This window comes from Streptomyces sp. AK010 (genome assembly GCF_014207295.1).
GTDB classification, from domain to species: Bacteria; Actinomycetota; Actinomycetes; order Streptomycetales; family Streptomycetaceae; genus Streptomyces; species Streptomyces massasporeus.
Genome location: NZ_JACHCX010000009.1, coordinates 115,344 through 172,081, shown reverse-complemented (window position 1 = coordinate 172,081; position 56,738 = coordinate 115,344). Strand labels below are relative to the sequence as shown.

Sequence of the window (56,738 nt, the reverse complement as noted above, 5' to 3'; positions counted from 1 at the left end):
TGGCCGAGCCCGCCGGCCGCCGCGCGCTGGCCCGGCTGGAGCGCATGGGCCTGCCCGTCGGCCCGGTTGCGGCGACCCCGGACGGCCGCGCCCACTTCTTCGTCGCCCCCGGCGCCGCCGCCGACCTGCCCGGCCTGCTGTACCGCATGGGCTGGGACGACCCGGACTCCCTCGACCTGCGCGGCCTCGGCCCGGGCGCGCACATCACGGCGCCGCCCTCCGACCGCGGCGGTCTCGGCCCGGTGCGCTGGCTCCGCTCCCCCGCCCTGGACTCGGCGTCCCGCCCGCCGGAGGCCCGTCTGGTGCTGGGCACGCTGGCGTACGTGGCCCACCGGTCGCGGGCCTAGCCACGGGACGGACCCACACGGCGAAGCGCCCGGCCCCGACCACGTCCCGCCCGCCGGAGGCCCGTCTGGTGCTGGGCACGCTGGCGTACGTGGCCCACCGGTCGCGGGCCTAGCCACGGCACGGACACACACGGCGAAGCGCCCGGCCCCGACCACATCCCGGGGGCGGGCGCTTCGCCGTGCACGTACGACTTTCGCGGGTGAATCCTCGGTGGGTGCCGAGCTCACTCTCCGATAAGGGCGTCAACGAACGCCTCCGGCTCGAACGGAGCCAGGTCGTCCGCGCCCTCGCCGAGGCCGATGAGCTTGACCGGGACGCCCAGCTCGCGCTGGACCGCGACCACGATGCCGCCCTTGGCCGTGCCGTCCAGCTTGGTCAGCACGATGCCGGTGATGTCGACGACCTCGGAGAAGACCCGGGCCTGCACCAGGCCGTTCTGGCCGGTGGTGGCGTCCAGGACGAGCAGCACCTCGTCGACGGGGGCGTGCTTCTCCACGACCCGCTTGACCTTGCCGAGCTCGTCCATGAGGCCGGTCTTGGTGTGCAGGCGGCCGGCGGTGTCGATGAGCACGACGTTCGCGCCCATCTCCTTGCCCTCCTTGACCGCGTCGAAGGCCACGGACGCCGGGTCACCGGCCTCCGGTCCGCGCACGGTGTGGGCGCCGACGCGCTCGCCCCAGGTCTGGAGCTGGTCGGCGGCGGCGGCACGGAAGGTGTCGGCGGCACCGAGGACGACGCTCTGGCCGTCGGCCACCAGGACACGGGCGAGCTTGCCGGTGGTGGTGGTCTTGCCGGTGCCGTTGACGCCGACGACCATCACGATGCCCGGCTTGCGGTCCTCCGGCTCGGTCTTGACCGCGCGGTCCATGTCGCGGCCGACCAGCGTGATCAGTTCCTCGCGCAGCAGGGTGCGCAGTTCCTCGGGGGTGCGGGTGCCGAGCACCTTCACGCGCTCGCGCAGCCGCTCGACCAGCTCCTGGGTGGGCTGCACGCCGACGTCGGCGGTGAGCAGCGTGTCCTCGATCTCCTCCCAGGTGTCCTCGTCGAGGTGCTCGCGCGACAGCAGGGTGAGCAGGCCCTTGCCGAGGGCGTTCTGCGAGCGGGAGAGCCGGGTCCGCAGCCGGACCAGACGGCCGGCGGTGGGTTCCGGGATCTCGATCTCGGGAGCTTCGGCGGGCGGCTCCTCGACTACGACCGGGGCCGAGCCGTCCGGGAGATCCACCTCCTCTATCGTGCGCCGCGGTTCCTCCCGCGGCGTCTCGGCCTCGTCGCCGACGTGCGGCTCGGCCGGTGGGGCGGTGATGTCGGGCGCTGCGGGCGGGGGCGGGGGCAGCTGCTTCTTGCGCCGGCTGCCGACGATGAGCCCGCCGAGCGCGCCGAGCACGACCACGGCGATGACTACAGCAAGGATGACGATTTCCATAACAAGCCCAGTATGGCGTGACCGCCCGCTCGGCCGTTCGCTGTCCACGCGGGGCCGCGAAAGCCCCACCGGCCGGGCCGGCCCGCGGTCCGGCCTCGCGTCGACCGGAAGCCTCTGAAGGCGGAGTCGCAACGCGTCCAGTGTCAGGACTCGTGGGGTGCGCGGAGCAGCGCCCCCAGGGTGTGTCACGCCCCATGCGGTGGGCCGGGACACACCCTCTCATCTCTGGGAATGCACCCCTATCAACCTGACAGCCCGTCAGCTAACCTCTTCCGACACCACGCCCGATGGAGGGAGACGCCCCCATGCCCGTCACGGTCGTACGCTTCAACCTCGTCGCTCCCGGGGCGACCCCCGCCGAGCTCGGCGCCCGGTACCGGGCGGCCCTGGAGATGGCCGCGTACGCCGACGACCGGGGCGTGAGCACCGTGCAGACGGAGGAGCACCACGGGGCCGGGAACAACTGGCTGCCGGCCCCGTTCGCCTTCGCGGGGGCCGTCTTCGGCGCCACCCGGCGTGTCGCGGTCACCGTCTCGGCGATCATCGGCCCGCTGCACGACCCGCTGCGGCTGGCCGAGGAGATCGCCGTGCTGGACCTGCTGAGCAACGGCCGGCTGGTGACGGTCGCCGGGATCGGGTACCGGCCGGAGGAGTACGACCTCTTCGGTGTGGACTTCGCCCGGCGCGGCACGCTCCAGGACGAGCTGCTGGAGACCCTGCTGAAGGCGTGGACCGGCGAGCCCTTCTCCTACCGCGGCCGCACCGTCCGTATCACCCCGCGCCCCCTCACCGACCCGCACCCGCTGCTCCTGGTGGGCGGCTCCTCCAGGGCCGCCGCCCGCCGCGCCGCCCGGCTCGGCCTGCCCTTCTTCCCCAGCGCGCACCTGCCGGAGCTGGAGGCGTACTACAAGGAGCTGCTGGTCGAGTACGGCACCGAGGGCTGGGTGATGATGCCCGCCACCGAGACGCCGCTGCTGCACGTGGCCGAGGACCCGGACCGGGCCTGGGCGCGGTACGGGCAGCACTTCCTGCACGAGGCGCGGACGTACGCCTCCTGGCAGTCGGGCGGGATGCGCTCGGCGGTGAAGTCGGCCGCGACGACCGTGGAGGACCTGCGCGCGGAGGGCGTCTACCGGATCCTCACCCCGGACGCGTGCGTGGTACTCGGACTGGATTCCTACGTCCTGCACCCGCTGGCGGGCGGGATGCCGGTGGAGGAGGGGTGGCGGAGTCTGCAGCTGTTCTGCGAGCAGGTGCTGCCGCGGCTGGGGAGCTGACGAACCCCGATATCCGGTGGTCCGCCGCGGCACCGCGGTGATCCACTGGCGCCATGAGCCTCTCGGTCGACGTGTTCGTGCGTGAGCCGGACGGACGGCGGCGGGTCCTCGGCGTCCCCGAAGGACGCGACGACTCGGCCGGGTTCGAGTCCTGGCGCCGGACGGTGTGGGGATCGGAGCCGGTGCGCGCGCTGAGCGCCCGGTTCCTGCCGGTGCCGGCCGACGACGACTTGACGATCGAGGCCGAGGAGGTCGCGGACTTCCTGCGCGAGGTGGCGCTGCTGCGCGAGCGCCTCGACGCGATCGCCGAGAACACGTGGCGACCGCGCGGACTCGCCGAGCACCGGGCGGGGCTGGTGCGGCGGCTTCTGAACCTGGAGGTGGCCGCCCTGCACGCCCGGGTGATCGAGGGCGGCGTGCTGATCTGGTGGGACGACGGACCGCCGCCCCGGCTCGGGCAGTGGCCGAACCGGGGCGGCGGCGGGTTACGGGGAGAGGGGCAGCGGGGACTTTGGCCCTTCTCCCCGAGTCTCGGGACGGGTCTAGAAGACCGATGAAGATCTTGCTCCGGCCGCCGGGATCGCCCCGGATTGCCGGTAAACATCAATTGCCACGAACCGGTGCAAGCCGGGCGCAATTCCAAGATCTTCAGGACACTCCTAGCCCATCTCCTCCAGGGCCTTGCCCTTCGTCTCCTTGACGAACTTCAGGACGAACGGGATCGAGAGCGCGGCGAACGCGGTGTAGATCACGTACGTCACGGAGAGGTTCCAGTCGGCCAGCGACGGGAAGCTCGCCGTGATGGCCCAGTTGGCGATCCACTGCGCGGCGGCGGCCACGCCCAGCGCGGCGGCACGGATCCGGTTGGGGAACATCTCGCCGAGCATGACCCAGACGACCACACCCCAGGACAGGGCGAAGAAGAGGACGAAGACGTGCGCGGCGATCAGGGCGATCCAGCCCTGCGCGGCCGGCAGCTTCCCGTCGACGAGGTGGTACGAGAACGCCCAGGCCTCCAGCGCCAGGCCGACGACCATACCGACCGAGCCGATGATCGCGAGCGGCCTGCGTCCGATGCGGTCGACGAAGATCATCGCGATGACGGTGCCGACGATGTTGATGATCGACGTGGTGAAGGAGTAGAAGAACGAGTCCGCGGGGTCGACGCCGACCGACTGCCACAGCGTCGAGGAGTAGTAGAACGCGACGTTGATGCCGACGAACTGCTGGAAGACCGACAGGCCGATGCCGATCCAGACGATCGGCTTGAAGAAGAAGCTGCCGCCGAGCAGGTCCTTGAAGCTGGACTTGTGCTCGCTCTTCATGGCGCCCTCGATCTCGGCGACACGGGCGTCCAGGTCGACGTCCTTGCCCTCGACCTCGGCGAGGGTCTCCCGGGCGCGCTCGTGCTTGCCGACGGAGATGAGGAAGCGCGGGGACTCGGGGATGGCGAAGGAGAGCAGCCCGTAGAGGATGGCCGGGATGACCATGACGCCGAGCATGACCTGCCAGGCCTCCAGGCCCATCAGCTTGCCGCGCTGGTCACCGTCGGCGGCGTTCAGCAGGCCCCAGTTGACCAGCTGCGACACGGCGATGCCGATGACGATCGCGGCCTGCTGGAAGGAGCCGAGCCGGCCGCGGTAGGCGGGCGGGGCGACCTCGGCGATGTAGGCCGGGCCGATCACCGAGGCCATACCGATGGCGAAGCCGCCGACGACGCGCCAGAAGGCCAGGTCCCACAGGGCGAAGGGCAGCGCCGAGCCGACGGCGCTGACCGTGAAGAGGACCGCGGCGATCTGCATGCACCGGATACGGCCGATGCGGTCGGCTATGCGGCCGGCGGTGGCGGCGCCGACGGCGCAGCCGATGAGGGCGATGGCGATGACCTGGGCCAGGGCTGCGGAGCCGACGTCGTAGCGGCCGCGGATCGCTTCGACGGCGCCGTTGATCACGGAGCTGTCGTAGCCGAAGAGGAAACCGCCCATCGCGGCCGCCGCCGCGATGAAGATGACGTGCCCGAGATGATCGGGGTGAGCCGTCCTGGCTCCTGACTTGGGTGCCTGCGCTGTGCTGGTCACGTGTACTCCTCGGGCCACCGGCAACGCTGCCGGAGGGAATCAGCCCTTCGAGGTCCACCTGAAGGTACCTGAAGGTAAAAGGAACGTTGCCGAGACTATGCCTTCAAGTTTCGAAGTCAATAGGGCAATCACTTCGGACCTGAGGGCAGGAGTGTGGTGGCTGTGTGTTCAAGTGTTGAAGTTGTGAAGAGCTGCAGGTGGGACCGGTGTAGAGCGCACCTATCTAGCGGAGGCGCTGGCTGATGACCTTCGACACACCGTCGCCCTGCATGGAGACGCCGTAGAGCGCGTCGGCGACCTCCATCGTGCGCTTCTGGTGGGTGATCACGATCAGCTGGGAGGCCTCCTGGAGCTCCTGCATGATCCGGATCAGCCGCTGGAGGTTGGTGTCGTCGAGGGCGGCCTCGACCTCGTCCATCACGTAGAACGGGCTCGGCCGCGCCTTGAAGATCGACACCAGCATCGCCACCGCGGTCAGCGACCGCTCCCCGCCCGAGAGCAGCGACAGCCGCTTGACCTTCTTGCCCGGCGGCCGGGCCTCGACGTCCACGCCCGTGGTGAGCATGTTGTCGGGGTCGGTCAGGATCAGCCGCCCGTCTCCACCGGGGAACAGCCGGCTGAAGACGCCCTCGAACTCCCGGGCCGTGTCGCGAAAGGCCTCGGTGAAGACCTGCTCGACGCGCTCGTCGACCTCCTTCACCACCTGCAGGAGGTCCGCCCGCGTCTTCTTCAGGTCTTCGAGCTGCTCGCTGAGGAACTGGTGGCGCTCCTCCAGCGCCGCGAACTCCTCCAGGGCGAGCGGGTTCACCTTGCCGAGCTGCTGGTAGGCACGCTCGGCGGCCTTGAGGCGCTTCTCCTGCTCGGCCCGGAGATACGGCCGGGGCAGGTTGCGCGGGTGCTCCGGGTCCTCCGGCAGCTCCTCGCCCTCGGCGGGGGGCGAGGGCGGCACGAGCTGGTGCGGTCCGTACTCCGCCACCAGTCCGGCCGGTTCGACACCCAGCTCCTCCAGCGCCTTGGTCTCCAACTGCTCGATGCGCAGCCGCTTCTCGGCGCCGAGTACCTCGCCGCGGTGGACCGAATCCGTCAACTTGTCGAGCTCGGCCTTGAGATCGCGGCCCTCGGTGCGGGCGCGGGCGAGTTCCTGCTCCCGGCGGGCCTTCGCGGCCTCGGCGGCGGTGCGCTCCTCGTCGGCACGGGCCAGGGAGACCTCGACGTGCGCGAGCAGCTGCCGCGCGCCCGAGCCGACGGCCTCGGCGACGGCCGCCTCGTGCCGCAGCCGGGCCCGCCGCTGCTCGGCACGCGCGCGTGCCTCGCGTTCGGCGCGGGCGGCCCGGTCGAGCGAGTCGGCCCGTCCGGCCAGACCCTTGACCCGTTCCTCGTGCGTACGGGCCTGGAGGCGGGCCTCCATCTCGGTCTGGCGGGCGTTGGCGCCGTCGGCGGCGAGCCGGTCCCGGGCGGAGGTGTCGGGCTCCTCCTCGATCGGCATCTCCTCGGCGACGGCGAGCCGCTCGGCGAGTTCCTCGACCTCTTCGAGCGCCCGGTCGAGAGCCTCCTGCGCCCGGGCCGCGGCGGCGGTGGACCGCTCGGCCTCCCCCGCCGCGCCTCGCGCCTGTCCGGCGAGGCGGCCGAGTTGCTGGGCGACGGCCGACTTCTCCCGGTCTGCGGACCGGCGCCGTTCGCCCAGCTCCTCGACCAGGGCGGCGCTCTCCTTGCGCCGGGCGACGGCCGCGGCTTGCGTCTCGGTCAGTTCCTCGCAGCGGACGGCGAGCTCTTCCAGCTCGGCGGCCGCCTCGTCGACGGAGGCCTGCACTTCGAGGAGGCTGGGGGCGCCGGCGGAGCCGCCGTGGGCGAAGTGGGCGCCGAGGAGGTCGCCTTCGGCCGTCACGGCGGTGAGGTGAGGGTGGGAGTAGACGAGGTCTTCGGCGTCTTCGAGGGTGCTGACCACGACGATGTCGTTCAGCAGCCGTCGGACGGCGGGCAGCAGGTCCGACGGGCCGCGGACCAGGTCTGCGGCGTACGTGTGTCGTGCGTCTGCGGGACCGTGGTAGCTGGTCGCGCCGTTCCCCGCGCCCCCGGGGCGCGCCTCTCCTGCCAGGAGCAGAGTCGCCCGGCCGCCGTCCTGCTTTCGCAGGAGTCTGATCGCGTCCGCCGCCGAGGCCGGGGTCGACACCGCGATCGCGTCCGCTGCCGCTCCGAACGCCGCGGCGACGGCGACCTCGTGGCCGGGGGTCACGTTCAGGAGTTCTGCCGCCGGGCCGAGCAGGCCGGAGAGACGGTCCTTCGCCGCGAGCAGTATCCCGGTGCCGTCCTTGCGACGCAGGCCCAGGGCCAAGGCCTCGTGCCGGGCCTGGGTGGCGGCGCGCTTCCGTTCCGCCGCCGTGGCGGCCTCGCGGGCGGCCGTGAGGGCGGCCTCGGCGTCGGTGAGCTGCTGTCTGGCCGACTCGTGCTGTTCGGCGAGGTCGGCGTCGCCGGCGTCGAGGCCGTCGACCTCGGCCTGGAGGGCCTCGTACTCCTCCTGGGCTGCGACGGCACGTTCCTGGGCCTCGTCACGGGCGGCGGCCAGGCGTTCGATCTCGGCCTGGGCGGAGGCCGCACGGGAGCGGGCGGCGTTGACCTGGCCGCTGAGCCGGGCCAGGCCCTCGCGCCGGTCGGCGATGGCGCGGGCGGCGTCCTTCAGACGCCGTTCCTCCTGGGTCAGGGCGCGTTCCAGCTCGGCGCGGTGGGCGACCGTGTCCTCCAGGGCGCGTTCGGCCGCCTCCAGGGCCGCCTCCAGCTCGGCCTCCTGCTCGCGGATGCGGGCGGCCTCGCGCTCCATGTCCTCGGGGTCGCGGCCGCGCCGCTCCTCGGGGGGCGCGGAGGTGGCGCTCTTCACCCGGGCGTCGGCCAGCGAGATCGTGCCGCGCACCCGTTCGGCGAGCTGGGAGAGCTCGTACCAGGTCTGCTGGGCGCGCTGGAGCCGCGGCGTGAGCTGCCGGACCTCGTCCTCCAGGAGGGCCTCGCGCTGTTGCGCCCTGCGCAGATCCTGCTCGGCGGACTCCTTGCGCTCCTTCAGTGCCGCCTCGTCGGCGACCTCGGCCTTGAGAGCCTCCCGGAGCCGTACGAGATCGTCGGCCAGGAGGCGCAGGCGGGCGTCGCGCAGGTCGGCCTGGATGACGGCGGCCCTGCGGGCGACGGCGGCCTGGCGGCCGAGGGGCTTGAGCTGGCGTCTGAGCTCGTCGGTGAGGTCCTGCACGCGCGCGAGGTTGGCCTGCATCGCGTCCAGCTTGCGCAGCGCCTTCTCTTTGCGCTTGCGGTGCTTGAGGACGCCGGCGGCCTCCTCGATGAAGGCGCGGCGGCCCATGGGATCGGCATGGAGCACGGAGTCGAGCTGGCCCTGGCCGACGATCACGTGCATCTCGCGGCCGATGCCGGAGTCGGAGAGGAGCTCCTGGATGTCGAGGAGGCGGCAGGTGTCGCCGTTGATCTGGTACTCGCTGCCGCCGTTGCGGAACATGATCCGCGTGATGGTGACCTCGGCGTACTCGATGGGCAGGGCCCCGTCGGAGTTGTCGATGGTCAGGGACACCTCGGCGCGGCCCAGCGGGGGGCGGCCGGTGGTGCCGGCGAAGATGACGTCCTCCATCTTGCCGCCGCGCAGCGACTTGGCGCCCTGCTCGCCCATGACCCAGCTGAGCGCGTCGACGACGTTGGACTTGCCCGAGCCGTTCGGTCCGACGACGCAGGTGATCCCCGGCTCGAACCGGAGGGTGGTCGCGGAGGCGAACGACTTGAACCCGCGGAGGGTCAGGGCCTTGAGGTGCACGCCGCCGGACTCTACCGCCCGGGTTGGTCTCACTCCATGAACCCACGGTTTCGCCGTTGAACGCGCAGGGCACACCAGACGTTAAAGACGGTGAAAGGATGCGGGGGCAAGAAAGAAGGGACGCCGACAGGGCGTCCCTTGCACTTCAGACAACTAGGCGGTTGTGACGGGCGGCCCGACCACTGCTGCGCTGTTGTGGAGCGGTGCAGTGATCAGGTGAGCGCAGGCTCCGCCTGGTGTGCGTCAACGCTCTCCATGATCCTGTCGTGAGAAGCGGCAGCCGTCAGCGCTTCGTTCTCCGCCTGGATTCGTCCGAGCTCGGATTCCAGGTCCTGGACGCGCTGCTGGAGCCGTCGCATCTCGGCGAGGAGTCGCGGGTCGGAGCCGCCGACGTAACCGAGAAGCGCCTTTGCCATGATGGATGGTCCTCCACAATGCGTGACCGACCGCTGCGGTGTGGGTCGTGAGGGATTCGCACCCGCGGTCTTGGCAGGGCCTGGAGTTGTACTGCCGTTCAGCCATGCCAAACAGCTAAGGTGCGCGGGGCTTTCAGCGTCTCACCAAAAAGTTTGACGGTCAACACGATCACGCCCCGTATTGGGGGGCGACCCGGGCGCGCGCGACCTGGAGCGGCCGTACTGCGGCTTCTGCGGGGCCCTCGGGGCGTGGCGATCATCCTTGCGTGTGGAGCGGGCCAAGGCAAGCGGTTCTGGCAATCACCAGCGAGTTTCCGTCCGGGACGGCCGCCTGCGACCCGCTTGAGGGCGGCCCCGTGGGCCGCCCGGCGGGAGTGATCACCGTATGGCGAAGCCGTCGTAGCCGCCGCGAGGTGTGTCCCAGATCTCGGTGACGCCGTCCACGCGCCCGGGCGTGTCGTCACCCTGGAGCCACTCCAAGAGGCCTTCGCAGCCCTCGCGCCCGCCCTCGGCGACCACTTGGACCCGGCCGTCGCCCAAATTGAGAGCAAAGCCACTCAGGCCGCCGATCTCCAGAGCCTTGGCCCGCGTGAACCAGCGGAAACCCACACCTTGGACGCGTCCACGCACCCAGGCGACCAGTCGCACATCCTCGCTCATGACTGCAACCTAACCGTCCAATCTCTCTCCGGACACTTCCTCCACTTGCGCCATGCGGTACCGTCCCCCCTCAACGAATCTCATATGAAACTCACACGATCGGGTGAGTTTGGTGTTGATCTCGAGGACGAGTCGACCGCCAGGACGAGGAAGGCCAGGACATGGGACGCCACCGACGCTCGGACGCCGGACGCGCCGCCACGGGCCGCGCCACGGGAATCACCCACCCCGACGGCCTCGCGGAGGGGCACGATCCGCTGTACCCCACCGCGGACGACGCCCCGACGATGGGCATCGCGCCCTATCTGAACCCGGAGGCGTACGCCGGCAGCTACGCGAAGACCGAGGCCTACCTGTTCGGGGACGAGGCGTCCGCCGCGGGTGACCGCTACGACGACACGGCCTTCTTCGCGAGCGACAGATTCACGCCCGACGGCGGCGCGCGGCGTTCCGGCTCGCACCGCCGCCGCAAGAAGGCCGCCCGGCCTATGCGCACCGGGCTTCTCGGCGTCTCTGCCGCCGTCGCCCTCGGCACGGTCGCGGTCGCCACCGGCGCCGTGCCCGGCCTCGACAACTACAAGCTCGGCGGAGGCGGCGGGGCCGACAAGGTCCAGGCCGGAAACACGCCGACGAACACCCCGGTCGAGCAGGGCGGCACCTCCGGCAGCGCCGACAGCCGGGCCGACGCGCCCACCAGCCGCGACGCCGAGCGTTCCGGCTCGCCGTCGCCGTCCGCCTCGAGGTCGTCTGCCGCGCCGGCGAAGACGCCGGAGAAGCCGGAGAAGACGCAGGAGAAGACCCCGGAGAAGAAGGCGCCGGCGGCCACTCCGAGCGAGAAGCCGGACACCACGCCCTCGCACACGGCCACGAAGGCGCCGAAGAAGCCGAGCGCCTCCGCCGCCCTGTCCGGGGAGTCCTCCGCGGCGGCCCAGGTCCTCAGCCTCGTGAACGAGGAGCGGGCCAAGGTGGGCTGCAGCCCGGTCGCCGCCAACAGCGCGCTGCAGTCGCTGGCCCAGAACTACAGCGAGGACATGGCCGCGCGGGGCTTCTTCGACCACACCGACCCGGACGGCAGCACGCCCTGGGACCGGGCCGAGAAGGCCGGGATATCCAACCTCGGCGGCGAGAACATCGCCCGCGGCCAGGCCGATGCCGCGGCCGTGATGGACGCCTGGATGAACAGCCCCGGCCACCGCGCCAACATACTGAACTGCGACTTCAAGACGCTGGGCGTCGGAGTCGAGTTCGGCTCCGGCGGCCCCTGGTGGACGCAGAACTTCGGCTACTGAGCCCTGCTGACGACGCTCAGGCGGCGGCCAGGCCCTTGAGGAACACCCTGGCCGTCTCCGCCACGCGCCGGCCCAGCTGTTCGGCGGTGGCGATGTCGGCCTTGTGGACGGCGTCCGGGCCCTCGTCGGCGTTGGTCTGAGCGGCCGCGCCGGTGAAGACGCCCAGGCGGTTCAGGTCGTTCTCGGAGCCGGTGCTGCTGTTCCAGCCCGGGAGCAGGCCGAGGCTGACCCAGTGCATGCCGAGCTGCGCGGCGAGGATCTGGAAGTACTGCAGGGTGTGCAGCTTGTCGCCGCTCTTGGACGCGGAGTTGGTGAAGCCCGCGGCCAGCTTGTCCTTCCAGGCCTGGGTGGCCCAGCGCTTCGAGGTGGCCTCCGCGAAGACGTGGAACGCGCCGGACGCGGTGCCCATGTAGGTCGGCGAGCCGAACACGATGGCGTCCGAGCGGTCCAGGACCGCCCACTGCTCCTCGGTGATCTCGCCGACCCTGATCAGATGCACTTCGGCACCCGCCTCGACGGCACCGGCACGGACGGCCTCGGCGATCACGGCGGTATGGCCGTAGCCGGAGTGGTAGGCGAGGGAGACAACAGGGGTGGTCACGTGAGAACTCCTGAAATAGGCAGGTCGCTGAAGATAACCAAAGGAAAGCACTAACTTGCGGTTAGTGCAACCTGTTGGTTAGCGCTGTGCTGGCGTAGGCTGGGCACATGACCACCACCCAGGAGCTCACGGAGGGGCTCGGCGACCTCCCGTACAACGTGTTCGCCAAGGCCTGTCCGTCGCGCGGCACGCTGGAGCACGTCATGGGCCGCTGGGGCGGCCTCACACTCGGCGCCCTGTACGAGGGCTCGCTGCGCTTCAACGAGCTGCGCCGTCGCGTCGACGGGGTGAGCGAGAAGATGCTGTCCCAGACGCTGCACGCCCTGGAGCGCGACGGCCTCGTCCACCGCGAGGCCCAGCCGACCAACCCGCCCCGGGTGGACTACGAACTGACGCCGCTGGGGCGCCACGTGGCCGAGCGGCTGCTCGCCCTGATCCACTTCGTGGAGGGCAGCATGGACGAGGTCCTGGCCGCGCGCGAGCGGTACGACTCCGCTAGGGCGTGATCCGCGGCGGCCGCTGGCACGTCGGGCAGTAGTAGCTCGACCGGTTCATCCACGGCCGCCGTCGCATGGGCGTGCCGCAGCGCCGGCAGGGCAGGCCCTCACGGCCGTACGCGTCGAGCGACCGGTCGAAGTACCCCGACTCGCCGTTGACGTTGACGTACAGGCTGTCGAAGCTGGTGCCGCCCACCGAGAGGGCCGCGTTCATCACGTCCCGCACATGGCCCAGCAGCATCAGGGTGCGCGGGCGCGTGAAGGTGGCGGTCGGACGCTCGTAGTGGATGCGGGCGCGCCACAGGGCCTCGTCCGCGTAGATGTTGCCGACGCCGCTGATCAGCGACTGGTCCAGCAGGGCTCGCTTGATCGTGGACCGCTTGCGGCGAAGCGCCTGGTGGAAGGCCTCGTCGTCGAAGAGCTCGTCGAGCGGGTCCCGGGCGATGTGCGCGATGACGTCGGGCAGGCCGTCGGGGGTGGTCTCGTGCAGCGAGAGGCCGCCGAAGGTGCGCTGGTCGACGAAGCGGAGTTCGGTGTCCAGGGTGTCCGTGAAGCGGACGCGGATGCGCAGGTGCTTCTCGTCCGGCGCCGTGTGCGGCTGCACCAGCAGCTGGCCGCTCATGCCGAGGTGGGCCAGGATCGAGAGGTCCGTGTCCTCCAGGGGCAGCCACAGGTACTTGCCGCGGCGGCTGGGCACGCCGATGCGGTGGCCCTTCAGGCGGTGCGCGAAGTCGTCCGCGCCCGCGAGATGGCGGCGCACCGCGCGCGGGTGCAGCACCTCGGCCTCGGCGACGGTCCGGTGGGCGACCCACCGCTCGAGACCGCGCCGTACGACCTCGACCTCGGGCAACTCGGGCATGGGGTCCCCCAGTCACATCCTGTGGATGACGCGAGCGCCCGCCCCGGGCAGGGGCGGGCGCTCGGGTGCGCTGTGCGTGCCGCCCCCGGAGAGGGGCGGCGGCGGTCAGCCGTCGGCGGGGCCGTCGGTGACCGTCCGGGCGGCGTGAGCAGCTGCCGTCTGCGTCTCCTCGGCGGCCTTCGCCGCCTTGGCACGCTCGTCCGCGGCGGCCCGGATGGACCGCCATGCGGACTCGGCGGCCTGCTGCTCCGCCTCCTTCTTGCTGCGGCCGGTGCCGGTGCCGTACGAGACGCCTCCGACGCGGGCGGCAGCAGTGAAGGTCTTCTCATGGTCGGGGCCGGTCTCCGTGACCAGGTACTCGGGAACACCGAGCCCCTCGGTCGCGGTCAGCTCCTGGAGACTGGTCTTCCAGTCCAGGCCGGCTCCGAGGTTCGAAGACTTTTCGATCAGGGGGTCGAACAGGCGGTGCACCAGCTCCGCCGCCGAGTCCAGTCCCTGGTCGAGGTAGACCGCGCCGATCACTGCTTCCAGCGTGTCGGCGAGGATGGACGCCTTGTCCCGGCCGCCCGTGCCCTCTTCGCCCCGGCCGAGCCGGATGAAGGAGCCCAGGTCGAGCCCGCGGCCCACTTCGGCGAGCGCACGCGAGTTGACCACCGCGGCCCGCAGCTTGGCCAACTGGCCTTCTGGGAGGTCGGGGTGGGTGCGGTACAGCGTGTCCGTGACCACGAGGCCGAGGACGGAGTCCCCGAGGAACTCCAGACGCTCGTTGGTCGGCAGACCGCCGTTCTCGTATGCGTACGACCGGTGGGTCAGTGCGCGTACCAGAAGGGCGGACTCGAGCTTGTACCCGAGCCGCCCTTCCAGAAGCGTGTGGGACGAGGCCTGGTTGTCCGCCGGAGCACTCCCGCTCGCGCGGGAAGACTTGTTCTTTGGCGTGGACACAGTGCCTCTCACCAGCCGCTCAGACCTCGAGGACCTGGCGCTTGTTGTAGGTGCCGCAAGACGGGCACGCGATGTGCTGCTGCTTGGGCTCGTGGCAGCGCTCGCACGCAACCAGGGTGGGGACCGCAGCCTTCCACTGCGACCGGCGGTGGCGCGTGTTGCTGCGCGACATCTTCCGCTTCGGAACAGCCACGGCTACTTCTCCTGCTTCTCGTCGACGCCCGCTTCCGCTTCGGCGCCGCTCATCTCGTCCTTCTCGCCGTCCTTCATGGTGCCGGCGAGTCCCTGCAATGCCGCCCAACGGATGTCGACGGCGTCGTGGTGGTGGTCCGGGTCGTCGGCCAGCCGCACGCCGCACTCGGCGCACAGACCGGGGCAGTCTTCCCGGCACACCGGCTGCATCGGCAGTGCGAGCACCACCGCATCACGCAGCACGGGCTCGAGGTCGAACAAGCCGTCCTCGAGGAAGAGCCTGTCCTCGTCGTCCTCGGCGTCGTCGCCCGGTTCCGCGATCACGCGGCCCCGGTCGTCGGCGTCAGGGTACGAGAACATCTCCTGGAACTCCGCTTCGAGCTCCTGCTCGAGCGGCTCCAGACACCTTACGCACTCCCCCTCGGCCGCGGCACGGGCGGTGCCTGTGACGAGCACCCCTTCCATGACCGACTCCAGGCGGAGTCCGAGCTCCACCGGGGCGCCTTCCGGCACTCCGATGACTCCCTTGATACCGAGGTCCTTGGGAGCGTCGACCGTGCGGGTCAGGCGCTGCAGCGCACCAGGCCGCCGGCCCAACTCGTGTGTGTCGAACACGAGGGGGTTGCGGTGGTCGAGGCGGGCGTTCAGGGCCATTCCTGCTTTCGATCTGGTGAGCTCGGGGGATGCTGCCCTTCGGTGTTCCCGGGCAGCGTTGATCGCGGACGTACGCGCGACCGAAGAGCCAGGATACTGGACCTTTCGCTGTCGGCCCAATCCGGTGCTCAGCCCTGGCCGCGACCCTGCTCGTAGGCCCGCAACTGCTCGGCGCTGATCATGCCGGTGTCGAAGAGGCTGGTCTCGTCGAGGGCGTACCCCTGCTGGGCGTGGTGGCCCTGCTGCTGCGCCTGCTGCTGGGCCTGGTTCGGGTCGTAGGCCGCCTGCTGGGGGTCGTAGCCCTGGTACGCGTAGGGATCGGCGTGCTGGTAGCCGTAGGGGTCCTGCTGGGCCGCGTAGGCCTGCTGCGGGTAGCCGCCGTACGGATCCTGCTGCTGGACCGGGTCGCCTCCCGCCGGGGCGTAGCCGGCGGTCGGGGCGTACGCCGGCTGTGCGTAGTCCTGCTGGTGGGCGGGCTGCCCGGCCGGGGTCTCCTGCTCGGCGAGGGCGGCCAGGTCGGCGAGGTAGTCGGCGTCGCTGGAGTGCTGGACGGTGCTCGCGTCGTCGGCGAGGGAGCCGAGGTCGTCGGTGGCGATCCGGCCGTGCAGCTTCTGGCGGCCGCGGCCGACGGCCTCCAGCGTCTTGGCGAGGACCGCCTCGAAGGCACCCAGCTTGACGTCGACGTACTCGTCGGCGCTGCGGCGCTGGGTCTCCGGGTCGTGGCTGCGCTCGGGGGCGTCCTCGTCCTCGTAGCCCTGCTCGTCGACGCCGGGGCCGGTGCCCAGGAGCTTCTCGCGACCGCGGCCGACGGAGCCCAAGGTCTTGGTGAGGACGACCTCGAAGTTGGCGAGCTTGGAGTCGACGTACTCGTCGGCCTCGGCGCGGATCTCCTCGGCTTCCTGGCGGGCCTCGGCGAGGATCCGGTCGGCCTCGGCCTGGGAGCGGCGGGCGATCTCGGTGCCGGAGATCAGCGAGCCCCGCTCGGCGTGCGCGCTCTCGATGATCTGCTGGGCCTCGTGGCGGGCCTGCTCGACCATCTGCTCGCGGCCGCCGATCAGCTCCTGGGCCTGGGCGAGGGAGTCGGGCAGGGCCGCGCGCACCTCCTCCAGCATCGCGAGCAGGTCGGCGCGGTTGACCACGCACGAGGCCGACATGGGCATGGACCTGGCGCCGGAGACCGCGGAGACGATCTCGTCGAGCTTCTTCTGCACGTCCACCGTGTGCTCGCCACTCTCTACAGATGCGTTGGAGACGGACGGGACGACTGTACGGCCATGGAGTCCACGCCGAACACCGGGTGACGGGCAGTCAGGCCCCGAAGGGAGGACCGGGGCCGGTTCAGTCCTTCCTCAGGCGCTCGGTGAGCTCACCGAGGACCTCGGCCGGGACCAGGTGGGAGACGTCGCCGCCCCAGGTCGCGACCTCCTTGACCAGGGAGGACGACAGGAAGCTGTAGGTGGGGTTGGTGGGGATGAAGAGGGTCTCCACGCCCGAGAGGCCGTTGTTCATCTGGGCCATCTGCAGCTCGTAGTCGAAGTCGCTGACCGCGCGCAGGCCCTTGACGATGGCGGGGATGTCGCGCTGCTTGCAGAAGTCGACGAGCAGGCCGTGGAAGGCCTCCACCCGGACGTTGCCGTACTCGGCGGTGACCCGGCGGATCAGGTCGATCCGCTCCTCGATCTCGAACAGGCCCTTCTTGGCCTGGTTGATCATCACCGCGACATAGACCTCGTCGTACAGCCTGGAGGCGCGGGAGATGATGTCGAGGTGTCCGTTGGTGATCGGGTCGAACGACCCGGGACAGACGGCGCGGCGCACTTGTGATCCCTCGCTCTCCGGTCCGGTCATCGTGCGTCTTCGCACGTAGAGGCGGCGCGACCGTACCAAAGCGTTCCCTCGCCGTAGCGACGGGCCCTCAGGGGTTCGAAGCCTGCGGGCCACCGGAATGCACCGCCTCTGGTGCTGCGCTCCACGGTGACGAGGGCTTCCTCGGCGAGCCAGCCCTCGGTGCGGAGTGTGAGGAGGATCTCCCGAAGATCGTCGTCCGTGACGGCGTACGGGGGGTCGAGGAAGACGAGGTCGTAGGGGTCGCCGGGGGGTGTCGTGCGGATGATCTGCTCCGCTTTGCCCGCTCTGACCTCGGCGCCGGGGAGGCCGAGGTTCTTGACGTTCTCGCGGACCGTTCGGACGGCCTTGGCGTCGGCTTCGACGAGGAGGGTGTGGCCGGCGCCCCGGGAGAGGGCCTCCAGGCCCACGGCGCCCGAGCCGGTGTAGAGGTCGAGGACTCGCTCGCCCTCCATGGGGCCGCCGAGGAGGGACTGCCAGGTGGAGAAGAGGCCTTCGCGTGCGCGGTCGGAGGTGGGGCGGGTGCCGGTGCCGGGCGGTACGGCGAGTCGACGTCCGCCGGCTGTGCCGGCGATCACGCGGGTCATCTGTGGTCCTTGGTCGTGGGCGGCTTCAGGTATCAGTGTGGCTGGTCACGCCCGCGCGGCGGTAGCCGCATATGAGTTACAGCCCCGCGCCCCTCAAGAAGGGTCAGTCACCCTCACCCCTTCTCCAGGTACTGTTCCCTCTCCTCGTCCAGGAGGGCGTCCAGGGCCGTGCGCAGGGCCGGGAGGTGGGTCAGCTCCGGGTCGCCTGCGACCACCGCCGTCGCTTCCTCCCTCGCCTCCGCGATGATCTCCTCGTCCTCGATGACTGCGAGGACCTTCAGGGAGGTCCTGGCACCCGACTGGGCCTGGCCGAGGACGTCGCCCTCGCGGCGTTGTTCCAGGTCGATGCGGGAGAGTTCGAAGCCGTCGAGCGTGGAGGCGACCGCGCCCAGGCGCTGGCGGGCCGGGCTCGCCTCGGGCATCTCGGTGACCAGGAGGCAGAGGCCGGGGGCCGAGCCACGGCCGACGCGGCCGCGCAGCTGGTGGAGCTGGGAGACGCCGAAGCGGTCGGCGTCCATGATCACCATGGCGGTGGCGTTGGGGACGTTGACGCCGACCTCGATGACCGTCGTGGCGACCAGGACGTGGGTCTCGCCGGCGGCGAAGCGGCGCATGACGGCGTCCTTGTCGTCGGGGTGCATCCTGCCGTGGAGCACCTCCACCCGCAGGCCCTGCAGGGGCCCCTTGGACAGGTGGCCGGCCACGTCGAGGACGGCGAGGGGCGGGCGCTTCTCCGCCTCGTCCTCCGGGGACTTCTTCTTGGCGGACTTCTTGGGGTCGTCCTCCTCGTCGCCGATGCGGGGGCAGACCACGTAGGCCTGGTGGCCGTTCTCCACCTCCTCGCGGACCCTTTCCCACGCGCGGGACAGGAAGTGGGGCTTGTCGGCGGCCGGGACCACATGGCTGGCGATCGGCGAGCGGCCGGCCGGGAGCTGGTCGAGGACGGAGGTCTCCAGGTCGCCGAAGACGGTCATGGCGACCGTGCGCGGGATGGGCGTGGCGGTCATGACCAGCAGATGCGGGGGCTGTTTGCCCTTGCCGCGCAGGGCGTCGCGCTGCTCGACGCCGAAGCGGTGCTGTTCGTCGACCACGACCAGGCCCAGGTCGTGGAACTGCACCTTGTCCTCGATCAGCGCGTGCGTGCCGATGACGATGCCGGCCTCGCCGGTGGTGAGGTCGAGCAGGGCGTGCCGCCGGGCGGCCGCTCCCATGGAACCGGTGAGCAGCACGACCTTGGTGGCCTGCTCGGCCCCGCCCAGCATGCCGCCCTCGGCCAGCTCGCCCATCATCTCGACGACGGACCGGTGGTGCTGCTGCGCGAGCACTTCGGTGGGCGCGAGCATGGCGGCCTGCCCCCCGGCGTCGACCACGGCGAGCATGGCGCGCAGCGCGACCATGGTGTTGTGGGTGACGGTGAAGTTGTCCGTGACGTAGGCATGGCTGGGGTGGGCGACGCTGATGCACTGAACGGGCTTCCGCCCCACGTACTCGACGGCCCGGATGCCGCGCCGGAACGTGTTGCATTTCGGCCTTGGACGTACGCGTTCGGCTTTGCGGGTGAGCCGGAACGGGGCGTACGCGTCCGGCAGGGACACCTGCACGTCGTACGCGGCCTTGTGCGGCCGCACGCGTGCCCGGCCGCCCAAAGAGCGCACGAGCCATGCGACGTCCTCCGCGAGTCGGCTTGAAGCCGAGCAGAGGGAGATGCTCATGCCATCGGCCTTGACGGTCCCGGCCGTGTCCAGAAGCCCCTGCAGGACGGCGAGACGGTCCTTGATCGAAGCGATCTTGAAAGCCGGAGGGACGAACTTGTCGTGGGACGTCCTTCCCCAGAGGCCCAACTCGTGCAAGCTCTGGATCACCGGGTTGCGCACGCCTCCGGCGCGTTGCTTGAGCTGGATCGTGTAGTCACCGTGTGAGCCCTTCACCGGTACCAGCAGGCAATCGGGTGCCACTGCCGCCGCCACCGCCTCACGGATCTCGTCGTCGATGATGGAGAGACGGAGATCGTGCCGGAATGAACCATCTCCCAGCAGCAGTCCGATCAGGTAAGGGTCGAGGGGCAGCCCGGCGTCGCGACCGAGGTCGACCGGCTTCGCGGGAGGGATGTACCACTTCGAGGAGCCGTCGGCCTTGAACGTGTCGAGGCGGATCTCCCGGGCCGTCATGACCTTGGGAGTCTGGCCACGGTGCCGACCACAGCTCGTGCCGACGATCCAGAGATGCTCGTCGTCGCACTCGACGGAACTCCCGTCGGACAGGACCAAGCGCCACACATCGCGCTCACCCTGCGGGAAGACACCATCGATCAGCCCGACTCCTCCGTCCGGCACCACCACCTCGTCACCCACCCGCAGATCTCCCATGCGGCGGAAGCCCGACGGTGTGAGCACCTGCGCGTCGAGAGGCTGGGCCTTGCCCGAACCGACCTCCCCCTGCAACAGCCGGTGCATCGGATGGTCGGTGGCCAGGTCGTCGAAGATCTCTCTGGAGACGCGCTGCTGGCCGTCGGTGAGGGTGAAGGGGAGGCGGGCGTCGAAGGCGGTGAGGAGGCCGTCGGGGGACGGCTTGCGCGGGACGGCGGGGAGCTGGGTGTCCGCGTGGCGGCGGCGGGCCAGGGCGACCTGGAGGACGAAGGCCTCGTCCCACTTGAGGCGGGCGCGGGCGTCCTCGATGTCGGCCCTGGTGTGCGGGCGGTGGATCTTGAGGAGGGCTTCGGGGAGCGGGACCAGGCCGCGGCCCTCGCGCAGGGTGTCCGGAAGCGGGTCGACGGCCTCCTGGGCGGTGGGCAGGACCGTCTGGATCGCCTTGCCGATCTTCCAGGACTCGAGTTTGGCGGTGGCGGGGTAGATCGGAATCAGGGCGCCCGCCCAGGTCTCGACGGACTCCTCCGGGTCGCCGCGCAGCAACTCGTAGGCGGGGTGCGCGAGTTGGAGACGGCGGTTGAAGACGGAGACCTTGCCCGCGAACATCGCGCGGGTGCCCGGCAGGAGTTCCTTGTGGGGCTTGTGGACGCCCGCGCCGAAGAAGACCAGTTGGAGCCGGCCGCTGCCGTCCGTGATCGTGACCTCAAGGCGCTGGCCCTTGCCGCGCGGGGCCTTGGCGGAGGCGAAGGTGTGCAGGCGGGCGTCGGCGACCTGCGCGACCACCGTGACGTGCTCGTCCATGGGGAGGTCGGCGAGGTGGGTGAGCTGTCCGCGCTCCTCGTATCTGCGCGGGTAGTGGTGCAGGAGGTCGCCGACGGTGAGCAGGCCGAGATGCTCGGCCATCACCTTCGCGGTGGCGGGGCCGAGCACCGACTTCAGCGGTTGTCGCAGGGGTTCTTCCAGTGCGGGCACGAGATCCATTGCACACCACGCCACTGACAATGGCTTCCAGGCCACGGCCGGATCGCCGTAAAGATCCCGGAAACCCCTGGTCAGGCGGGTGGTTCGGGCCTTAGGATGACGCGCTCCCGGCCCTCATCCGCGGTCACCGCCCCACCGGGGCCGCCCGACCCCGCGCCGTCGCGAGTCCCCCACCGGCGCCGTGAAGATGGACTCCCAGACCTCACAGGCATCCCAGCCCTCCCCTTCGCCCCAGTCACCTCATACGTTCCAGGTCGACCTGCGTGGTCTGGTGGACCTGCTCTCCCACCACCTCTACTCCAGTCCCAAGGTGTATCTGCGCGAGCTGCTGCAGAACGCCGTGGACGCCGTCACGGCCCGACGCACGGACGAGCCCGGCGCCCCTGCCCGGGTGCGGCTGCACGCCGAGGACGGCGCCCTGCGTGTCGAGGACACCGGCGTGGGGCTCACCGAGGCGGACGTGCACAGTCTGCTGGCCACCATCGGGCGCAGTTCCAAGCGCGCCGAGGGGCTGGAGGAGGCCCGGTCCGACTTCCTGGGGCAGTTCGGCATCGGGCTGCTGGCCTGTTTCGTGGTCGCCGAGCGGATCCGGGTCGTCAGCCGCAGTGCCCGTACGCCCGGGGCGCCGCCGGTGGAGTGGACGGCGTCCGACGACGGTTCCTACACGGTGCGGACGCTGCCGGACGCCGAGCGGCCCGAACCGGGCACGACCGTGCATCTGGTGGCCCGGGCGGGGGCCGCGGAGTGGCTGGCGCCCAGGCGGGTCGCGGAGCTGGCCCGGGACTTCGGGTCGCTGCTGCCGTACGACGTCCGGGTCGGCGACGAGGCGGTCACCGACCTCCCGGCGCCCTGGGACCGGCCGTACCCGGGCCCGGCCGCGCGCCGCGTCGCCCTCGCCCGGCACTGCAACGACCTGTTCGGCTTCACCCCGCTGGACACCATCGACCTGTCCGTGCCGCTGGCCGGCATCCGCGGGGTGGCGTACGTGCTGCCGTCGGCTGTGAGCCCGGCCCAGCGCGCCGGTCACCGGGTGCACCTGAAGGGCATGCTGCTGACCGAGCGGGCCGAACAGCTGCTGCCCGACTGGGCGTTCTTCGTGCGCTGTGTGCTCGACACGGACAGTCTGCGGCCCACGGCGTCCCGCGAGGCGCTGTACGAGGACGAGACGCTGGCCGGGGTGCGGGAGGCGCTGGGTGAGCGGATCCGGGCCTGGCTCACCGGGTTGGCGGCCGGTGATCCGGAGCGGCTGGCGGCGTTCCTCGCGGTGCACCACCTGGGTGTGAAGTCGCTGGCCCGGCACGACCGGGAGATGCTGCGCACGATGCTGCCGTGGCTGCCGTTCGAGACGACCGACGGGCGGCTGTCCCTGGAGGAGTTCGCGCAGCGGCACGCGGTGGTGCACTTCACGCGGACCGTCGAGGAGTACCGGCAGGTCGCGCCGATCGCGTCCGCGCAGGGCATCGGCGTGATCAACGGCGGCTACACCTACGACAGCGAGCTGGTTCAGGCGCTGCCGTCGGTGCGGCCGGGCACCGTGGTCGCCGAGCTGGACGCGGAGACGGTCACCGCGCATCTGGACGCGGTCGACCCGGCCGAGGAGCTGGCCCTGTCGGGCTTCCTGGCGGCGGCCCGGGCCCGGCTCGACCCGCTGGGCTGTGACGTCGTGCTGCGGTCCTTCCACCCGCTGTCCGTGCCCGCGCTGCACCTCGACGACCGGGACGCCCGGCACGAGCAGGCCCGGGCGGACGCCGAGGCGCAGGCCGACGACCTGTGGGCGGGCATCCTCGGCTCCCTGCGGGGCAGCGCGCCCCGCGCCCGTCTGGTGCTGAACCATCTCAACCCGCTCGTGCGGAGGATCAGCGCGCTGCCCGACACGGAGCTGATCGGAACGGCCGCGGAGTCGCTGTACGGGCAGGCGCTGCTGATGGCGCAGCGGCCGCTCAGGCCGGCCGACTCGGCGCTGCTCAACCGCGCGTTCATCGGTCTCCTGGAGTGGGCCACGCACAGCGAGGACGGTCAGGCATGAGCGAGATCACGGACCTCGACGCCCTGCGCAGGGCGATGGCGGAGAACTCCGAGCAGCCGGAGGGGCCGGCCCGCAACACGCGCGCGGAGGAGCTGCTGACGGCGGCCGAGAAGCTGAACATCCCGCTCGCCGTGATCGAGGCGCTCGGGCACCAGCTGAAGGTCTACAACTACAGCTCCGAAAAGGGGAAGATGTTCGTCCCCTTCTCGCGGCTGCTGCGCATGTGGGACGAACGGCCCGAGGACTTCGACGAGTACGAGACCCACTCGCTGCACTGGGTCTTCAAATGGGTCTCGGCCGGAATGCTCGACCAGCCGCACATCCCGCTGGCGTCGATCGAGAAGTGGCTCGGCGAGATGGAGCACCGCTACCGGCTCGCCGGGCACTCCGAGCGGGCCGTGCGCAGCGCCGAGCACAGCGTGGCCGCGCATGTCGGGGACGTGGCGCGGGCCGAGCGGGCGTACGCCGCGTGGCTGGCCGCCGACCGGGACGCCATGGCCGACTGCCACGCCTGCGAACTGCACGGCCAGGGCTGGTGGCAGGCGGAGCAGGGGCGGGACGCCGAGGCGCTGGAACTGTGGCGGCCGGTGCTGGAGGGCGAGTACGCCTGCGCCCACGAGCCGCACACGGCCCTCGCGTCCTGCCTGGTGCCGCTGTTGCGGCTGGGCCGCCTCGACGAGGCCCGGGCCTGCCATCTGCGGGGCTTCCGGCTCGTCCGGGCGATGGAGAGCATGCGCGGCGCGTACGCGGACCACGTGGAGTTCTGCGCGCTGACCGGCAACGAGGCGCGGGGTCTGGAGCTGCTCGCGGAGCGTCCGGCGTACTTCACGGACGACGGGCAGCCGCGGAGCAGGCTGGACTTCATGAGCGTGGTGGCCCTGCTCATGGACCGGCTGACCGTGCTCGGGCTGGGCGACCGGCAGGTGCCGGGTCCGGCCGGGCGGGAGTGGACCGCCCGCGAACTCGCCCCGCACGCGCGCGGGGAGGCCCTCGCCCTGGCGGCGCGTTTCGACGAACGCAACGGCACGGCGCACGTGAGCGAGCGGGCACGCGCGCGTATGGCGCGGCAACCGCTGGTGGAGCGGCTGCCACTGGGCGTGCGGTCGGTACGGCCGGCTCCCCCGCGCGCTCCCGCCGCGGCTCCGGTTCCGGTCACCGGGCAGCCGGATCTGCCCGCACTGCTGGCCGAGGCCCGGCGGCTGTCGGACCACCTGCGGCCGAACGCCGTGGAGGCGTGGGCGGCGGCCGCCGAGGCCGCGGAGGGCGTCGGGCTGGACCCGCGCGACCGTGCCGAGATGGCCGACCACGAGGCGATGGCCCTCGGCCCCGAGGGGGCCGACCTCTTCGAACGGGCCGCCGGGCTCTACGCGCAGGCGGGCGACCTGGGCGAGGCCCTGGCGGCACGCGCGCGTGGGGCGTACGTCCGTGCGCTCGCAGGGGACGTGGACGGCGCCGCCGTGGCGGTGACCGGCCTCTACGACGAGGTCCTCGCGCTGTACGCCGCCGACGGCACGGGGATACGGCAGACGGCGTCCGTCGTGATGAGCCGGGCGCGGATCCTGACGCGCCGCGCGCACGCCGGTGAGGGCGACGGGGCGGTCCTCGCCGAGGCCGAGGCCGCCGTCCGGGAGGTCCTCGCACTCGTCGACGGGCGGACCGGGGACGACGTGCGGCTGGCCGCGCGGATCGCCGAGGCGCAGACGATGCTCGGGGAGCTGGCGGGGCTGGCCGGGGATCTGGAGACGGCCGCGGAGCTGTTCGCCCGGGGCGCGTCGGCGTTCGTCGCGGCGGGGCTGCCGTGGTTCGCGGTGGAGTACGAGGCCCGGCTGGCCTCCCTCGCCCACCACCTCGGCGACGTGGCGGAGGCGGAACGGGCGCTGCGGGCGGCCCTGGAGCACGGCGGACAGCAGCTGGAGGCGCCCGGGCGGGCCCAGCTGCACCTCCAGCTCGGGGAGGTCGTGGGCGGCCGGGGCGACGCCGTGGAGGCCGCCGAGCACGCCCTGGAGGCCGCCCACTGGGCCGACGAGGCGGGCGAGTCGGCGACGCTGGGTGCCTGGGCGCGACAGCAGCTCGGCGGGTTCCTGCTGCGGCAGGGCCGGTGGGCCGAGGCCGCGGAGGTGCTGGAGGCGGCCCTGCCCGACCTGACCGCAGAGACGCACGGCGACGGGGCGGTCGTGCAGACGCAGTGGTGGCTCGGTGACTGTCTGAGCGAGCTCGGCGAGCACCGCGCCGCCGCCGAACGGCGCCTGCAGGCCGCCGAGATCGCCCGGCACTGGCCCGAGCAGCACGACCACGCGACCCTCGCCCATCTGGCCGGGGAGTCCCTCGGGCAGGCCGGACTGGCGGCCGAGGCGAACCAGGCCTACGCCCGCGCGGGCGACCTGTGGCGCGCGCTCGGCAACACCCACGGCCTGATCCGCTCCCTGCGCGCCCGCGCCTGGCTGGCCCTGCGGGCGGAGGGCGGGCTGGACGAGGCGCGCGGCCTGATGGCGGAGGCGGTCCGGGAGTGCGAGGCGGCACGGGAAGCGGCACCCGACGAGGAGTCCCGGCAGCAGCTCGTCGCCGAACTCGGCCACACGCACGGTCAGTTCGGCGACCTGCTGGCCCGGTCCGCCGTCGAGGACGCCGAGGACGCCCCGGTCCGGCACCTGTTCGAGGAGGCGCTGGCCCAAGTGGTCCAGGCAGTCGGCGTGTTCGCCTCCCTCGGGGACGGCGCCCTGCACAGCCGCACCGGCGCGGAACTGGCAGCGGGACGGCTGGAGGCCGACCTGGACCGCCCCGCCGACGCGGCGGCACGCGCGCGTGCGGTGCTGGCGGCGTACGAGGGGTACGACGGCGCGGTGACCGGCGACGGGGACGGCGAGGCGGTGCGGGCCCGCCGGGCGGAGGCGGAGCAGCTGCTCCGGCTGTTGACGGAGCGGCCGCACTGAGGAGGCGCCGGCCTGCCGCACGCCCCCGCGGAAGGCCCGCCCTACTCCACGCCGATGAGCAGCAGGGCCCCCTGTCGTCCGCCCCGGTAGACGACCGTGTCGACGGCGAGGTACCCCTCGCGGACCCGGCCCTCCAGGTGCCCGGCGACGCTGTCGGGGACGTCGTCGCCGAGGACGAGGGTGACCATCTCGCCCCCGGCCGAGAGCATGCGGTCCAGGACGGTCTCGGCCGTCACCGCGAGGTCCGAACCGATCACGGCCACGTCCCCGTCGATCAGGCCCAGGACGTCACCGGCCTGGCAGATGCCCGCCATCGTCCAGGACTGGCGTTCGGCGACGGTGACCTCGGCGTAGCGGGTGGCCCCGGCGGCGGAGGTCATGGACACGACGTCCTCGTCGAAGCGGCGGTCCGGCTCGTGCACGGCCAGCGCGGCGATGCCCTGGACCGCCGAGCGGGTCGGGATCAGAGCCACCCGGACGCCCTCCGTGCGGACCTGCTCGGCGGCCGCGGCGGCGGTGTGGCGCAGGTCGGCGTCGTTGGGCAGCAGCACGACCTCGCGCGCGTGGGCCCGCCGTACGGCCTGGACGAGCTCGCCGCTCGCGGGCGGCTCCCCGGGGCGGGCGAGCACGGTCGTCGCCCCGGCCTCGGCGTACAGCCCGGCCAGGCCCTCGCCGGGCACGACGGCCACGACGGCCCGCTGGGCGCGCTCCCGGGGCGGCCGCTCGGCCCCGGTGGTGTGGACGTCGCCGGCGCCGAAGTGGGTGATGCGGATGCGGTGGGGCCGCCCGGCCTCGATGCCGGCCTCGACCGCGGCGCCCGCGTCGTCGACATGGACGTGGACGTTCCACAGCCCGTCCCCGCCGACCACGACGAGGGAGTCCCCGAGGGTGTCGAGCCGCCCCCGCAGCCGCTCCACGGCCGCGTCCTCGGCCTCCAGCAGGTAGATCACCTCGAAGGCGGGCCCCTCCTGGCCCGGCACGGCGGCGCTGTCGGCGCACTCCCCCGGGGCGCCGTCGGCCGGGGCGTGGCCGTCGGCGAGGACATGGCCTTCGGCGCGGTCCACGCGCGCGTGGGGAACCCCGGCGGGCCCGGTGCACGCGCTTGCCACCACCGCCCGCGCCCTCTCCCCCGTGAACGTCTCCACCAGCGCCCCGAGCACCGCGACCAGTCCCCGCCCGCCGGCGTCGACCACCCCGGCGCGTTCCAGGACGGGCAGCTGACCCGGGGTCGCGGCGAGTGCCGTGCGGGCTCCGTCGTAGGCCGCCCGGGCCACGGTCCCGCAGTCGCCCTCCGCGCCGTCGGCCGCGTCTGCGGCGGCCGAGGCGACCGTGAGGACGGTGCCCTCGACGGGGTGGGCGACGGCCCGGCGGGCGGAGTCGGCCGCGTGCCGCAGGGCGAGCCGCAGGCACCGGCCGTCGGCCCGGGCGGTGTCGTCGTCCGCCAGCACCTGGGCCATGCCGCGCAGCAGCTGGGCGAGGATCGTCCCGGAGTTCCCGCGAGCGCCGATCAGGGCGCCGTGCGCCATCGCCCGGGCGGCGTCGGCGAGCGTCGGCTCTCCCGCGCCCCCGGCGTCCACGCCCGCGGTGTGCGGGAACCCGGCATCCGGGAACCCGGCGCCCGCACTCTTGGCACCCACCGCGGCTTCGGCCCCCGCCGCGTGCCCCGCGAACACCGCCTCGACCGCCGCGACCGCCGACTCCACGGTCAGATACAGATTGGTGCCGGTGTCGCCGTCCGCCACCGGATAGACGTTGATCGCGTCGATCTCCTCACGCGCCCGCCCCAGTGTCTCGAGCGCGAGACCGCACCAGGTGCGCACCGCGAGAGCATCGAAGAATGTCTGCGGCACCTGCGCCACCACGCCTCCCTGAGCTGCTGGACGTGGCTCGCAGCGTAGACCCCGGGGCGGTGTCGACCGGAAGAGGGAGGGGCCGGGCCCCTGAGCTGCCATGGTAGTTTCGTTCTACGGGTGCAGCCGTTGTATGCTGCTCCGGTTGCCCGATCTGATCGGGCCTTCCCCCTGGCAACGCCACTCAGATTTCGACCGGCTCCTTCAGAGCCCGAGAATCTCGATCCCGGCCTGCCGGGATCAACCGTAAGTGCATCTGAAGTCTTTGGAGTGACCCGTGGCTGCCAACTGCGACGTCTGCGGCAAGGGGCCGGGCTTCGGCAACAACATCTCGCACTCCCACCGCCGTACGCCCCGTCGCTGGAACCCGAACATCCAGCGTGTGCGTACCGTGGTGGGCGGGACGCCGAAGCGCGTGAACGCTTGCACCTCGTGCATCAAGGCCGGCAAGGTCTCGCGCTGACGCTCAGCTAGCGCGCAACCACTGCTGGTTCGCTGCAGAGCCGGTCCGCCTCTGGTGGGCCGGCTCTTTGCCGTGCCCGTAGACGTGCCCGGGGGTGCGGTGGCTGTGCCACCGCACCCCCGGTTGCTACACGTCACCCCGGAAGCGCCAGCCGTGATCCACCGGCCCGATCCCCCCGCCGAGCGCGAACCCGGCCGCGACAGCCCGCGTGACGTACTCCTTCGCCGCCGCCACCGCTTCCGGCACGGACCGCCCCTTGGCGAGCCCGGAGGCGATCGCCGAGGCGAGCGTGCAGCCGGTGCCGTGGGTGTGGCGGTTGTCGTGCCTCGGCGCCCGCAGCCAGTGCTCCTCGGAGCCGTCGGTGAGCAGATCGACGGCGTCCCCGGGCAGGTGTCCGCCCTTGATCAGCACCCAGCGCGGCCCGTACTCCAGCACGGCCGCCGCGGCCGGGCGCATCTCCCGCTCCGACTCGACCCGTACGCCGGTGATCTGGGCCACCTCGTCGAGGTTCGGCGTGGCGACCGTCGCCACCGGAAGCAGCTTCGAGCGGACCGAGTCCAGCGCGGAGGCGGCGAGCAGGGCGTCGCCGTGCTTGGAGACGCCGACCGGGTCGACGACCGCCGGGGCGTCCGTCCCCGCGATCAAGTCGGCGACCGCCTCCACGAGTTCCGCGGAGGCCAGCATCCCGGTCTTGACCGCCTGGACGCCGATGTCGTCGACGACACTGCGGTACTGGGCCCGCACGGCCTCCACGGGCAGTTCCCAAGCCCCCTGCACGCCGAGGGAGTTCTGCGCGGTCACCGCCGTCACGACGCTCATGCCGTGCACGCCGAGTGCGAGCATCGTCTTGAGGTCGGCCTGGATGCCCGCGCCTCCGCCGGAGTCGGAGCCCGCCACCGTGAGGACGCCCGGGATCACGACTCTATGTCCCCGAAGTGGTCCCAGCCGCCCTTGCTGGTCCACGGCGCCCCGTCGACCGTCACCTGGGGCAGCGCCGAGGGGTTGAGGACCTCGCCGATGACCTTCCAGCGGGCGGGCAGCTTCACGTCCGGCGGGAACGTCGCCACGATCGCGTGGTCCTCTCCCCCGGCCAGCACCCACTGCATGGGGTCGACCCCGACGGCCTGCCCGATGTCGTTCATCTGGGACGGGATGTCGATCGCGCCGGAGCGGATGTCGATCCGCACCTTGCTCGCCTCGGCGATGTGCCCGAGGTCCGCGATCAGCCCGTCGCTGACGTCGCACATCGCGGTCGCCCCGAGCCCGGCGGCGGCGGGACCCGCGTGATACGGCGGCTCGGGCCGCCGGTGCGCCTCCACGAACGCCCGCGGCGAGCGGAACCCCCGGGACAGCACCGCATACCCGGCGGCCGACCAGCCCAGCCAGCCGGTCACCGCGACGAGGTCGCCGGGCTGGGCGCCCGCCCGCGTCACCGGCTCCTGGTTGCGCAGATCGCCGAGCGCGGTGATCGACACCATGATCGAGTCGCCGCGTACGACGTCACCGCCGACCACGGCCGCGCCCGCCACCTGGCATTCGTCGCGCAGGCCGTCCATCAGCTCACTCGGCCAGGTCACCGGCAGCTCGGCCGGGACGACCAGACCGAGCAGCAGCGCGGTCGGTACGGCGCCCATGGCGGCGATGTCGGCGAGGTTCTGCGCGGCCGCCTTGCGGCCCACGTCGTAGGCCGTCGACCAGTCCCGCCGGAAGTGCCGGCCCTCCACGAGAATGTCCGTGCTCGCCACGACCCTGCGGTCGGGTGCGGCCACCACGGCGGCGTCGTCGCCGGGGCCGACCCGGACCGCCGGGGTGGTGGTCAGACGGGAGGTGAGCTCCCTGATGAGCCCGAACTCACCGAGCTCACCAACAGTGCCCTTCATTGCCCTTTCTCCCCTTCTGTCCCTGTCCGTGCCCGGTCGCCAGGCATCTCGGTCCTCGCTACGGTCGAAGTGACCGTCACGTTCTGCCGGACCTGCACCCCGGCGCGCACATCCCGGTTCCCGCAGGTCTCCCCGCGGCGAGCGGCGACGCGATACCGTGGCGTTCCTTTTCCCCACATGATCCTCGTGGCCGCCCTGGAGGTTCCGTGGTACAGGCGTACATCCTGATCCAGACCGAGGTCGGGAAGGCCTCGGTCGTCGCTGAGACGATCAGCAAGATCCCTGGGATCATCCAGGCCGAGGACGTGACGGGACCCTACGACGTCATCGTGCGGGCCAAGGCCGACACCGTCGACGATCTCGGCCGCATGGTGGTCGCCAAAGTCCAGCAGGTGGACGGCATCACCCGCACCCTGACCTGCCCGGTCGTCCATCTGTAGCCCCCGTCTACCCTGTGCCGGTGAACTCTTTCCGTCACCGGCACCGTTGTGTCTTCCGCGTGTTCCGCCTGCCCGCTGTCGCGCTGTTGATCACTGTCGCGGGCTGCTCCTCAGCAGACGACAGCGCGTCGGCGGCGGTTCCCAGTCCGGACGCGAAGGTCGCGGAACTGTGCCGGAACCTGGACAAGGTACTGCCCGCGAGGGTGGACGGTGAGCGCCGGGCGGATCCCGAGCCCGCGTCGGCGCTGACGGCGGCCTGGGGCAGCCCGGCGATCATACTTCGCTGCGGTGTTCCGCAGCCGCCGAAGATGGTCGACCCGAAGGTGGCGGACGGGCGGGACCCGGATGCGGTCGCCGGGGGTGTGAACGGCGTCGACTGGCTGATGGAGAGCGAGGACGGCGGCGGGTACCGGTTCACCACCGCCAACCGCGAGGCGTACGTCGAGGTCCGGGCGCCGAAGGGCGTGGACAGCTCGGGTGTGCTGATCGATCTGGCCGCGGCCGTGAAGGAGGCGATCCCCGAGGGGATCGCCTCGTGAGCGCCGGGCGTCGATGATTCAGCGCAGGCCCGTCGGCCTGCGCAGTGCCGCCTGCACCAGCAGGTCGATCAGCTCCTGGTAGCTCACCCCGCTCGCCTGCCACATCTGCGGGTACATGGAGATGGGCGTGAAGCCGGGCATCGTGTTGATCTCGTTGATCACGAACTCGCCGTCCTCGGTGAGGAAGAAGTCCGCGCGGACCAGGCCCTCGCAGGACGCCGCGTCGAACGCGTCGACCGCCAGGCGCTGGACCTCGGCCGTCTCCTCCGGGGTGAGGGGCGCCGGGACGAGCCCCGGGGTGGAGTCGATGTACTTGGCCTCGAAGTCGTAGTACGCGTGCGCCTCGGGCGAGGGGATCTCCGCGGGCAGGGAGGCCCGGGGGCCGTCCTCGAACTCCAGGACGCCGCACTCGATCTCACGGCCGCGCAGCGCGGCCTCCACGAGGATCTTCGGGTCGTGCCGCTGGGCCTCGGCGATGGCCTCGTCGAGGCCGGAGAGGTCGTCGACCTTGGTGATGCCGATCGACGAACCGGCCCGCGAGGGCTTCACGAACAGCGGCCAGCCGTACTCGTCCGCGAAGTCGACGATCTTCTTGCGGGCGGCGGACCGGTCCTGCTCCCACTCACGGGGACGCACCACCGCGTACGGGCCGACCTTCAGCCCGAACGAGGTGAACACCCGCTTCATGTACTCCTTGTCCTGGCCCACGGCCGAGGCGAGCACGCCCGAACCCACGTACGGGACGCCGGAGAGCTCCAGGAGGCCCTGGAGGGTGCCGTCCTCGCCGTACGGGCCGTGCAGCACCGGGAAGACCACGTCGACCTCGCCGAGCGCCTTGGGGACCGATCCCGGCTCGCTGTAGACGACTTCGCGGCTGGCGGGGTCGACCGAGAGGATCACCGCGCCCTCGGCGGACTCGGCGAGCAGGTCGACGCTCGGCGGGCGCCGGTCGGCGATCGCCATCCGCTCCGGTTCGTCCGCCGTGAGCGCCCAACGCCCGTCCTGGGTGATGCCGATCGGCAGGACGTCGTACTTCGTCCGGTCGATGGCCTTGAGGACGGCGCCGGCCGTGACCACGGAGATCCCGTGTTCGGAGCTGCGCCCGCCGAACACGACGGCCACACGCGGCTTGCGAGGCGGCTGCTCGGGGCTCTGGGGGAGGTTCTCGGTGCTCATATCGGGTTGAGAGTACCCGTTGGTAGGGCCACTGGTAAGCGCCGTCGGCCTCGCGTCGCTCAGCGTCGTTCGGGCTTCGCGCTGCGCGACATCAGCTCCTTGAGCGCCACCACCGGGGGCTTGCCCTCGTGCACGATTGCGACGACCGTCTCCGTGATCGGCATGTCGACGCCGTGCCGGCGGGCCAGATCGAGCACCGACTCGCAGGACTTGACGCCCTCGGCGGTCTGCTTGGTGACCGCGATGGTCTCCTGGAGGGTCATGCCCTTGCCGAGGTTGGTGCCGAAGGTGTGGTTGCGCGACAGCGGCGAGGAGCAGGTGGCCACCAGGTCGCCCAGGCCCGCGAGTCCGGAGAAGGTCAGCGGGTCGGCGCCGAGCGCCATGCCGAGCCGGGTGGTCTCGGCGAGGCCGCGGGTGATGAGGGAGCCCTTGGCGTTGTCGCCGAGGCCCATGCCGTCCGCGATGCCGACGGCGAGACCGATGACGTTCTTCACGGCTCCGCCCAGCTCGCAACCCACCACGTCCGTATTGGTGTACGGGCGGAAGTACGGCGTGTGGCAAGCGGCCTGGAGCCGCTGGGCGACGACCTCGTCGGTGCAGGCGACCACGGCCGCGGCCGGCATCCGCGCGGCGATCTCCCGGGCCAGGTTGGGCCCCGTCACCACGGCGATCCGGTCCGGACCGACCTTGGCGACGTCGTCGATGACCTCGCTCATCCGCATCGCGGAGCCGAGTTCGACGCCCTTCATCAGCGACACCAGAACCGTGTCGGGGGCCAGCAGCGGGCTCCACTCGGCGAGGTTGGCGCGGAGGGTCTGCGAGGGCACCGACAGGACCGTGAAGTCGGCGTCCGCGGCGGCCTCGGCGGGGTCGGTGGTGGCCCGTACGTTCTCCGGGAGCTCGACGCCCGGGAAGTAGTCGGGATTGGTCCGCGTGGAGTTGATCGCCTCCACGAGCTCCGGGCGGCGCCCCCACAGAGTGACCTCGCACCCCGCGTCGGCGAGCACCATGCCGAAGGCCGTACCCCACGAACCGGCGCTCAGGACCGCCGCCTTGACCGGCTTGCTCACTTGCCCAGCCCCTCTTCCTGCACGGTCTGACCGGACTTCCGGTGCGTCTGCGCCTGGGTGCGGCGCCGCTGCTCGATCCGCTCCCTGCGCGGGTCGTACGGCGTCTTTGGCGCCTTCTCGCCGCGGATCAGCTCCAGCTGTTCGGTGACGGCGGCCATGATGACCTCCGTGGCCTCCTTCAGCAGCTCCGCGGTCATGTCCCGGTCGTAGAAACGCGCGAGGTCCACGGGCGGCCCGGCCAGCACGCGGTGCGTCTTGCGCGGCAGCAGATGCGGCTTCTTCGCGTACGGCGGCAGCAACTCGTTGCAGCCCCACTGAGCGACGGGGATCACCGGGCACTTGGTCTGCAGGGCGACGCGCGCGGCCCCGGTCTTGCCGGTCATGGGCCAGCCGTCCGGGTCGCGGGTGAGGGTGCCCTCGGGATAGAAGGCGACGCATTCCCCCCGGTCCACGGCGTCGATCGCGGCCCGGAAGGCGCTCAGCGCGTCCGTGCTCTCGCGGTAGACGGGGATCTGCCCGGTGCCCCGCATCGCGGCTCCGACGAATCCCTTCTTGAAAAGCCCGCTCTTCGCGAGGAATCGCGGGACGCGCCCGGTGTTGTACTGAAAGTGCGCGTAAGCGAAGGGGTCGATGTGCGAATTGTGGTTCACCGCGGTGATAAATCCACCCTCTGCCGGAATGTGCTCCATTCCACGCCAGTCCCGCCTGAGCAGAACCACCAGCGGCGGTTTGCAGATCACCGCGGCGAAGCGGTACCAGAAGCCGATTCTGCGGCGGGGCACGCGGACACCTTCCTCTAGGGCCTGAAAGCCGGGGCCACGGGGGCCGCACAAGTGTCGCCCCAGGCCGCCGGTCTGTCGAGAACACCGTACGCCCCGGCACGCCGCCCGCCCGATGCCCCGGGTGACAATGAGCGCGACAAGAGGAGGACGGAACACCCGTGCAGTGGACCCTGGTCGTACCCCTGAAGCCCCTGGCCCGGGCCAAGAGCAGGCTTGCGGACACCGCGGACGACGGGCTGCGGCCGGACCTGGCACTGGCCTTCGCCCAGGACACGGTGGCGGCCGCGCTGGCCTGCCCGGCGGTAGGGGATGTGGCAGTCGTCACGGACGACGCCCGGGCGGGCCGGGAGCTGACCGCACTGGGCGCCGCGATCATCTCCGACGAACCGGGCGGCGGTCTCAACGCCGCCCTCGCACACGCGACGCGGGTCGTACGGTCCGCGCGCCCGGCCCGGGCGGTGGCCGCACTCAACGCCGATCTGCCGGCCCTGCGCCCCGTGGAATTGTCCCGGGTACTCGATTCCGCCGCCGAATTCCCGCGCGCATTTCTCCCGGACGCCGCCGCAATCGGCACGACCCTGCTGGCCGCCGCCCCGGGCCGCGAATTGCACCCGGCTTTCGGCACGGATTCCCGGGCCCGGCACCGCGCCTCCGGGGCGGTGGAACTGCCCCTGACCGCGGTGGATTCCGTTCGCCAGGACGTGGATACGGGCGATGACCTGCGCAGCGCGCTGGCCCTGGGGGTCGGCCCTCATACGGCGGCGGCCGCCGCGCGGTTGCTGATTCCCGGGCAGTAGGCTGCGGCCATGCAGGCGACCGCGTACACGTACGACCCCGAAAGCCGCAGCGGGCAGGTGCTCCTGGACGACGGCACCCCGGTGCCCTTCGACGCGGCCGCGTTCGACGCGGGGGGCCTCAGGCTGCTGCGCCCGGGCCAGCGGGTCCGTATCGAGGTGGAGGGCGCCGCGGACGCGCTCCGGATCACTCTGGTGACCCTGCAGACCCTCTGATCACACACTGAACACGCCGCGGGCCGGACTCCGTGCGGAGTCCGGCCCGGCGCGTGAGTGCCCCAGCGCCCCTACTTCTTGCGGGCGGTGGTCTTCTTGGCGGTGGTCTTGCGCGCCGTCGACTTCTTGGCGGGCGCCTTCTTGGCCGTGGCCTTCTTCGCCGGGGCCTTCTTCGCGGTGGTCTTCTTCGCGGCGGTGGTCTTGGACGTCGCCGTGGTCTTCTTGGCGGGCGCCTTCTTCGCCGTGGTCTTCTTCGCGGCCGCGGTCTTGGTGGTGGCCTTCTTCGCCGTCGTCTTCTTGGCGGTGGTCTTCTTCGCGGCGGCCGACTTCGTGGTCGCCTTCTTCGCGGCGGCCTTCTTGACCGTCGCGCCGGCACCGCCGGTCAGGCTGCCCTTGGGCGCCTTCTTGACGGAGACCTCGCCGCCACGCGGGAGCTTCTTCGAGCCGCTGACCAGGTCCTTGAAGCCCTGACCGGCGCGGAAGCGCGGAACGGAGGTCTTCTTGACCCGAACCCGCTCGCCCGTCTGGGGGTTACGGGCGTACCGGGCCGGGCGGTCGACCTTCTCGAACGAACCGAAGCCGGTGACCGAAACCCGCTCACCCGAGACGACCGCGCGGACGATGGCGTCCAGTACATGGTCGACAGCGTCGGCGGCCTGCTGACGGCCGCCCATCTTGTCGGCAATCGCTTCTACGAGCTGCGCCTTGTTCACGTCTTCCCCTTCGGAGACATCGCCAGAACGAAAGTGTTCAAGCTTTTTCGCACGTTAGGCAGATATATACCGCAAATCAAACACGAAACGGGCTTATCACCCTTGTGCCGCAACGAACTCGACGGTGTCGAAGGGTTCAGCGTTCCTCGTCGGGGAGACGTCCCTCGTCGAGGTCCGCGGTGAACCGCTCCAGCCGTCTTGCCGCGTCGGCGAGATCGTGCTTGGCCGCGGCCGTAATGACCAGCAGCTTCCGGGTCAGCGCCATCCGTACGCCCTCCGGGACTTGCAGTGCGCGCACTCTTGTGTGCGCTTCCTTGAGTTGGTCCGCGACTGCCGCATAGAGCTCGAGTTGGCCGTCGTGTTCCATGCACAGATTGTGCCATCTGGGGCGAGTTGTCGCCTGCGCAGGGGACAACTGCCGCCTCCGACGGCCTTCCCGGCGCACGTGGAAGTCACGGCTGCACCCCTCGCGTACCCCGGCAACCACCTGCATAACGTGAGAAGTTGGCAGCTGAACAGCGGGTGGGCAGGGCCGTTCGGGTGCAGACACGGCTGTACCCCCGATCGGGCTGATCGGGGGTACAGAGGGGTGTTGCGGTGGCCGAAAGTCGCCTTGTTCTCAGGCGGCCGGCCGTGCCCGGGTCAGACCGGGAGCGTCCGCGGCTTGAACGTGGGGCGCTTCGCCTCGTACGCGGAGATGTCGGCCTCGTTCTGGAGGGTGATCGAGATGTCGTCTAGGCCGTTCAGCAGCCGCCAGCGGGAGTTCTCGTCCAGCTCGAAGGCGGCGGTGATGCCCTCGGCGCGCACCTCGCGGCTTTCGAGGTCGACGGTGATCTCGGCCTGCGGGTCCTTCTCGGTGAGCTCCCACAGCGCGTCCACGGTCTCCTGCTCCAGGACGACCGTGAGCAGGCCGTTCTTGAGCGAGTTGCCGCGGAAGATGTCGGCGAAGCGGGAGGAGATCACGGCCTTGAAGCCGTAGTTCTGCAGCGCCCAGACGGCGTGCTCACGCGAGGAGCCGGTGCCGAAGTCGGGGCCGGCGACCAGCACGGTCGCTCCCTGGCGCTCGCTCTGGTTGAGCACGAACGTCCCGTCCTTGCGCCAGGCCTCGAACAGCCCGTCCTCGAACCCGTCGCGCGTGACCTTCTTGAGCCAGTGGGCGGGGATGATCTGGTCGGTGTCGACGTTGCTGCGGCGCAGCGGGACGGCCCGGCCGGTGTGGGTGGTGAAGGCTTCCATGACTGATCAGACTCCAGCGGGCGTGGGGGCGTCGGCGGACAGGTCGGCCGGGGAGGCCAGGTGGCCCAGGACGGCGGTGGCGGCGGCGACCTGCGGGGAGACCAGGTGGGTGCGGCCGCCCTTGCCCTGCCGGCCCTCGAAGTTGCGGTTGGAGGTGGACGCGGAGCGCTCCCCCGGGGCCAGCTGGTCGGGGTTCATGCCCAGACACATCGAGCAGCCCGCGTGCCGCCACTCGGCGCCGGCCTCCTTGAAGACGACGTCCAGCCCCTCGGAGACGGCCTGCAGACCGACCCGCGCGGAGCCCGGGACGACCAGCATCCGTACGCCGTCGGCGACTTTGCGGCCCTTGACGAGCTCGGCCGCGGCGCGCAGGTCCTCGATACGGCCGTTGGTGCACGAGCCTACGAAGACGGTGTCCACCTTGATGGAGCGCAGCGGCTGCCCGGCCTCCAACCCCATGTACTCCAGGGCCTTTTCGGCGGCGTAGCGCTCCGATGCGTCTTCGTACGAAGCGGGGTCGGGGACGGACGCCGAAAGCGGTGCGCCCTGCCCGGGGTTGGTGCCCCAGGTGACGAACGGCGACAGTCCGGCGGCGTCGATGACGACCTCCGCGTCGAACACCGCGTCCTCGTCCGTGCGCAGCGTCTTCCAGTACTCCACCGCCGCGTCCCACTCCTCGCCCTCGGGCGCGTGCGGGCGGCCCTTGAGGTAGGCGAAGGTGGTCTCGTCCGGGGCGATCATGCCCGCGCGGGCGCCGGCCTCGATCGACATGTTGCAGATGGTCATCCGGGCCTCCATCGAGAGCTTCTCGATGGCCTCGCCCCGGTACTCCAGGACGTAGCCCTGGCCGCCGCCCGTGCCGATCTTCGCGATGATCGCCAGGATCAGGTCCTTGGCGGTGACACCCTCGGGCAGTTCACCGTTGACCGTGATCGCCATGGTCTTCGGCCGCGACATCGGCAGCGTCTGCGTGGCCAGCACGTGCTCCACCTGGGAGGTGCCGATACCGAACGCCAGCGCACCGAACGCGCCGTGCGTGGAGGTGTGCGAGTCGCCGCAGACGACGGTGGTGCCCGGCTGGGTCAGGCCCAGCTGCGGGCCCACCACGTGCACGACACCCTGCTCGACGTCGCCCAGCGGGTGCAGCCGCACACCGAAGTCCGCGGCGTTCTTGCGCAGCGTCTCCAGCTGCACCCGCGAGACCGGGTCCGCGATCGGCTTGTCGATGTCCAGGGTGGGGGTGTTGTGGTCCTCGGTCGCGATGGTGAGGTCCAGACGCCGCACGGTACGGCCGCTCTTGCGCAGACCGTCGAACGCCTGCGGGCTGGTCACCTCGTGCAGCAGGTGCAGATCGATGAAGAGAAGGTCGGGCTCGCCCTCCGCGCGCCGGACGACATGGTCGTCCCAGACTTTCTCCGCGAGTGTCCTACCCATCGCTGTTCCCTCCGGCCGACGACGATCCGCCGACCCAACTAGAGATCTTGAGGAGGCGGTGCCCGTACCCCAGACTCCGGGCACACACCACCAGGCCCTTATGTCACGGGCCGTTGTGACTTCGTGATTCCAGGGTGGCGCGTTCCACGGAAATTTGAACTTGCGTTTCACAGAGTGAGACGCAAGTATCGTTTCATGGACAACAGTAGCGGCGTCGGCGTTCTGGACAAGGCGGCCCTCGTCCTGAGCGCTCTGGAGTCCGGTCCGGCCACCCTCGCGGGTCTGGTCGGTGCTACCGGACTGGCACGACCCACGGCCCACCGCCTGGCCGTGGCCCTGGAACACCACCGCATGGTGGCGCGCGACATGCAGGGCCGTTTCATTCTCGGCCCCCGCCTGGCAGAGCTTGCCGCGGCCGCGGGCGAGGACCGTCTCCTCGCCACCGCCGGCCCGGTACTCACGCACCTTCGGGACATCACGGGCGAGAGCGCGCAGCTCTATCGCCGCCAGGGCGACATGCGCATCTGCGTCGCCGCGGCGGAGCGTCTGTCCGGACTGCGGGACACCGTCCCGGTCGGTTCGACGCTCACGATGAAGGCCGGCTCCTCGGCGCAGATCCTGATGGCCTGGGAGGAGCCGGAGCGACTGCACCGCGGGCTGCAGGGGGCGCGCTTCACGGCGACGGCGTTGTCGGGTGTGCGTCGGCGGGGCTGGGCGCAGTCGATCGGTGAGCGGGAGCCGGGCGTCGCGTCCGTGTCCGCGCCGGTGCGGGGGCCGTCGAACCGTGTGGTTGCCGCGGTGTCCGTGTCCGGGCCGATCGAGCGGCTGACGCGTCACCCGGGGCGTATGCATGCGCAGGCCGTGATCGATGCGGCGGGACGTCTCTCCGAGGCGTTGCGGCGCACCGGCTGACCGACGGAGCGTTTCGGGGGAGGCCGGCCTCAACGCCGCGGCAGGCCTTTCCCGGTCACGCACCATGGCACGGACGGTGTGATCGTCGCGTGCGGGCCGGTAGGGGGTCGCTCGCGCAGTTCCCCGCGCCCCGACAGGGGGCAAGTACGCATGAGGCCCCTCACCGAAGTGAGGGGCCTCATGTGATGTGTACCCCCGACCGGATTCGAACCGGCGCTACCGCCTTGAGAGGGCGGCGTGCTAGGCCGCTACACAACGGGGGCGTGGAGCCTGCGTTTCCGCAGGTCCGAGCTGGTCTACCTGGACTCGAACCAAGACTAACTGAACCAGAATCAGTCGTGCTGCCAATTACACCATAGACCAATGTGGTTTAGACCAGTCAGTACCCCCGACCGGATTCGAACCGGCGCTACCGCCTTGAGAGGGCGGCGTGCTAGGCCGCTACACAACGGGGGCCCTAGCAGTCCCAATATGATCATCGATCGCTCGGAACCAGTACCCCCGACCGGATTCGAACCGGCGCTACTGCCTTGAGAGGGCAGCGTGCTAGGCCGCTACACAACGGGGGCGATGCAGATGAGCTCTGCGAGCTGGCCTACCTGGACTCGAACCAAGACTAACTGAACCAGAATCAGTCGTGCTGCCAATTACACCATAGGCCACTGGAACGCAAGCCCCGGAGGGTTCGTGTTCTAGCTGTGCGCCTGGGGTTCCGGCCTTCCGGCCCGCTCCCGCGGCGCAGAAAGAACATTACCCGAAGGTGGACGGGGCTCCAAAACGAGTATCCGAGCCCAGCAGGGACGGCAGTTCGGCCAGGGAGGCGATGCGGTGCGGCCCGACGGGCGGGTCGATCGTGGCGTACAGACCGCCGCGGTCGATCCACACCGACAGCAGTCCGGCGTCGGCGGCGCCCCGCCCGTCGATCTCCGGGTGGTCGCCGACGTAGGCGACCTGGTGCGGCGGCAGTCCGAGGAATTCGCAGGCCGCGAGGAACGCCCCTGCCTCCGGCTTGGAGATGCCGAGCTCGGCCGCGCACAGGATGGTCTCGAAGCGGCCGTGGACACCGAGGGCGCGCAGTTTTCGGTCCTGGACGTGGAGGCTGGAGTTGGAGAGCACGGCGTGCCGGTGGCTGGCGGAGAGGGCGTCGAGGGCGGGCAGGACGTCCGGGAAGAGGGCCCAGACCGCCTCGTAGTGGGTGACGTACCGCTGGAACCACGCGTCGGCCTCGGCGTCGGTGAGGTCCCGGTCCAAGAACACCCGTACGCGGTCGCGCCGCTGGTCCTGGAAGGTGGCCTCGCCGGCCGAGAAGCGGGCCCATTGCAGGTGGGTGATCTCCCGCCAGTGGTCGAGGGCCTGCTCGACGCTGTCGTAGCGGCCGAGCAGGCCCTCGGCCGTGAGGTGGGCGCGCATGCCGAGGCGGTCGGCGGTGGTGTAGTCGAAGAGGGTGTCGTCGACGTCCCAGACCACGGCTTGGATGCTCATGTTCCGACCGTACCCACCGCGCGATGCTCTCAGCCCGGGGTCATGGTGCCGGAGAGCGTGAGGTCCGGGCCCTGGCCGTCGCCGGGGTGGGCGGTGAGTCTCCAGGTGTACGCGCCGCCCGTGGTGCCGCCGCCGCTGTCGGTGGTGCCGCCCCGGGCGGGGCGTACGGCTGCTCCCGTGGAACGGCCGGTCAGCGTACGGACGATCTTGCCGGAGGCGTCGGTGAGGGTCAGGTGGAGGGGCCCTCGGTGGCCAGGGCGCCGCCGTCCAGGGTCGGGCCGATGCCGTCGAACGACGAGGTGAGCACGGTGCCGGTGAGGAGGGAGCGGGCGGTCAGCGCGGCCTCGGTGCCGCCCGTGCCGAACATCGGGTTGCCGAGCAGGAGCTGATCGCCCACGACCGCTTCGAGCTGGGCGTCGGTCCTGGTGAGGGCGGTGGGCTCGGCGCCCGGTCCGGCGTCGACCCGGATCGCCTTCCGGTCGGCGACGAGCCGGCGGTCGTTGTAGGCGAGCTGCGGGGTCGCGGTGTCGCCGGTGACGTAGGTGCGGAACGCCCCGTCGGAGAGGTCGACCAGGCCCACGGACGTCCTGCCGTCCAGCGCGTAGACGAGCGCGAGGCGGGAGACCGAGCCGCCGGTGCGGTAGAGGACGGGCCGGGCGCCCGCGGGGAAGCCGGTGACCGGGGTGTCCACGGTGAGGGTGCCGTCGACGGTGCGCAGGACGTGCAGGGCGCCGGTGCCGTCCATGGTCAGCACGCTCCAGCCGACGGCGGACCGGTAGGCCTGGCCGGTGGGGATCGTGACGGTGGCGGTGGCACCCGTGGAGCGGTGCTTCTGCCACACTTTCTGGCCGTCGCGGGTGTTCACGACGTCGGTGCCGGTGACCAGGTCGTCCGGGGCCGGCGTGGGCGGGCGGGACCGCGCCCGGGTAGTCCACCGTGGTGACCGAGGGTCCCCGGGCGGTACGGGAAGCCGGACGCCCCGGCCCAGGGGCAGTCCACGGTCGCGCGCTTCTCGTTGGCCAGCCGCAGTGTGCCGGCCGGCTCGTCGGCTCCGGGCGCCGCCTTTGCGGGTGCGGCCGACACGGTGCAGGACAGGGCCACCACCCCGCCGAATGCCGCGCGGACGAGTCTTCGTGAACGGATCATGCTCTCTTCCCCTGTACCTGGGCGCACACGCGCACCGTGCGCACAGAGGGCATCCAACGCCCCCTCCGGGGAGGGGAGTTGGCCGGAGGGGTGAACTCCGTGGCGGCCGGGCGGAGACGGCGAGGGCGGCGCCCGAACCGGACGCCGCCCTCGCGGTGTGATGCCGTGCGCTTACGCGGTGAGCTTCGCCAGCGCCGCGTCGATCCGGGCCAGGGTGGTCTCCTTGCCCAGGACCTCCAGGGACTCGAACAGCGGCAGGCCGACCGTGCGGCCGGTGACGGCGACGCGGACGGGGGCCTGGGCCTTGCCGAGCTTGAGGCCGTGGGCCTCACCGGCGGCCAGGACGGCCTCCTTCAACGACTCGGCGGAGGTCCAGTCGGCGGCCTCCAGCTTCTCGCGGGCCGTGCGCAGCAGGGCGTCCGAGCCCTCCTTCATCGCCTTGGTCCAGGAGGCCTCGTCCTCGGCCGGCTCCGCCAGGAACAGGAAGTCGACGTTGTCGGTGATCTCGGAGAGGACCTTGAGGCGGGTCTGCGCGTGCGGCGCGATGGCCTGCCACTTCGCCTCGTCGAAGGCCTCCGGGGCCCAGGGGGCGAACGGCGCCTGGAGCCAGGGGCGGCAGCGCTCGGTGAAGTCCTTCACGTCCAGCAGGCGGATGTGGTCGCCGTTGATGGCCTCGCACTTCTTCAGGTCGAAGCGGGCCGGGTTGGGCTGCACGTCGGAGATCTCGAACGCCGCGATCATCTCGGCGATCGAGAAGACGTCCTGGTCGGCCGAGAGGGACCAGCCGAGCAGGGACAGGTAGTTGAGCAGTCCCTCGGGGAGGAAGCCGCGCTCCCGGTAGAGGTTGAGGGAGGACTGCGGGTCGCGCTTGGAGAGCTTCTTGTTGCCCTCGCCCATCACGTACGGCAGGTGGCCGAAGGACGGGATCTCCTTGGCGACGCCCAGTTCGATCAGCGCCTTGTACAGGGCGATCTGGCGCGGGGTGGAGGAGAGCAGGTCCTCGCCGCGCAGGACGTGGGTGATCTCCATCAGGGCGTCGTCGACCGGGTTGACCAGCGTGTACAGCGGGGCGCCGTTGGCGCGGACGAGCCCGAAGTCCGGGACGTTCTCCGGGGTGAAGGCCAGCTCGCCGCGGACCAGGTCGGTGAAGGTGATCGTCTCGTCGGGCATCCGGAAGCGGACGATCGGCTCGCGGCCCTGGGCCTGGTACTCCTCGACCTGGGCGGCGGTCAGCTCGCGGCAGTGGCCGTCGTAGCCGGAGGGCTTGCCGGCGGCACGGGCGGCCTCGCGGCGGGTGTCCAGCTCGTCCTGGGAGCAGTAGCAGCGGTAGGCGTGACCGGCGTCGAGCAGCTTCTGGGCGACCTCCTTGTAGAGGTCCATGCGCTGCGACTGGCGGTACGGCGCGTGCGGGCCGCCGACCTCGGGGCCCTCGTCCCAGTCGAAGCCCAGCCAGCGCATCGAGTCGAGCAGCTGGGTGTACGACTCCTCGGAGTCGCGGGCGGCGTCGGTGTCCTCGATGCGGAAGACCAGGGTGCCCTGGTGGTGCTTGGCGAACGCCCAGTTGAACAGGGCGGTGCGGACCAGGCCCACGTGGGGGTTACCGGTGGGTGAGGGACAGAAACGGACGCGTGGGGGTACCCCCTGTCCGAGCGGAGTCGAGGACTTGGGGGAGGGGGAGCCGGATGCGCTAGCCACGCTTGACAACCTTGTTGGTGAGAGTGCCGATGCCTTCGATGGTGACGGCGACCTCGTCGCCGACGTTCAGGGGGCCGACCCCAGCCGGGGTGCCCGTGAGGATCACGTCGCCGGGGAGCAGCGTCATGGCCTCGGAGATGTTGACGATCAGGTCCTCGACGGAGTGGATCATCTCGCTGGTCCGGCCCAGCTGGCGCTGCTGGCCGTTGACGGTGAGCTGGATGGTGAGGTCGCTCGCGTCGAGGTCCGTCTCCACCCAGGGGCCGAGCGGGCAGGAGCTGTCGAAGCCCTTGGCGCGGGCCCACTGCTTCTCGCGGCGCTGCACGTCGCGGGCGGTGACGTCGTTGGCGCAGGTGTAGCCGAAGATCACGTCCTTGACGCGCTCGCGCGGGACCTCGCGGCACATCCGGCCGATCACCACGGCCAGCTCGGCCTCGTGGTGCACCTCTTCGGAGAAGGGGGGGTACTGGATCTCGTCGCCGGGGCCGATCACCGAGGTGGACGGCTTGAAGAAGGCGAAGGGGGCGTCGGGGACCTCGCTGCCCAGCTCCTTCGCGTGCTCGGCGTAGTTGCGGCCGAAGGCGACGACCTTGTTGGGGAGCACCGGCGGCAGCAGCCTGACCTTGCTCACCGGCACCTTGGTCCCGGAAAGCTCGAAGTCCGCGAACGGGATGCCCTTGATGATGTCCAGGACGAGTTCGTCCTGCTTGTCGCCCTCGATGGCGCCGAAGGCGACGTTCCCGTCGATGGAGAACCTGGCGATGCGCACGGGATGCTTGGCCCCTTGACTGAACGGCTGGAGTCTGACGGTCCAGGCTAACGCGGGGAGGTGTCCCCGCCCCGCGCATTATGAAGGGGCGCCCCGTCGCGGGGGGCGCCCCTGGAAAATCCGTGTCCCGCCGCCGTGAGCATCCGGCGGCCGGCACGCGTACTTGCTGGTGTCACTCCGCGGCCGCGACGGCCGCGACGGGGATCTCCATGAGGACGGTGCGCTTGGGGTTTGCGGTCTGGGCCGGCAGGTCGACGGGGTGCTCCGGCTGCTCCGGCGTCCGCAGTTCGTCGGCGTCCTCCAGGTGTGCCAGCGTCGTGCGTCGCGGGTTGGCGATCTTGTGGAACATCGTCGTCGTCTTCACTGTTTACTTGACCCTGTCCTGTGGAGGGCGCCGGGCGAGGTGTGAACCCCCGTACGGGCGCGGGTTGTCGGTTGTGCCATCGATGTAAAGCGTCAGGCTAAACATCGGATTCCCCGGCCCGGTCGCGCAGCGGCCATGATCAGCGTGTGAGTTTCCTCACGAATCCGAGGGCGAAACGGTCAATCCGGACTCACACCCCACCCCAACGAAACGGACATTGGCTCACTGAAGCCATCATTCCGCTCCTGATCATGGCGACTGGGACACCCGGCCTGACTCGTCGACTCGCGGGATTACGCCCGAAATGGGCGAACTCGCTTTCTACGACCGGTGATCCGGCACTCACGTGGTGTCACCTACATCACGGCTCGGCCTACGGGCCTTGTTGGAGATCCTGTGCTGTGCTGGAATCTCACGGACCGCCGCGGGATCGAGCCGGCGCACAGGGGGCGCACAGACGCGCCGAGCGGCGGTGAGAAGGGGGAGCCAGCGCCGGTCACTCACGACCACCACGGGGGCGTTTTTCAGGGCGTCCCCAGAACGCCGACACCGTGCCCCGCCGTTCCGGCGACGGGGTGCCTGGTCCAGAGGTTGCGACGCTAGTGCAGGGACGTTTCAAGAGGGATGGCAGCGCTTCGGCGGAGCCGGAGCCGCACGGCGGGACTGGCCCCATGAATGGCGGCTCCTCGCCCCAGCACGCCCAGAAGCAGGGCCCTGCCGGTGACGGCGGCGAGCGCTCCGGGCCGACCGCTTCGGGTTCCACCGGCCCGTCCAAGTCTCTGAAGCCGCCGGCGGGCCCGGTGGGCCCCGGTCCGCGAATAGCCCTGCGGAACTGGCGCATCTCCACCCGCCTGGTGTCGCTGCTCGCGCTCCCGGTGGTCGCCGCCACGTCGCTGGGCGCGCTGCGCATCAACGACTCCATGGACAACATCCAGCAGCTCGACAACATGAAGCTGCTGACGGACCTGACCAAGCAGGCCACCGAGCTGTCGGCCGCGCTCCAGGAGGAGCGCGACCAGTCGGCCGGCCCGCTCGCGCACGGTGGCAAGGCCACGGACTTCACGGTCAAGGGACTGCGCGAGAAGACCGACCGGGCGATGAAGAACTTCCTCGACAGTTCCGAGGAGATCGACAGCAGCAGCAAGGACGGCAACCTCAAGGGCGTCCGCGAGTACCTCGTCCAGCTCGCCGGCGAACTGGGCGACCTGGAGCAGATCCGCAAGGGCGCCTACGCCTCCGAGGACAACTCCACGCAGACGATCGAGTCGTACCACCGTCTGATCGAGAACCTGATCGACCTCTCCCAGGACATGGCCGAGGCGACCAGCAACCCGGACATGATCCAGCGCACGCGTGCGCTCGCGGCGTTCTCCTCCGCCAAGGAGTACTCCTCGATCCAGCGCGCGGCCCTCGCGGCGGCACTGCCCGCGAGCAACACCACGACCGGCAAGCTCTCGCCCAACGACCGGCTCTACGCCGAGTCCGCCCTGGAGAGCCAGAACTCCGAGATCCGCAGCTTCAAGAGCATCTACGGCGAGGACTCCGCCGCCGAGCTGCTCAAGCCGATCGAGGACGGCGGCAACTCGACGATCAAGGCGACCGACACCTACGCGGGTCGCGCCCTGGTCTCCGCGAGCGGTCTCGCCCAGCAGGACAAGCGGTCCTACCGCGACTGGCTGGACGACAGCTCCACCAAGATCCAGCAGATGAAGAACATCGAGCACACACTGCTCGAGGAGATGGAGCAGAAGGCCCGCGAGCTGCGCAGCGCCACCGAGCGCGACGCGATCATCTCCGGTGCCCTGATCCTCATCGTGCTCGGTGTGTCGCTGGTCGGCGCCTTCGTCGTGGCGCGGTCCATGATCCGCTCGCTGCGCCGCCTGGAGGACACCGCGACCAGGGTCGCCTCCGACCGTCTGCCCGAGCTGGTCAAGCAGCTCTCCGAGTCCGACCCGCAGGACGTCGACACGTCCGTGGAGTCGGTCGGTGTGCACTCCCGGGACGAGATCGGCCGGGTGGCCGCGGCCTTCGACGACGTGCACCGCGAGGCGGTCCGCCTCGCCGCCGAGCAGGCCCTGCTGCGGGGCAACGTCAACGCGATGTTCACCAACCTCTCGCGCCGCTCCCAGGGTCTGATCCAGCGCCAGCTGTCGCTGATCTCCGAGCTGGAGTCCCGCGAGGCCGACCCGGACCAGCTGTCCTCGCTGTTCAAGCTCGACCACCTCGCGACGCGTATGCGCCGTAACGGTGAGAACCTCCTCGTCCTCGCGGGTGAGGAGCCCGGCCGCCGCTGGACCCGTCCGGTGCCGCTGGTCGACGTGCTCCGCGCCGCCGCGTCCGAGGTGGAGCAGTACGAGCGCATCGAGCTGGCCTCGGTGCCGACCACCGAAGTCGCCGGCCGCGTGGTCAACGACCTCGTCCACCTGCTCGCCGAGCTGCTGGAGAACGCGACCTCGTTCTCCTCGCCGCAGACCAAGGTCAAGGTCACCGGTCACGCGCTGCCCGACGGCCGTGTGCTGATCGAGATCCACGACACCGGTATCGGCCTGTCGCCGGAGGACCTGGCGGCGATCAACGAGCGGCTCGCCTCTCCCCCGACGGTGGACGTCTCCGTCTCCCGCCGCATGGGTCTGTTCGTGGTCGGCCGGCTGTCCCAGCGGCACGGCATCCGCATCCAGCTGCGCCCGTCCGACTCCGGTGGTACGACCGCACTGGTCATGCTGCCCGTCGACGTCGCCCAGGGCGGCCGGAAGCCCCAGCCCAAGCAGCCCGGTCAGCCGCCGGTCGGTGGCGGCGGTCCCGCCGCCGCGCAGGCCGCCGCCGGTGCGGCCGCGGCCCGGCGTGCCGCCGGTGCCGACCAGGGCGCCGGTGCCCTCGGGGCCGGCGCGTCCGGCGGTGCCTTCGGTGGCGGTGCTCTCGGGGCCGGTGCGTCCGGCGGTGGCCGGCTCGGTCCCGGTCAGAGCCCGCGGGCCGCGCTGCCCGGGCGTGACGCGGACGGTGGCCGTCCGGGAGCGCCGGGCGGTGCGCGCGGACCGCAGGGTCCCGGCCCATCGTCTTTCGAGCAGGGTGGCCCCTCGCAGGGCCGGCAGGCTCAGGGCGGTGCCGGTGCGTCCGGTCAGCAGGCTCCGGGCGCCCCGCAGGGTCGGCAGGCTCCGGGTGCCCCGCAGGGTCTGCAGGCCGCGGGCACGGGCGGGCCGCAGGGCCAGGACGCCTTCGGCGGTGGCCGGAGCCGGAAGAAGAAGCAGGGTGGCAACGCCGAGCAGGGCGAGGGCCGCAGGCCGCAGCTGCCGCCGCGCGGTGGGCCGCGGGCCGAACTGCCCGGCGGTGACGCCCAGCAGCGCGTGCCGAGCTGGAGCGACGAGAACGCCCAGCCGCCGGTGCCGCGCGCCTCGCTGGACGCCCCGCGCGGCCACGAGGACCCGGACGTCTCCCGCACCTCGTCCCTCCCGCGCGTCGACGACCGGCAGGGCCTCGGCTCGCCGGCCGACTTCGGCGCCCCTCAGCAGGCGGACCCGTTCGGCCCCGGCGCGAACACTGCGCAGGGCCAGGGTCCGTTCGTCCGCCCGGACGTCTTCGGTACCCCGGGCGGCCGCCCGGACCAGTCGTCCACGTCGGGCCAGTACCCGGCGCCGCAGTCCTACGACAACGGCTCCACGGGCCAGTACCCGGCGCAGCAGTCCTACGACAACGACTCGACCGGCCAGTACCCGGCTCCGCGTCAGGACGACGGCTCCACGGGCCAGTACCCGGTGCCCCGTCAGGACAACGGCTCCGGGCGGCCCACCCTCCCCGGTCCGGCCACGCAGGCCGACCCGGCGGGCACGGGCCAGTTCGAGCGGCCGCAGCCGAACGCTGGCCGGGGCCCGGCCGACTTCGGTGCCCCGCGTCCGCCCGCCCCGCAGACCCGCCCGGTCCGGCAGGAGCCCGAGGCCCTGCCGCCGGCGTCCGGTCCCGGCGACGGTCGTACCCCGCTGTACGACACGCTGGAGACCAACTGGTTCCACGGCCAGCAGGAGCAGCAGCAGAACAACGGCTCCGCTCCGGCCGCCCCGCAGCAGCCGCAGGGACCCACCGGTCCGCAGCGGTCCGCCCCCGCCGGCTGGCGTACCTCGCCGAACGACGATCTCGTCCGCCAGGCCGAGCGAGTCCGCCAGCCCGCCGCGGGTGGTGTCACCACCTCCGGCCTGCCGCGCCGGGTGCCCCGGGCGAACCTCGTTCCGGGCACGGCTCAGCAGCAAACCCACCAGAGCGGTCCGCAGATCTCGCGTGCGCCCGATGACGTGCGCGGCCGGCTGACCAATCTCCGTCGGGGAATCGCACAGGGTCGTCAGGCCGGGTCCACCCAGACCGGCAGCCACCCACGGCCCACTCACCAGCAGGAGCGTTAGTTGAGTCCGATGAGCCAGGCGGCACAGAATCTCAACTGGTTGATCACCAACTTCGTGGACAACACCCCCGGGGTGTCCCACACCGTCGTCGTGTCCGCCGACGGTCTCCTCCTGGCGCTGTCCGAGGGCTTCCCGCGCGACCGCGCCGACCAGCTCGCGGCCGTCGCCTCGGGCCTGACGTCGCTGACGGCAGGTGCGTCCCGGATCTTCGAGGGCGGTGACGTGGCGCAGACGGTCGTGGAGATGGAGCGGGGATTCCTCTTCCTGATGTCCGTCTCGGACGGCTCGTCCCTGGCCGTGCTCGCCCACCCCGAGTGCGACATCGGCCTCGTCGGCTACGAGATGGCGCTCCTGGTCGACCGCGCCGGCGCGGTCCTCACCCCGGACCTGCGAGCCGAGCTCCAAGGCAGTCTGCTCCACTGATCGGCCCCGGCACCACCCGTCTCACCACATCACCGTCCGGCCGCCACACACCCCACACAGGCCCCGTCAGACGGCTTGCTGACCGACTTGCTGTCCCGCCCGGAGGACCCATGACCCCGCCCACCGCCTCTCATGATCCGTACGCGGAGCCGTACGAGGACGAGGGCGACCAGCCGCTGGTCCGGCCTTACGCCATGACCGGCGGCCGGACCCGGCCGCGCTACCAGCTGGCGATCGAGGCACTGATCAGTACGACCGCGGACCCCGCCGCGCTCATGGGACTGCTCCCGGAGCACCAGCGGATCTGCCACCTGTGCCGTGAGGTCAAGTCGGTGGCCGAGGTGTCGGCGCTGCTCAACATGCCGCTGGGCGTGGCCCGGATCCTGGTCGCGGACCTCGCCGAGGCCGGTCTCGTCGCGATCCACCAGCCGGGCGGCGACGACGCCACCGGCGCACCGGACGTGACACTGCTCGAAAGGGTGCTCAGTGGACTTCGCAAGCTCTGACGCGGGTCGATCGACCACCTCCGCGAAGATCGTGGTGGCTGGCGGCTTCGGCGTGGGCAAGACCACGTTCGTGGGTGCCGTCTCGGAGATCAACCCGCTGCGCACCGAGGCCGTGATGACGTCCGCTTCGGCCGGCATCGACGACCTCACCCACACCGGGGACAAGACCACCACCACGGTGGCCATGGACTTCGGCCGTATCACCCTGGACCAGGACCTGATCCTGTACCTCTTCGGTACGCCCGGTCAGGACCGCTTCTGGTTCATGTGGGACGACCTGGTGCGCGGCGCCATCGGCGCGGTGGTGCTCGTGGACACCCGGCGCCTGGCCGACTGCTTCCCGGCCGTCGACTACTTCGAGAACTCGGGCCTGCCCTTCGTCGTCGCGCTCAACGGCTTCGACGGGCAGCAGCCCTACCAGCCCGAAGAGGTGCGCGAGGCGCTGCAGATCGGTCCGGACACCCCGATCATCACGACGGACGCCCGGCACCGGTCCGATGCGAAGAGTGCCCTGATCACGCTGGTCGAGCACGCTCTGATGGCACGGCTGAGGTAGCACCCAATTCAGAAGTGCCATACGGCAGTTGTCGTAGATGCACCGTAGCCGGCTGTGTCCTTTGACACGGTCGGCCACGGTGTTCATAACGTTTCGGCAGAGGAATCGGGTGGTATGGCCACTCGTCGCGCACATCCGGTCTCGCTGCGCGCACAATCGCCCCGCCTTTTGGCGGGGCTCGCTCTTTATGACCGTTTTATCTGGCGCTTGCATCACGTCGAATCCCCGCCTCGGACTGTTTGGAAGAGCGCAGGTCGTCGTGCTGGAATGCCTGAACTGCCCAATAGTCAATGACGTACTCGTCCGTCGCCGGCGACTTGGGCTCTGAACACTGCGGCACAACGTTGGTGCCGACCGCCGAGAGGTTGTTGGTCGAGTGAGGCGAAGCAAGAACAGTCCCGAGCCGTCGGCCCGGGGCAACTTCACCCCGCCGCCGCGCACAGCGGCGCCCGCCCCCGTGCCCGGTTCGGAACCTGCGGCCGCGCCCCCCGAGAGCGGCGGCCGTCTCTCCCCGCGCAACTGGCGCGTGGCGACCAGGCTCAACGCGATCCTGCTCATACCCGTGGTCGTCGGCCTCGTCATGGGCGGCTTCCAGGTGAAGAGCTCGATCGACACCTGGCAGGAGGCCGAGGACGCGGAGAACACCGCGCGCCTGGTCCGCGCTTCGCTGCTCTACGCCAACGCCCTCTACAACGAACGCGACATCACCGCCGCTCCGCTGCTGCAGGGCAAGGGCCAGGACGACAAGACCGTCGCCGGCGCCCGCAAACTCACCGACGAGGCCGCCGACGAGTTCGACGCCGCTGCGCAGAACATGCCGGGCAAGCCCGGCCTGGAGCGCCGGCTCGGCCTCTTCCGCAAGGTGGAGCCCAAGCTGGCCACCCTGCGCCAGGTCGCCTACACCTCCAAGCTGAAGGGCGTCCAGACCGAAGAGGGCTACGTAGAGGTCGCCCACCCGCTGACGGAGTTCGCCAACGAGCTCGGCCTCGGCACCGGAAACATCACCAGCTACGGCCGGACCGTGTACGCCATCGAACTGACCAAGGCGGCCCTGTCGCTGCAGCGGTCGATCGGCATGCACATCCTGGTCAAGCCGGGCCCGGACGCCGGCAACCTCGCCAGCCAGCGCATCGCCCTCTCCTCGTACGCCTACCTCGAGCGCATCGCCGTGCAGGAGTACATCGGCGGTGGCACTCAGCAGGACGCGGACAAGCTCAAGGCCGCCGAGGCCAAGATCAAGGCCGACGGTGCCGCGATGGCCCGTGAGGCCAAGGGCAAGAACCCGGACTACGTGCCGCCGCCCGCCAACCCGACGACGATGATCTCGGCCGTGGCGACGCTGCCGAGCACGGACCCGAGCGCCCGTGCCGCACTCGCCGAGAAGGGCGTCACCGCAGAGAACTGGTGGGCGGTCAACACCCTCAAGTTCAACGCGTACGAGAAGATCGAGACGGACATGGCCGACAAGGCCGTGAGCGAAGCGTCCGACATCGCCGACGACGCCCAGCGTGACGCCTACATCACCGGTGCCGCCGTCGTGGTCGCCCTGCTCCTGGCCTTCATCCTGGCCGGCGCGGTCGCCCGTCAGATGAGCCGCTCGATGCGCCAGCTGCGCAACGCCGCCTTCGGCATCGCCGAGCAGCGTCTGCCGATGCTGGTCGACCAGCTCTCCCGCACCGACCCCGGCCGCGTCGACACCCGTGTCCAGGCCATCCCGATCTCCACCACGGACGAGATCGGCGAAGTCGCCCGCGCCTTCGACCAGGTCCACCGCGAGGCCGTCCGGCTCGCCGCCGAGCAGGCCCTGCTGCGGGGCAACATCAACGCGATCTTCACCAACCTCTCGCGCCGCAACCAGTCGCTGATCGAGGGCCAGCTGACCCTCATCACCGACCTGGAGAACAACGAGGCCGACCCGGACCAGCTGGAGAACCTCTTCAAGCTGGACCACCTCGCGACCCGTATGCGCCGCAACGGCGAGAACCTCCTGGTCCTCGCCGGCGAGGAGCCCGGCCGCCGCTGGGACCAGCCGGTCCCGCTGGTCGACGTGCTGCGCGCCGCCTCCTCCGAGGTGGAGCAGTACGAGCGCATCGAGCTCTCCGGCGTGCCGGAGGCCGAGATCCACGGCCGCGCCGTGACCGACCTCGTGCACCTGCTCGCCGAGCTGCTGGAGAACGCGACGACGTTCTCCTCCCCGCAGACCAAGGTGCGCGTGACCGCGACCCGTCTCCCCGACGGCCGCGTGATGATCGAGATCCACGACAAGGGCATCGGCCTGACCGCCGAGGACTTCGCGGACATCAACCACAAGCTGGCCAACCCGCCGACCGTGGACGCCGCGATCTCGCAGCGCATGGGCCTGTTCGTGGTCGGCCGGCTGTCCGACCGGCACGGCATCCGCGTCCAGCTGCGCCCCTCGGGCGAGCAGGCCGGCACCACCTCGCTGGTCATGCTGCCGGACGCGATCACCCACGGTGGCGGCGGCGAGAGCCACGTGGACCGCGACGAGTTCACCGTCTCGCAGATCATCCCGGAGCAGAACTTCGGCGGCGGCGGTGAGAACTTCAACCAGCAGCCCATGCGCACGGCCGCGGAGCTCGGCTTCGACGACAGCCGCTACTCCGACGTCCCCGACGACATACGCGAGCTGGACCCCGTCGGCCGCTCCCTGATGCGCGAGGAGCGCCGGGCGGCCCTGGAGTCGCAGTCGCACGAGCAGCCCGCTCTGCCCGGTCAGAGCGGCCCGCAGCACGACCAGGCGACCGGGTACCGCGACGAGTACAACGGGCAGCAGGGCTACGACGCCGGACAGGCCTACGACACCGGCCAGAACGGCTACCCGGAGCAGCAGCCGTCCTCGTACGACCGTCAGGCGCCGTACGAGCAGCAGCAGCCGTCGTACGGCGAGCAGCGGCACACGGCGTACGAGGAGCCGCAGCGCTCTGCGTACGACGAGCAGTACTACGCGCCGGGCGGCGGTCTGCCGCAGAACGACACCTTCTCGCCGAACGGCGGCTACCCGGAGCCCTCCTATGCGGAGCCGGCCCAGGAGGAGCCCACGGCACCGAACTCGGGCGGGCAGGGCGGCTTCGCGGCGTTCGAGCAGCGGCGTCACCAGGATGACTGGCCGCAGCAGGACGGCTACCAGAACGGCTACCCGAACCAGTACCCTTCTCAGGCCCCGGAAACGGAATCCGCGCAGGCCGCTGACGCGAGTGAGCAGGACCGCGTAGGCTTCGACCGTCCGGGACCGACCCAGTCCGCCGCCCCGTCGCTCACCGACGCCGGGCTTCCCCGCCGCGGAGCCACCGCGAGCGGAGCGAACGGCACGGGCGGCGCACGGCACGTGAGCCAGGAGCCTCCCGCCTCCACCCCGGAGAGCAACGGCGACAGCGACTGGCGCTCGGCCAACGACGAGCGGTGGCAGCAGGCCTCGCAGCTCCGGAAGCCGAAGGCGGGCGGGGTCACCTCCTCCGGCCTGCCGAGGCGGGTACCCAAGGCGAACCTGATCGAGGGTGCCGCCGAAAGCACCCCCCAGGGAGGCCCCCAGGTCTCCCGTGCCCCGGAGGACGTCCGGGGCAGGCTGAGCAACCTGCGCAGGGGCGTCCAGCGCGGACGCACCGCAGGCAGTGAAACGAACGGCCAGGGCTTCGGTCCTGACAGCACCTACAACCAGGAGCGTTAGTGTGAGCCCGATGAGCCAGGCGGCACAGAACCTGAACTGGTTGATCACCAACTTCGTGGACAACACCCCGGGGGTGTCCCACACGGTGGTGGTCTCCGCCGACGGACTCCTTCTGGCGATGTCCGAAGGGTTCCCCCGCGACCGTGCCGACCAGCTCGCGGCCGTCGCCTCCGGTCTGACGTCCCTGACGGCAGGCGCCTCCCGGATCTTCGAGGGAGGCGCGGTGAACCAGACGGTTGTGGAGATGGAGCGGGGATTCCTCTTCATCATGTCCGTATCCGACGGCTCGTCCCTCGCCGTCCTCGCACATCCGGAGGCGGACATCGGCCTCATCGGGTACGAGATGGCGCTGCTGGTCGACCGAGCCGGTACGGTCCTGACACCGGACCTTCGTGCAGAGCTCCAGGGGAGCCTGCTCAACTAACAGACGGACGGTGCGTTTTGGCGTCCCGTGGCCGTAAGGTTTCGGGACGCGGCTCCACAGCGATGGGTGCCAGGCACAGTCGGAGGAGGAGAAAGTGGCAACACCCCCAGGCGGTTCGTCTTCGGGCAACTGGTCGTACGGCCCTGCCCAGGGCCAGGGCGACGGTGGTCAGAACCCGAACCGTTACAACTTCCCCTCCGCACCGAGCCACCGGCAGCCGTACGCGCCGCAGGGCCCCGGCCCTTCGCCGTACGACCAGCCGTCGGCCCCGCGCATCCAGCCCGTGCAGCCGCAGCGCCGCACCCCAGAGCCGGCACCCGGCGGGGCGTCGAACAACCACAATCCGTTGGTGCGTCCGTACGCCATGACCGGCGGCCGGACCCGCCCGCGCTACCAGCTCGCCATCGAGGCGCTGGTGCACACCACTGCGCAGCCGCACCAGATGCAGGGCCAGTTGCCCGAGCATCAGCGGATCTGCAACCTCTGCCGGGAAATCAAGTCGGTCGCCGAGATCTCGGCGCTCCTCACGATCCCTCTCGGCGTGGCCAGGATCCTCGTCGCCGACTTGGCGGAGGCGGGACTGGTCGCCATCCATCAGCCCGGCGGCGACGAGAACGCCGGCGGCCAGCCAGACGTGACACTGCTCGAAAGGGTGCTCAGTGGACTTCGCAAGCTCTAGCGGAGGGCCTTCCCGCTCCACCACGTCCGCGAAGATCGTGGTGGCTGGCGGCTTCGGCGTGGGCAAGACCACGTTCGTGGGTGCCGTCTCGGAGATCAACCCGCTGCGCACCGAGGCCGTGATGACGTCCGCTTCGGCCGGCATCGACGACCTCACCCACACCGGGGACAAGACCACCACCACGGTGGCCATGGACTTCGGCCGTATCACCCTGGACCAGGACCTGATCCTGTACCTCTTCGGTACGCCCGGTCAGGACCGCTTCTGGTTCATGTGGGACGACCTGGTGCGCGGCGCCATCGGCGCGATCGTGCTGGTCGACACGAGGAGGCTCGCCGACTGCTTCCCCGCCGTCGACTACTTCGAGAACTCGGGCCTGCCGTTCGTCATCGCGCTGAACGGCTTCGACGGCCAGCAGCCGTACACGCCGGACGAGGTCCGGGAAGCCCTCCAGATCGGTCCGGACACCCCGATCATCACGACCGACGCCCGCCACCGGGCCGACGCGAAGTCGGCGCTGATCACGCTGGTGGAGCACGCTCTGATGGCGCGCCTGCGGTAATCGCCCCGTGCGCCTTGCGGCCCCCGTTCCTCCTGTGGGAGGAGTGGGGGCCGCAGTGTCCCCTGTACGAGCAGTCCCCGCTGACCAGTCTGAAGGGACCGCCCGCACCTCCAGTCGCCGGCGGGTACTCCCCTGCCGGCCGCGATGCTCTGCGCCATGCACCTGATGGAGCTGTCCCTGGTCGCACTGAGCGGCGATGTCGACCTGTCTCCGCTCGGGGCGCAGCAGTCTCTGCTCGAACCAGCCCTGACCGGCGGTGCGTCGCTGAAGAACACCGACGTGCTGGGGGAACTCCCAGCTCTGGACGCCCTCTACCTGGAATCCGCATGCCTGCGGCAGCTGGGCGAGCGGTGCCTGGCACCAACGCTGACCAGCCTCGGCCTGATGCACCTCGGCGCATCCCTCTCGACCTCGCTCCGCTGCGGCACGACCGGATCGAGTGGCTGGGGCTGTATGCCGGGGAGACGTGCCTACCCCAAGGGGATCACGCGTTGTCCGCGCTGCCTCGGCCTGGGAGCCTTGCGCTCACGCGCATCAACGTGGCCGCCTGGCTGGACGCGGGATCCTTCCCTCCACCCGGGGTGAACTCTCTCAACCTCATCCGTTGCTTCCTTCCCGAGGACCCCACCACGCTCGACTTCCCCGGCGTGCGCGTCGTCATCCGCTAGCACAGCGCCACGGCCCCGCCCTCCCGAAGGAGGACGGGGCCGTCAGGGCGTGAGGAGGTCAGCGCCAGCTGTGCGGGGCGCGGAAGCCCGGCTCGCGTTCCAGGCGGCGCCAG

At 71.1% G+C, this 56,738-nt stretch carries 52 protein-coding genes and 5 tRNA genes (2 of these 57 cut by a window edge); 22 read left to right on the top strand and 35 right to left on the bottom strand.

The genetic code is table 11. The annotated features are described in order from the left end of the window. Positions 1–347, top strand: the 3' portion of a protein-coding gene (locus tag HDC93_RS19200) for a bifunctional DNA primase/polymerase (protein WP_185012121.1). 319 nt of this gene lie to the left of the window's left edge; the window shows 347 of its 666 coding nt (coding positions 320–666); its start codon lies off the left edge, out of view; the stop codon is at positions 345–347. A gap of 224 nt (positions 348–571) precedes the next feature. Here the strand turns inward: HDC93_RS19200 and ftsY are convergent, their stop codons facing one another. Further along, the gene (gene ftsY / locus HDC93_RS19195) at positions 572–1,771 is read right to left on the bottom strand and encodes a signal recognition particle-docking protein FtsY (RefSeq protein ID WP_185012120.1); all 1,200 of its coding nucleotides are present in this window, start codon (positions 1,769–1,771) and stop codon (positions 572–574) included. Positions 1,772–2,076: 305 nt separating this feature from the next. Here ftsY and HDC93_RS19190 point away from each other — a divergent pair, with 305 nt between their 5' ends. Together HDC93_RS19190 and HDC93_RS19185 are read left to right on the top strand one after the other, a co-directional pair. Further along, positions 2,077–3,048, top strand: coding sequence for an LLM class flavin-dependent oxidoreductase (locus tag HDC93_RS19190; RefSeq protein ID WP_185012119.1), 972 nt, complete (start codon positions 2,077–2,079; stop codon positions 3,046–3,048). A 53-nt stretch (positions 3,049–3,101) separates the two neighbouring features. After that, positions 3,102–3,605, top strand: coding sequence for a hypothetical protein (locus HDC93_RS19185; protein ID WP_260419655.1), 504 nt, complete (start codon positions 3,102–3,104; stop codon positions 3,603–3,605). A gap of 102 nt (positions 3,606–3,707) precedes the next feature. Here the strand turns inward: HDC93_RS19185 and HDC93_RS19180 are convergent, their stop codons facing one another. From HDC93_RS19180 to HDC93_RS19165, 4 genes are all read right to left on the bottom strand, one after another. Continuing rightward, positions 3,708–5,126: a sugar porter family MFS transporter gene (locus tag HDC93_RS19180; protein ID WP_185012118.1), complete on the bottom strand. Its 1,419-nt coding sequence runs from the start codon at positions 5,124–5,126 to the stop codon at positions 3,708–3,710. Positions 5,127–5,349: 223 nt separating this feature from the next. Continuing rightward, the gene (gene smc / locus HDC93_RS19175; protein WP_185012117.1) at positions 5,350–8,928 is read right to left on the bottom strand and encodes a chromosome segregation protein SMC; all 3,579 of its coding nucleotides are present in this window, start codon (positions 8,926–8,928) and stop codon (positions 5,350–5,352) included. A gap of 212 nt (positions 8,929–9,140) precedes the next feature. Then, entirely contained in the window at positions 9,141–9,344 is a 204-nt protein-coding gene (locus tag HDC93_RS19170; RefSeq protein ID WP_030852030.1) for a hypothetical protein, read from the bottom strand. 378 nt (positions 9,345–9,722) lie between these two features. Then, on the bottom strand, positions 9,723–10,004 hold the full coding sequence (locus HDC93_RS19165) for an acylphosphatase (RefSeq protein ID WP_031108009.1): 282 nt from the start codon (positions 10,002–10,004) through the stop codon (positions 9,723–9,725). Between the two features lie 161 nt (positions 10,005–10,165). On the opposite strand from HDC93_RS19165, the gene HDC93_RS19160 reads away from it, so the two are divergent. Further along, the gene (locus tag HDC93_RS19160) at positions 10,166–11,293 is read left to right on the top strand and encodes a CAP domain-containing protein (protein WP_185012116.1); all 1,128 of its coding nucleotides are present in this window, start codon (positions 10,166–10,168) and stop codon (positions 11,291–11,293) included. A 16-nt stretch (positions 11,294–11,309) separates the two neighbouring features. Here HDC93_RS19160 and HDC93_RS19155 read toward each other — a convergent pair whose 3' ends face one another. Further along, positions 11,310–11,894: a flavodoxin family protein gene (locus HDC93_RS19155; RefSeq protein WP_185012115.1), complete on the bottom strand. Its 585-nt coding sequence runs from the start codon at positions 11,892–11,894 to the stop codon at positions 11,310–11,312. A 107-nt stretch (positions 11,895–12,001) separates the two neighbouring features. Between HDC93_RS19155 and HDC93_RS19150 the strand changes: the two genes are divergently transcribed. Beyond that, the gene (locus tag HDC93_RS19150; protein ID WP_185012114.1) at positions 12,002–12,400 is read left to right on the top strand and encodes a helix-turn-helix domain-containing protein; all 399 of its coding nucleotides are present in this window, start codon (positions 12,002–12,004) and stop codon (positions 12,398–12,400) included. Here the strand turns inward: HDC93_RS19150 and mutM are convergent. The 8 genes from mutM to HDC93_RS19110 form a co-directional block, all read right to left on the bottom strand. After that, on the bottom strand, positions 12,390–13,250 hold the full coding sequence (gene mutM, locus HDC93_RS19145; protein WP_185012113.1) for a bifunctional DNA-formamidopyrimidine glycosylase/DNA-(apurinic or apyrimidinic site) lyase: 861 nt from the start codon (positions 13,248–13,250) through the stop codon (positions 12,390–12,392). The two genes, HDC93_RS19150 and mutM, sit on opposite strands and share 11 nt — an antisense overlap. A gap of 105 nt (positions 13,251–13,355) precedes the next feature. Continuing rightward, complete coding sequence (gene rnc / locus HDC93_RS19140) at positions 13,356–14,204, bottom strand: ribonuclease III (RefSeq protein ID WP_185012112.1); 849 nt, start codon at positions 14,202–14,204, stop codon at positions 13,356–13,358. A 7-nt stretch (positions 14,205–14,211) separates the two neighbouring features. After that, the gene (rpmF, locus tag HDC93_RS19135; protein ID WP_003951102.1) at positions 14,212–14,385 is read right to left on the bottom strand and encodes a 50S ribosomal protein L32; all 174 of its coding nucleotides are present in this window, start codon (positions 14,383–14,385) and stop codon (positions 14,212–14,214) included. A 2-nt stretch (positions 14,386–14,387) separates the two neighbouring features. Further along, positions 14,388–15,038, bottom strand: a complete 651-nt coding sequence (locus HDC93_RS19130; protein WP_185012111.1) for a DUF177 domain-containing protein — start codon at positions 15,036–15,038, stop codon at positions 14,388–14,390. Positions 15,039–15,166: 128 nt separating this feature from the next. Continuing rightward, positions 15,167–16,255 carry a cell division initiation protein gene (locus HDC93_RS19125; protein WP_185012110.1) on the bottom strand — a complete coding sequence of 363 codons (1,089 nt, stop codon included), beginning with the start codon at positions 16,253–16,255 and terminating at the stop codon, positions 15,167–15,169. A gap of 121 nt (positions 16,256–16,376) precedes the next feature. After that, entirely contained in the window at positions 16,377–16,856 is a 480-nt protein-coding gene (gene coaD, locus HDC93_RS19120; RefSeq protein ID WP_185012222.1) for a pantetheine-phosphate adenylyltransferase, read from the bottom strand. Positions 16,857–16,882: 26 nt separating this feature from the next. Further along, positions 16,883–17,470, bottom strand: coding sequence for a 16S rRNA (guanine(966)-N(2))-methyltransferase RsmD (gene rsmD, locus HDC93_RS19115; protein ID WP_185012109.1), 588 nt, complete (start codon positions 17,468–17,470; stop codon positions 16,883–16,885). A 113-nt stretch (positions 17,471–17,583) separates the two neighbouring features. Beyond that, positions 17,584–20,817: a helicase-related protein gene (locus HDC93_RS19110; RefSeq protein WP_185012108.1), complete on the bottom strand. Its 3,234-nt coding sequence runs from the start codon at positions 20,815–20,817 to the stop codon at positions 17,584–17,586. Positions 20,818–21,004: 187 nt separating this feature from the next. Between HDC93_RS19110 and HDC93_RS19105 the strand changes: the two genes are divergently transcribed. Both HDC93_RS19105 and HDC93_RS19100 read left to right on the top strand, forming a co-directional pair. After that, positions 21,005–22,843 carry an HSP90 family protein gene (locus HDC93_RS19105; protein ID WP_185012221.1) on the top strand — a complete coding sequence of 613 codons (1,839 nt, stop codon included), beginning with the start codon at positions 21,005–21,007 and terminating at the stop codon, positions 22,841–22,843. Then, positions 22,840–25,773, top strand: a complete 2,934-nt coding sequence (locus HDC93_RS19100; RefSeq protein WP_185012107.1) for a tetratricopeptide repeat protein — start codon at positions 22,840–22,842, stop codon at positions 25,771–25,773. Before HDC93_RS19105 ends, HDC93_RS19100 begins: the two co-directional genes overlap by 4 nt. Positions 25,774–25,814: 41 nt before the next feature. On the opposite strand, the gene HDC93_RS19095 is transcribed toward HDC93_RS19100, so the two are convergent. Continuing rightward, the gene (locus HDC93_RS19095; RefSeq protein ID WP_185012106.1) at positions 25,815–27,632 is read right to left on the bottom strand and encodes a DAK2 domain-containing protein; all 1,818 of its coding nucleotides are present in this window, start codon (positions 27,630–27,632) and stop codon (positions 25,815–25,817) included. Between the two features lie 268 nt (positions 27,633–27,900). Between HDC93_RS19095 and rpmB the strand changes: the two genes are divergently transcribed. Further along, positions 27,901–28,086: a 50S ribosomal protein L28 gene (gene rpmB / locus HDC93_RS19090; protein WP_004924906.1), complete on the top strand. Its 186-nt coding sequence runs from the start codon at positions 27,901–27,903 to the stop codon at positions 28,084–28,086. A 126-nt stretch (positions 28,087–28,212) separates the two neighbouring features. Here the strand turns inward: rpmB and thiD are convergent, their stop codons facing one another. Together thiD and HDC93_RS19080 are read right to left on the bottom strand one after the other, a co-directional pair. Then, positions 28,213–29,004: a bifunctional hydroxymethylpyrimidine kinase/phosphomethylpyrimidine kinase gene (gene thiD / locus HDC93_RS19085; protein ID WP_185012105.1), complete on the bottom strand. Its 792-nt coding sequence runs from the start codon at positions 29,002–29,004 to the stop codon at positions 28,213–28,215. Beyond that, positions 29,001–29,966: a thiamine-phosphate kinase gene (locus HDC93_RS19080; protein WP_185012104.1), complete on the bottom strand. Its 966-nt coding sequence runs from the start codon at positions 29,964–29,966 to the stop codon at positions 29,001–29,003. The genes thiD and HDC93_RS19080 overlap by 4 nt, the downstream gene beginning before the upstream one ends. A 206-nt stretch (positions 29,967–30,172) precedes the next feature. Here HDC93_RS19080 and HDC93_RS19075 point away from each other — a divergent pair, with 206 nt between their 5' ends. Then, positions 30,173–30,406 (top strand): Lrp/AsnC family transcriptional regulator, encoded by a 234-nt coding sequence (locus HDC93_RS19075; RefSeq protein WP_185012103.1) that lies wholly within the window; start codon positions 30,173–30,175, stop codon positions 30,404–30,406. A gap of 20 nt (positions 30,407–30,426) precedes the next feature. After that, entirely contained in the window at positions 30,427–30,945 is a 519-nt protein-coding gene (locus tag HDC93_RS19070) for a DUF3515 domain-containing protein (protein WP_311774576.1), read from the top strand. A gap of 18 nt (positions 30,946–30,963) precedes the next feature. On the opposite strand, the gene HDC93_RS19065 is transcribed toward HDC93_RS19070, so the two are convergent. From HDC93_RS19065 to HDC93_RS19055, 3 genes are read right to left on the bottom strand one after another with little or no spacing between them, the layout of a single operon-like run. Further along, entirely contained in the window at positions 30,964–32,121 is a 1,158-nt protein-coding gene (locus HDC93_RS19065; RefSeq protein WP_185012102.1) for a D-alanine--D-alanine ligase family protein, read from the bottom strand. 59 nt (positions 32,122–32,180) lie between these two features. Next, the gene (locus HDC93_RS19060; RefSeq protein WP_185012101.1) at positions 32,181–33,191 is read right to left on the bottom strand and encodes an NAD(P)H-dependent glycerol-3-phosphate dehydrogenase; all 1,011 of its coding nucleotides are present in this window, start codon (positions 33,189–33,191) and stop codon (positions 32,181–32,183) included. After that, positions 33,188–33,973 (bottom strand): 1-acyl-sn-glycerol-3-phosphate acyltransferase, encoded by a 786-nt coding sequence (locus tag HDC93_RS19055; protein ID WP_185012100.1) that lies wholly within the window; start codon positions 33,971–33,973, stop codon positions 33,188–33,190. Before HDC93_RS19055 ends, HDC93_RS19060 begins: the two co-directional genes overlap by 4 nt. A gap of 158 nt (positions 33,974–34,131) precedes the next feature. Between HDC93_RS19055 and cofC the strand changes: the two genes are divergently transcribed. Continuing rightward, positions 34,132–34,770, top strand: a complete 639-nt coding sequence (cofC, locus tag HDC93_RS19050; RefSeq protein WP_185012099.1) for a 2-phospho-L-lactate guanylyltransferase — start codon at positions 34,132–34,134, stop codon at positions 34,768–34,770. A 9-nt stretch (positions 34,771–34,779) separates the two neighbouring features. After that, positions 34,780–34,983 carry a hypothetical protein gene (locus HDC93_RS19045; RefSeq protein WP_185012098.1) on the top strand — a complete coding sequence of 68 codons (204 nt, stop codon included), beginning with the start codon at positions 34,780–34,782 and terminating at the stop codon, positions 34,981–34,983. Between the two features lie 71 nt (positions 34,984–35,054). Here HDC93_RS19045 and HDC93_RS19040 read toward each other — a convergent pair whose 3' ends face one another. The 4 genes from HDC93_RS19040 to leuC all read right to left on the bottom strand — a co-directional run bounded on the left by HDC93_RS19040 (position 35,055) and on the right by leuC (position 38,366). Next, positions 35,055–35,696, bottom strand: coding sequence for an HU family DNA-binding protein (locus HDC93_RS19040; protein ID WP_030851950.1), 642 nt, complete (start codon positions 35,694–35,696; stop codon positions 35,055–35,057). A 136-nt stretch (positions 35,697–35,832) separates the two neighbouring features. Then, positions 35,833–36,063, bottom strand: a complete 231-nt coding sequence (locus tag HDC93_RS19035) for a hypothetical protein (protein ID WP_030851947.1) — start codon at positions 36,061–36,063, stop codon at positions 35,833–35,835. Between the two features lie 275 nt (positions 36,064–36,338). Continuing rightward, the gene (gene leuD, locus HDC93_RS19030; RefSeq protein ID WP_185012097.1) at positions 36,339–36,932 is read right to left on the bottom strand and encodes a 3-isopropylmalate dehydratase small subunit; all 594 of its coding nucleotides are present in this window, start codon (positions 36,930–36,932) and stop codon (positions 36,339–36,341) included. 6 nt (positions 36,933–36,938) lie between these two features. Next, positions 36,939–38,366, bottom strand: a complete 1,428-nt coding sequence (leuC, locus tag HDC93_RS19025) for a 3-isopropylmalate dehydratase large subunit (protein ID WP_185012096.1) — start codon at positions 38,364–38,366, stop codon at positions 36,939–36,941. A gap of 195 nt (positions 38,367–38,561) precedes the next feature. Here leuC and ndgR point away from each other — a divergent pair, with 195 nt between their 5' ends. Then, entirely contained in the window at positions 38,562–39,278 is a 717-nt protein-coding gene (gene ndgR, locus HDC93_RS19020; RefSeq protein WP_003993203.1) for an IclR family transcriptional regulator NdgR, read from the top strand. 190 nt (positions 39,279–39,468) lie between these two features. On the opposite strand, the gene HDC93_RS19015 is transcribed toward ndgR, so the two are convergent. The 10 genes from HDC93_RS19015 to HDC93_RS18970 all read right to left on the bottom strand — a co-directional run bounded on the left by HDC93_RS19015 (position 39,469) and on the right by HDC93_RS18970 (position 44,734). After that, positions 39,469–39,541, bottom strand: a tRNA-Glu gene (locus tag HDC93_RS19015). A gap of 28 nt (positions 39,542–39,569) precedes the next feature. After that, a tRNA-Gln gene (locus tag HDC93_RS19010) sits at positions 39,570–39,641 on the bottom strand. A gap of 20 nt (positions 39,642–39,661) precedes the next feature. Beyond that, positions 39,662–39,734: transfer RNA gene (locus tag HDC93_RS19005), tRNA-Glu, on the bottom strand. Between the two features lie 40 nt (positions 39,735–39,774). Then, positions 39,775–39,847, bottom strand: a tRNA-Glu gene (locus tag HDC93_RS19000). Between the two features lie 21 nt (positions 39,848–39,868). Next, positions 39,869–39,940: transfer RNA gene (locus tag HDC93_RS18995), tRNA-Gln, on the bottom strand. 88 nt (positions 39,941–40,028) lie between these two features. After that, positions 40,029–40,760, bottom strand: coding sequence for an HAD family hydrolase (locus HDC93_RS18990; RefSeq protein ID WP_185012095.1), 732 nt, complete (start codon positions 40,758–40,760; stop codon positions 40,029–40,031). Between the two features lie 229 nt (positions 40,761–40,989). Further along, positions 40,990–41,625, bottom strand: a complete 636-nt coding sequence (locus HDC93_RS18985) for a hypothetical protein (protein WP_185012094.1) — start codon at positions 41,623–41,625, stop codon at positions 40,990–40,992. A gap of 452 nt (positions 41,626–42,077) precedes the next feature. Further along, positions 42,078–43,601 carry a glutamate--tRNA ligase gene (gene gltX, locus HDC93_RS18980; RefSeq protein ID WP_185012093.1) on the bottom strand — a complete coding sequence of 508 codons (1,524 nt, stop codon included), beginning with the start codon at positions 43,599–43,601 and terminating at the stop codon, positions 42,078–42,080. Next, entirely contained in the window at positions 43,594–44,370 is a 777-nt protein-coding gene (locus HDC93_RS18975; RefSeq protein WP_185012092.1) for a fumarylacetoacetate hydrolase family protein, read from the bottom strand. Before HDC93_RS18975 ends, gltX begins: the two co-directional genes overlap by 8 nt. 172 nt (positions 44,371–44,542) lie before the next feature. After that, positions 44,543–44,734: a hypothetical protein gene (locus tag HDC93_RS18970; protein WP_185012233.1), complete on the bottom strand. Its 192-nt coding sequence runs from the start codon at positions 44,732–44,734 to the stop codon at positions 44,543–44,545. Positions 44,735–45,336: 602 nt separating this feature from the next. Between HDC93_RS18970 and HDC93_RS18965 the strand changes: the two genes are divergently transcribed. From HDC93_RS18965 to HDC93_RS18925, 9 genes are all read left to right on the top strand, one after another. Next, complete coding sequence (locus HDC93_RS18965) at positions 45,337–49,122, top strand: nitrate- and nitrite sensing domain-containing protein (protein ID WP_185012091.1); 3,786 nt, start codon at positions 45,337–45,339, stop codon at positions 49,120–49,122. A gap of 9 nt (positions 49,123–49,131) precedes the next feature. Continuing rightward, a complete protein-coding gene (locus tag HDC93_RS18960) occupies positions 49,132–49,545 on the top strand; it encodes a roadblock/LC7 domain-containing protein (protein ID WP_030231800.1) in 414 nt (137 codons plus the stop codon). 110 nt (positions 49,546–49,655) lie between these two features. Continuing rightward, positions 49,656–50,051 (top strand): DUF742 domain-containing protein, encoded by a 396-nt coding sequence (locus tag HDC93_RS18955; protein WP_030851927.1) that lies wholly within the window; start codon positions 49,656–49,658, stop codon positions 50,049–50,051. Beyond that, positions 50,032–50,607, top strand: a complete 576-nt coding sequence (locus HDC93_RS18950; protein ID WP_097220936.1) for an ATP/GTP-binding protein — start codon at positions 50,032–50,034, stop codon at positions 50,605–50,607. Before HDC93_RS18955 ends, HDC93_RS18950 begins: the two co-directional genes overlap by 20 nt. Positions 50,608–50,983: 376 nt before the next feature. Then, positions 50,984–54,292 carry a nitrate- and nitrite sensing domain-containing protein gene (locus tag HDC93_RS18945; protein WP_185012090.1) on the top strand — a complete coding sequence of 1,103 codons (3,309 nt, stop codon included), beginning with the start codon at positions 50,984–50,986 and terminating at the stop codon, positions 54,290–54,292. 10 nt (positions 54,293–54,302) lie between these two features. Further along, on the top strand, positions 54,303–54,716 hold the full coding sequence (locus HDC93_RS18940; protein WP_003993185.1) for a roadblock/LC7 domain-containing protein: 414 nt from the start codon (positions 54,303–54,305) through the stop codon (positions 54,714–54,716). A gap of 94 nt (positions 54,717–54,810) precedes the next feature. Beyond that, a complete protein-coding gene (locus HDC93_RS18935) occupies positions 54,811–55,395 on the top strand; it encodes a DUF742 domain-containing protein (RefSeq protein WP_185012089.1) in 585 nt (194 codons plus the stop codon). Beyond that, positions 55,376–55,957, top strand: a complete 582-nt coding sequence (locus tag HDC93_RS18930; RefSeq protein ID WP_014675207.1) for an ATP/GTP-binding protein — start codon at positions 55,376–55,378, stop codon at positions 55,955–55,957. Before HDC93_RS18935 ends, HDC93_RS18930 begins: the two co-directional genes overlap by 20 nt. A gap of 156 nt (positions 55,958–56,113) precedes the next feature. After that, a complete protein-coding gene (locus HDC93_RS18925; RefSeq protein WP_185012088.1) occupies positions 56,114–56,542 on the top strand; it encodes a hypothetical protein in 429 nt (142 codons plus the stop codon). Positions 56,543–56,683: 141 nt separating this feature from the next. Here the strand turns inward: HDC93_RS18925 and HDC93_RS18920 are convergent, their stop codons facing one another. Beyond that, positions 56,684–56,738, bottom strand: partial view of an acyl-CoA carboxylase subunit epsilon gene (locus HDC93_RS18920; protein WP_033313207.1) — the 3' portion only. It continues 140 nt past the right edge of the window; only the last 55 of its 195 coding nucleotides appear in the window; the start codon falls outside the window, past its right edge — the gene reads right to left on this strand; the stop codon is at positions 56,684–56,686.

What these genes read in the sequence shown, in the direction of transcription:
- HDC93_RS19150 (WP_185012114.1), top strand. Translation starts at nt 12,002, where the DNA reads ATGACCACCACCCAGGAGCTCACGGAGGGGCTCGGCGACCTCCCGTAC.
- HDC93_RS18960 (WP_030231800.1), top strand. Translation starts at nt 49,132, where the DNA reads ATGAGCCAGGCGGCACAGAATCTCAACTGGTTGATCACCAACTTCGTG.
- ftsY (WP_185012120.1), bottom strand. Translation starts at nt 1,771, where the DNA reads ATGGAAATCGTCATCCTTGCTGTAGTCATCGCCGTGGTCGTGCTCGGC.
- ndgR (WP_003993203.1), top strand. Translation starts at nt 38,562, where the DNA reads ATGGACAACAGTAGCGGCGTCGGCGTTCTGGACAAGGCGGCCCTCGTC.
- HDC93_RS19190 (WP_185012119.1), top strand. Translation starts at nt 2,077, where the DNA reads ATGCCCGTCACGGTCGTACGCTTCAACCTCGTCGCTCCCGGGGCGACC.
- leuC (WP_185012096.1), bottom strand. Translation starts at nt 38,366, where the DNA reads ATGGGTAGGACACTCGCGGAGAAAGTCTGGGACGACCATGTCGTCCGG.
- HDC93_RS19185 (WP_260419655.1), top strand. Translation starts at nt 3,102, where the DNA reads ATGAGCCTCTCGGTCGACGTGTTCGTGCGTGAGCCGGACGGACGGCGG.
- HDC93_RS18990 (WP_185012095.1), bottom strand. Translation starts at nt 40,760, where the DNA reads ATGAGCATCCAAGCCGTGGTCTGGGACGTCGACGACACCCTCTTCGAC.
- HDC93_RS19065 (WP_185012102.1), bottom strand. Translation starts at nt 32,121, where the DNA reads ATGAGCACCGAGAACCTCCCCCAGAGCCCCGAGCAGCCGCCTCGCAAG.
- HDC93_RS19165 (WP_031108009.1), bottom strand. Translation starts at nt 10,004, where the DNA reads ATGAGCGAGGATGTGCGACTGGTCGCCTGGGTGCGTGGACGCGTCCAA.
- HDC93_RS19130 (WP_185012111.1), bottom strand. Translation starts at nt 15,038, where the DNA reads ATGGCCCTGAACGCCCGCCTCGACCACCGCAACCCCCTCGTGTTCGAC.
- HDC93_RS18925 (WP_185012088.1), top strand. Translation starts at nt 56,114, where the DNA reads ATGCACCTGATGGAGCTGTCCCTGGTCGCACTGAGCGGCGATGTCGAC.
- HDC93_RS19100 (WP_185012107.1), top strand. Translation starts at nt 22,840, where the DNA reads ATGAGCGAGATCACGGACCTCGACGCCCTGCGCAGGGCGATGGCGGAG.
- HDC93_RS19035 (WP_030851947.1), bottom strand. Translation starts at nt 36,063, where the DNA reads ATGGAACACGACGGCCAACTCGAGCTCTATGCGGCAGTCGCGGACCAA.
- mutM (WP_185012113.1), bottom strand. Translation starts at nt 13,250, where the DNA reads ATGCCCGAGTTGCCCGAGGTCGAGGTCGTACGGCGCGGTCTCGAGCGG.
- HDC93_RS19170 (WP_030852030.1), bottom strand. Translation starts at nt 9,344, where the DNA reads ATGGCAAAGGCGCTTCTCGGTTACGTCGGCGGCTCCGACCCGCGACTC.
- leuD (WP_185012097.1), bottom strand. Translation starts at nt 36,932, where the DNA reads ATGGAAGCCTTCACCACCCACACCGGCCGGGCCGTCCCGCTGCGCCGC.
- HDC93_RS19080 (WP_185012104.1), bottom strand. Translation starts at nt 29,966, where the DNA reads ATGAAGGGCACTGTTGGTGAGCTCGGTGAGTTCGGGCTCATCAGGGAG.
- HDC93_RS18940 (WP_003993185.1), top strand. Translation starts at nt 54,303, where the DNA reads ATGAGCCAGGCGGCACAGAACCTGAACTGGTTGATCACCAACTTCGTG.
- HDC93_RS19105 (WP_185012221.1), top strand. Translation starts at nt 21,005, where the DNA reads ATGGACTCCCAGACCTCACAGGCATCCCAGCCCTCCCCTTCGCCCCAG.
- HDC93_RS19045 (WP_185012098.1), top strand. Translation starts at nt 34,780, where the DNA reads ATGCAGGCGACCGCGTACACGTACGACCCCGAAAGCCGCAGCGGGCAG.
- HDC93_RS19160 (WP_185012116.1), top strand. Translation starts at nt 10,166, where the DNA reads ATGGGACGCCACCGACGCTCGGACGCCGGACGCGCCGCCACGGGCCGC.
- HDC93_RS18955 (WP_030851927.1), top strand. Translation starts at nt 49,656, where the DNA reads ATGACCCCGCCCACCGCCTCTCATGATCCGTACGCGGAGCCGTACGAG.
- HDC93_RS19110 (WP_185012108.1), bottom strand. Translation starts at nt 20,817, where the DNA reads ATGGATCTCGTGCCCGCACTGGAAGAACCCCTGCGACAACCGCTGAAG.
- rsmD (WP_185012109.1), bottom strand. Translation starts at nt 17,470, where the DNA reads ATGACCCGCGTGATCGCCGGCACAGCCGGCGGACGTCGACTCGCCGTA.